General features: G+C 59.4%; 47 protein-coding genes and 8 pseudogenes (2 of these 55 only partly in view). 26 read left to right on the plus strand and 29 right to left on the minus strand.

Features of this window, described 5'->3' with window-relative positions; all coding sequences use genetic code 11:
• The 3 genes from AC25BC_RS31980 to AC25BC_RS31990 all read left to right on the plus strand — a co-directional run.
• On the plus strand, window positions 1-185 hold the final stretch of the coding sequence (locus AC25BC_RS31980; RefSeq protein ID WP_017997302.1) for a hypothetical protein. It extends 199 nt beyond the left edge of the window; only the last 185 of its 384 coding nucleotides appear in the window; its start codon lies off the left edge, out of view; its stop codon occupies window positions 183-185.
• 100 nt (window positions 186-285) lie between these two features.
• Entirely contained in the window at window positions 286-582 is a 297-nt protein-coding gene (locus tag AC25BC_RS31985; protein WP_003554796.1) for a hypothetical protein, read from the plus strand.
• The gene (locus AC25BC_RS31990; protein WP_017997300.1) at window positions 572-1,162 is read left to right on the plus strand and encodes a type II toxin-antitoxin system VapC family toxin; all 591 of its coding nucleotides are present in this window, start codon (window positions 572-574) and stop codon (window positions 1,160-1,162) included. The genes AC25BC_RS31985 and AC25BC_RS31990 overlap by 11 nt, the downstream gene beginning before the upstream one ends.
• Before the next feature lie 378 nt (window positions 1,163-1,540).
• On the opposite strand, the pseudogene AC25BC_RS31995 reads toward AC25BC_RS31990, so the two are convergent.
• Window positions 1,541-1,935: pseudogene (locus tag AC25BC_RS31995) on the minus strand (response regulator); the annotation flags it as partial.
• Window positions 1,936-2,178: 243 nt separating this feature from the next.
• Here AC25BC_RS31995 and AC25BC_RS32000 point away from each other — a divergent pair.
• The 6 genes and pseudogenes from AC25BC_RS32000 to AC25BC_RS32025 all read left to right on the plus strand — a co-directional run.
• Window positions 2,179-3,507, plus strand: a complete 1,329-nt coding sequence (locus AC25BC_RS32000; RefSeq protein WP_245459924.1) for an efflux transporter outer membrane subunit — start codon at window positions 2,179-2,181, stop codon at window positions 3,505-3,507.
• Window positions 3,507-4,622 carry an efflux RND transporter periplasmic adaptor subunit gene (locus AC25BC_RS32005; protein ID WP_017997298.1) on the plus strand — a complete coding sequence of 372 codons (1,116 nt, stop codon included), beginning with the start codon at window positions 3,507-3,509 and terminating at the stop codon, window positions 4,620-4,622. The genes AC25BC_RS32000 and AC25BC_RS32005 overlap by 1 nt, the downstream gene beginning before the upstream one ends.
• Window positions 4,619-7,687 carry an efflux RND transporter permease subunit gene (locus AC25BC_RS32010; protein ID WP_128440374.1) on the plus strand — a complete coding sequence of 1,023 codons (3,069 nt, stop codon included), beginning with the start codon at window positions 4,619-4,621 and terminating at the stop codon, window positions 7,685-7,687. The genes AC25BC_RS32005 and AC25BC_RS32010 overlap by 4 nt, the downstream gene beginning before the upstream one ends.
• A 15-nt stretch (window positions 7,688-7,702) precedes the next feature.
• Window positions 7,703-8,884 carry a patatin-like phospholipase family protein gene (locus AC25BC_RS32015; protein WP_017997296.1) on the plus strand — a complete coding sequence of 394 codons (1,182 nt, stop codon included), beginning with the start codon at window positions 7,703-7,705 and terminating at the stop codon, window positions 8,882-8,884.
• Window positions 8,885-8,896: 12 nt separating this feature from the next.
• Window positions 8,897-9,154, plus strand: a pseudogene (locus AC25BC_RS32020) (FCD domain-containing protein); the annotation flags it as partial.
• 119 nt (window positions 9,155-9,273) lie between these two features.
• Window positions 9,274-9,646, plus strand: a pseudogene (locus tag AC25BC_RS32025) (prolyl oligopeptidase family serine peptidase); the annotation flags it as partial.
• Here the strand turns inward: AC25BC_RS32025 and AC25BC_RS32030 are convergent.
• Window positions 9,645-9,971 (minus strand): annotated as a pseudogene (locus tag AC25BC_RS32030) (hypothetical protein); the annotation flags it as partial. The pseudogenes AC25BC_RS32025 and AC25BC_RS32030 overlap by 2 nt on opposite strands.
• A 236-nt stretch (window positions 9,972-10,207) precedes the next feature.
• A complete protein-coding gene (locus AC25BC_RS32035) occupies window positions 10,208-10,450 on the minus strand; it encodes a helix-turn-helix domain-containing protein (protein WP_017997293.1) in 243 nt (80 codons plus the stop codon).
• A 98-nt stretch (window positions 10,451-10,548) separates the two neighbouring features.
• Between AC25BC_RS32035 and AC25BC_RS32040 the strand changes: the two genes are divergently transcribed.
• Window positions 10,549-11,439 carry a LysR family transcriptional regulator gene (locus AC25BC_RS32040; protein ID WP_017997292.1) on the plus strand — a complete coding sequence of 297 codons (891 nt, stop codon included), beginning with the start codon at window positions 10,549-10,551 and terminating at the stop codon, window positions 11,437-11,439.
• Window positions 11,440-11,908: 469 nt separating this feature from the next.
• On the opposite strand, the gene AC25BC_RS32045 is transcribed toward AC25BC_RS32040, so the two are convergent.
• A complete protein-coding gene (locus AC25BC_RS32045) occupies window positions 11,909-12,532 on the minus strand; it encodes an outer membrane protein (protein WP_003554784.1) in 624 nt (207 codons plus the stop codon).
• A gap of 960 nt (window positions 12,533-13,492) precedes the next feature.
• Between AC25BC_RS32045 and AC25BC_RS32050 the strand changes: the two genes are divergently transcribed.
• On the plus strand, window positions 13,493-13,879 hold the full coding sequence (locus AC25BC_RS32050) for a response regulator (RefSeq protein ID WP_003554782.1): 387 nt from the start codon (window positions 13,493-13,495) through the stop codon (window positions 13,877-13,879).
• Between the two features lie 40 nt (window positions 13,880-13,919).
• On the opposite strand, the gene AC25BC_RS32055 is transcribed toward AC25BC_RS32050, so the two are convergent.
• Both AC25BC_RS32055 and AC25BC_RS32060 read right to left on the minus strand, forming a co-directional pair.
• A complete protein-coding gene (locus AC25BC_RS32055) occupies window positions 13,920-14,138 on the minus strand; it encodes a response regulator (RefSeq protein WP_003554781.1) in 219 nt (72 codons plus the stop codon).
• A gap of 323 nt (window positions 14,139-14,461) precedes the next feature.
• A complete protein-coding gene (locus AC25BC_RS32060) occupies window positions 14,462-14,647 on the minus strand; it encodes a hypothetical protein (RefSeq protein ID WP_003554779.1) in 186 nt (61 codons plus the stop codon).
• A gap of 992 nt (window positions 14,648-15,639) precedes the next feature.
• Between AC25BC_RS32060 and AC25BC_RS32065 the strand changes: the two genes are divergently transcribed.
• Complete coding sequence (locus tag AC25BC_RS32065) at window positions 15,640-16,188, plus strand: response regulator (protein WP_003554775.1); 549 nt, start codon at window positions 15,640-15,642, stop codon at window positions 16,186-16,188.
• Window positions 16,189-16,698: 510 nt separating this feature from the next.
• Here the strand turns inward: AC25BC_RS32065 and AC25BC_RS32070 are convergent.
• The 3 genes from AC25BC_RS32070 to AC25BC_RS32080 all read right to left on the minus strand — a co-directional run bounded on the left by AC25BC_RS32070 (window position 16,699) and on the right by AC25BC_RS32080 (window position 17,829).
• Entirely contained in the window at window positions 16,699-16,977 is a 279-nt protein-coding gene (locus AC25BC_RS32070; RefSeq protein ID WP_128440373.1) for a hypothetical protein, read from the minus strand.
• Between the two features lie 9 nt (window positions 16,978-16,986).
• Complete coding sequence (locus AC25BC_RS32075) at window positions 16,987-17,286, minus strand: DUF982 domain-containing protein (RefSeq protein ID WP_017997555.1); 300 nt, start codon at window positions 17,284-17,286, stop codon at window positions 16,987-16,989.
• A gap of 69 nt (window positions 17,287-17,355) precedes the next feature.
• Window positions 17,356-17,829, minus strand: a complete 474-nt coding sequence (locus tag AC25BC_RS32080; RefSeq protein WP_128440372.1) for an Hsp20 family protein — start codon at window positions 17,827-17,829, stop codon at window positions 17,356-17,358.
• A gap of 684 nt (window positions 17,830-18,513) precedes the next feature.
• Between AC25BC_RS32080 and AC25BC_RS32085 the strand changes: the two are divergent.
• The 6 genes and pseudogenes from AC25BC_RS32085 to AC25BC_RS32110 all read left to right on the plus strand — a co-directional run.
• Window positions 18,514-18,671: pseudogene (locus AC25BC_RS32085) on the plus strand (LysR family transcriptional regulator); the annotation flags it as partial.
• Window positions 18,672-18,862: 191 nt separating this feature from the next.
• Window positions 18,863-19,171 carry a hypothetical protein gene (locus AC25BC_RS32090; protein ID WP_003554767.1) on the plus strand — a complete coding sequence of 103 codons (309 nt, stop codon included), beginning with the start codon at window positions 18,863-18,865 and terminating at the stop codon, window positions 19,169-19,171.
• Window positions 19,172-19,194: 23 nt separating this feature from the next.
• Complete coding sequence (gene ligD, locus AC25BC_RS32095) at window positions 19,195-21,843, plus strand: DNA ligase D (protein ID WP_017997552.1); 2,649 nt, start codon at window positions 19,195-19,197, stop codon at window positions 21,841-21,843.
• Window positions 21,844-22,027: 184 nt separating this feature from the next.
• Window positions 22,028-22,441 (plus strand): annotated as a pseudogene (locus AC25BC_RS32100) (hypothetical protein); the annotation flags it as partial.
• Window positions 22,441-23,066 (plus strand): annotated as a pseudogene (locus tag AC25BC_RS32105) (ATP-dependent DNA ligase); the annotation flags it as partial. The pseudogenes AC25BC_RS32100 and AC25BC_RS32105, both read left to right, overlap by 1 nt.
• Window positions 23,067-23,149: 83 nt before the next feature.
• Window positions 23,150-23,461: a DUF6894 family protein gene (locus tag AC25BC_RS32110; RefSeq protein ID WP_003554763.1), complete on the plus strand. Its 312-nt coding sequence runs from the start codon at window positions 23,150-23,152 to the stop codon at window positions 23,459-23,461.
• Window positions 23,462-23,742: 281 nt separating this feature from the next.
• On the opposite strand, the gene AC25BC_RS32115 is transcribed toward AC25BC_RS32110, so the two are convergent.
• The 5 genes from AC25BC_RS32115 to AC25BC_RS32135 form a co-directional block, all read right to left on the minus strand.
• On the minus strand, window positions 23,743-24,897 hold the full coding sequence (locus tag AC25BC_RS32115) for an MFS transporter (protein WP_128440371.1): 1,155 nt from the start codon (window positions 24,895-24,897) through the stop codon (window positions 23,743-23,745).
• 106 nt (window positions 24,898-25,003) lie between these two features.
• Complete coding sequence (locus AC25BC_RS32120; RefSeq protein ID WP_017997550.1) at window positions 25,004-25,615, minus strand: response regulator; 612 nt, start codon at window positions 25,613-25,615, stop codon at window positions 25,004-25,006.
• Between the two features lie 151 nt (window positions 25,616-25,766).
• The gene (locus AC25BC_RS32125; RefSeq protein WP_487778582.1) at window positions 25,767-26,939 is read right to left on the minus strand and encodes a glycosyltransferase family 2 protein; all 1,173 of its coding nucleotides are present in this window, start codon (window positions 26,937-26,939) and stop codon (window positions 25,767-25,769) included.
• A 350-nt stretch (window positions 26,940-27,289) separates the two neighbouring features.
• Window positions 27,290-29,974 carry an EAL domain-containing protein gene (locus AC25BC_RS32130; protein WP_432431583.1) on the minus strand — a complete coding sequence of 895 codons (2,685 nt, stop codon included), beginning with the start codon at window positions 29,972-29,974 and terminating at the stop codon, window positions 27,290-27,292.
• An 80-nt stretch (window positions 29,975-30,054) separates the two neighbouring features.
• Complete coding sequence (locus AC25BC_RS32135) at window positions 30,055-31,086, minus strand: FecR family protein (RefSeq protein ID WP_128439395.1); 1,032 nt, start codon at window positions 31,084-31,086, stop codon at window positions 30,055-30,057.
• Between the two features lie 1,318 nt (window positions 31,087-32,404).
• Between AC25BC_RS32135 and AC25BC_RS32140 the strand changes: the two genes are divergently transcribed.
• Window positions 32,405-32,650 carry a DUF982 domain-containing protein gene (locus tag AC25BC_RS32140; RefSeq protein ID WP_003554756.1) on the plus strand — a complete coding sequence of 82 codons (246 nt, stop codon included), beginning with the start codon at window positions 32,405-32,407 and terminating at the stop codon, window positions 32,648-32,650.
• 431 nt (window positions 32,651-33,081) lie between these two features.
• Here the strand turns inward: AC25BC_RS32140 and AC25BC_RS32145 are convergent, their stop codons facing one another.
• Complete coding sequence (locus AC25BC_RS32145; RefSeq protein WP_003554754.1) at window positions 33,082-33,327, minus strand: DUF2188 domain-containing protein; 246 nt, start codon at window positions 33,325-33,327, stop codon at window positions 33,082-33,084.
• 807 nt (window positions 33,328-34,134) lie between these two features.
• Window positions 34,135-34,362 carry a hypothetical protein gene (locus AC25BC_RS32150; RefSeq protein WP_003554751.1) on the minus strand — a complete coding sequence of 76 codons (228 nt, stop codon included), beginning with the start codon at window positions 34,360-34,362 and terminating at the stop codon, window positions 34,135-34,137.
• A gap of 80 nt (window positions 34,363-34,442) precedes the next feature.
• Here AC25BC_RS32150 and AC25BC_RS32155 point away from each other — a divergent pair, with 80 nt between their 5' ends.
• Complete coding sequence (locus AC25BC_RS32155; RefSeq protein ID WP_245459832.1) at window positions 34,443-34,709, plus strand: nucleotidyl cyclase domain-containing protein; 267 nt, start codon at window positions 34,443-34,445, stop codon at window positions 34,707-34,709.
• 245 nt (window positions 34,710-34,954) lie between these two features.
• On the opposite strand, the gene AC25BC_RS32160 is transcribed toward AC25BC_RS32155, so the two are convergent.
• The 5 genes from AC25BC_RS32160 to AC25BC_RS32180 form a co-directional block, all read right to left on the minus strand.
• Window positions 34,955-35,128 (minus strand): hypothetical protein, encoded by a 174-nt coding sequence (locus AC25BC_RS32160; protein ID WP_245459833.1) that lies wholly within the window; start codon window positions 35,126-35,128, stop codon window positions 34,955-34,957.
• A 214-nt stretch (window positions 35,129-35,342) separates the two neighbouring features.
• Complete coding sequence (locus AC25BC_RS32165) at window positions 35,343-36,341, minus strand: DUF3618 domain-containing protein (RefSeq protein ID WP_128439396.1); 999 nt, start codon at window positions 36,339-36,341, stop codon at window positions 35,343-35,345.
• Window positions 36,341-36,757, minus strand: coding sequence for a phage holin family protein (locus AC25BC_RS32170; RefSeq protein ID WP_128439397.1), 417 nt, complete (start codon window positions 36,755-36,757; stop codon window positions 36,341-36,343). The genes AC25BC_RS32165 and AC25BC_RS32170 overlap by 1 nt, the downstream gene beginning before the upstream one ends.
• Window positions 36,750-37,319: a nutrient deprivation-induced protein gene (locus AC25BC_RS32175; protein ID WP_128439398.1), complete on the minus strand. Its 570-nt coding sequence runs from the start codon at window positions 37,317-37,319 to the stop codon at window positions 36,750-36,752. The genes AC25BC_RS32170 and AC25BC_RS32175 overlap by 8 nt, the downstream gene beginning before the upstream one ends.
• A 99-nt stretch (window positions 37,320-37,418) precedes the next feature.
• Window positions 37,419-38,465: a DMT family transporter gene (locus AC25BC_RS32180; protein ID WP_128439399.1), complete on the minus strand. Its 1,047-nt coding sequence runs from the start codon at window positions 38,463-38,465 to the stop codon at window positions 37,419-37,421.
• A gap of 91 nt (window positions 38,466-38,556) precedes the next feature.
• On the opposite strand from AC25BC_RS32180, the gene AC25BC_RS32185 reads away from it, so the two are divergent.
• A complete protein-coding gene (locus tag AC25BC_RS32185) occupies window positions 38,557-39,171 on the plus strand; it encodes a CGNR zinc finger domain-containing protein (protein ID WP_128439400.1) in 615 nt (204 codons plus the stop codon).
• Window positions 39,172-39,378: 207 nt separating this feature from the next.
• On the opposite strand, the gene AC25BC_RS32190 is transcribed toward AC25BC_RS32185, so the two are convergent.
• Window positions 39,379-39,876, minus strand: coding sequence for a DUF4142 domain-containing protein (locus tag AC25BC_RS32190; protein ID WP_003554738.1), 498 nt, complete (start codon window positions 39,874-39,876; stop codon window positions 39,379-39,381).
• 159 nt (window positions 39,877-40,035) lie between these two features.
• Here AC25BC_RS32190 and AC25BC_RS32195 point away from each other — a divergent pair, with 159 nt between their 5' ends.
• From AC25BC_RS32195 to AC25BC_RS32205, 3 genes and pseudogenes are all read left to right on the plus strand, one after another.
• Complete coding sequence (locus tag AC25BC_RS32195) at window positions 40,036-40,404, plus strand: hypothetical protein (protein WP_003554736.1); 369 nt, start codon at window positions 40,036-40,038, stop codon at window positions 40,402-40,404.
• Between the two features lie 288 nt (window positions 40,405-40,692).
• A pseudogene (locus tag AC25BC_RS32200) lies at window positions 40,693-40,944 on the plus strand (DUF892 family protein); the annotation flags it as partial.
• A gap of 217 nt (window positions 40,945-41,161) precedes the next feature.
• The gene (locus AC25BC_RS32205; RefSeq protein ID WP_003554734.1) at window positions 41,162-41,668 is read left to right on the plus strand and encodes a YciE/YciF ferroxidase family protein; all 507 of its coding nucleotides are present in this window, start codon (window positions 41,162-41,164) and stop codon (window positions 41,666-41,668) included.
• A 66-nt stretch (window positions 41,669-41,734) separates the two neighbouring features.
• Here the strand turns inward: AC25BC_RS32205 and AC25BC_RS32210 are convergent, their stop codons facing one another.
• The 7 genes from AC25BC_RS32210 to AC25BC_RS32240 form a co-directional block, all read right to left on the minus strand.
• Complete coding sequence (locus AC25BC_RS32210) at window positions 41,735-42,601, minus strand: SDR family oxidoreductase (protein ID WP_026157748.1); 867 nt, start codon at window positions 42,599-42,601, stop codon at window positions 41,735-41,737.
• 156 nt (window positions 42,602-42,757) lie between these two features.
• On the minus strand, window positions 42,758-45,049 hold the full coding sequence (locus tag AC25BC_RS32215) for a glycosyltransferase family 4 protein (RefSeq protein WP_017997538.1): 2,292 nt from the start codon (window positions 45,047-45,049) through the stop codon (window positions 42,758-42,760).
• Window positions 45,046-48,285 carry a glycosyltransferase gene (locus AC25BC_RS32220; protein ID WP_487778583.1) on the minus strand — a complete coding sequence of 1,080 codons (3,240 nt, stop codon included), beginning with the start codon at window positions 48,283-48,285 and terminating at the stop codon, window positions 45,046-45,048. Before AC25BC_RS32220 ends, AC25BC_RS32215 begins: the two co-directional genes overlap by 4 nt.
• Complete coding sequence (gene glf, locus AC25BC_RS32225; RefSeq protein ID WP_128439402.1) at window positions 48,278-50,629, minus strand: UDP-galactopyranose mutase; 2,352 nt, start codon at window positions 50,627-50,629, stop codon at window positions 48,278-48,280. The genes AC25BC_RS32220 and glf overlap by 8 nt, the downstream gene beginning before the upstream one ends.
• A gap of 65 nt (window positions 50,630-50,694) precedes the next feature.
• A complete protein-coding gene (locus tag AC25BC_RS32230) occupies window positions 50,695-51,861 on the minus strand; it encodes a glycosyltransferase (protein ID WP_128439403.1) in 1,167 nt (388 codons plus the stop codon).
• A gap of 230 nt (window positions 51,862-52,091) precedes the next feature.
• Complete coding sequence (locus AC25BC_RS32235; protein WP_012760338.1) at window positions 52,092-53,669, minus strand: PQQ-dependent sugar dehydrogenase; 1,578 nt, start codon at window positions 53,667-53,669, stop codon at window positions 52,092-52,094.
• Entirely contained in the window at window positions 53,669-54,106 is a 438-nt protein-coding gene (locus AC25BC_RS32240; protein WP_003554719.1) for a DUF2231 domain-containing protein, read from the minus strand. The genes AC25BC_RS32235 and AC25BC_RS32240 overlap by 1 nt, the downstream gene beginning before the upstream one ends.
• Before the next feature lie 517 nt (window positions 54,107-54,623).
• On the opposite strand from AC25BC_RS32240, the gene AC25BC_RS32245 reads away from it, so the two are divergent.
• On the plus strand, window positions 54,624-55,382 hold the full coding sequence (locus AC25BC_RS32245; RefSeq protein ID WP_026157746.1) for an ImuA family protein: 759 nt from the start codon (window positions 54,624-54,626) through the stop codon (window positions 55,380-55,382).
• On the plus strand, window positions 55,303-56,731 hold the 5' portion of the coding sequence (locus tag AC25BC_RS32250) for a Y-family DNA polymerase (RefSeq protein ID WP_164903014.1). The gene runs 83 nt beyond the window's last position; 1,429 of the gene's 1,512 nt are visible here — the first part of the coding sequence; the start codon lies at window positions 55,303-55,305; its stop codon lies off the right edge, out of view. Before AC25BC_RS32245 ends, AC25BC_RS32250 begins: the two co-directional genes overlap by 80 nt.

Genomic DNA, 56,731 nt, shown 5'->3' on the forward strand with positions numbered 1-56,731 from the left:
TCGACCCGCTGATTTTGATCGACATCTCGGAGATGATCCGCGATGCCGGCTACTACGGAGCCGAGGCGACTTCCGGCGACGAGGCGTTCGCGTTCCTCGAAACGCCCGGCTCCCTGGAGCTCCAAACTCGCAGCCGTCGAGACGACGGCGAGGATCCACCAATGTCCCCGTCGTCATTGCCATGATGATTTGCCGAGAACGCCTGGATCGCAACCTGCCGACCGCTATGGAAGCTTGCCTTCCCGTTCAACGCAATCTATATTCTGTTCAACGCAGGAGCATCTCATGGGCACCCAACCACAAAGTGCGGCGGAACGCGAAGCGAAGGTCGCGTTAGCCCGCAACAAGCTCGTGCTCGAGCAAGCGAAGGCCGTCGGTCTCCTTGGCACGGCGAAGAATACCCGCTTGTCGGGGCGAGTGCCTTCGGAGCTGATCGAGGCAGCTAAGAAGCGGGCCCATGTTACCTCCGACACCGAGCTGCTGGAATTGGCGCTTTCACGGCTGGCTCTCGAAGACGACTTCGGCTCGCGCCTGGTGGGCCGCAAGGGCCGCATCCCGACGGATATCGATCTTGGGATTTGATCTCTCTGAAGCCCTCCGATCACTAAAACCCCAGAAGCACGTCGGGTCGCTCGAGCGCAGGCCCGACGAAGATCTTCCCTGGGTTGCTGACGAACCGGCAATTGGAGGGCCTCTGTTCCTGGACACCAGCGTCTATCTGGATGTGCTTCAAGGGCGCTCGCCGGTGGAGGTCGATAGGCTGATTACGTATCGACTATGCCACCATTCGGCGGTCTGCCTGTCTGAGTTGACCCATGCCTTCGGCCGACTGGACCCCGGGCACGCCTCAACAAAGGCGGTCCTCGACACAATCGCGGCGACGGTCGATGACATTCCGGAACACCGACTTCACGCCCCAGATGCAGCCATCTGGGGACATGCCGGCGTGTTGGCGGGTCTGCTCTTTCGTCTGAGCAGCCTGCCAAAGGGGGAGCGACATGAGCGCCGCTTCGTCAATGACGCCATGGTCTTCTTGCAGGCACGGCAGCTGGGTGCGAGCGTGCTGACTGGCAATGTCCGCGACTTCGATTTCCTCTCACAGATCATACCGACCGGTCGGGTCATCCTCTATCGAGCCCGAGTGGAGGCGCGATCATTATGAACGCCCAATTCTCACTCTCGGTCGCTATTCTGCACGAACTGGAACAGCTGGGGCTGGCACCGGCAACAGATGTCAACTGCCCGCGGCATACGCAGGTATTCTGCGTTTTGTGGCGGCCGGCTTGATCCGGTAGGTGATGCGCGCCGCCGCAAAGAACCTTGACGCCCGCCGTTGTCAGAGCAAGGGACGACCGCCTCGGTCGATCAGATCACGCCCCACCCCGCGTTAAGCAGCATTGATTGGCATCTCGAATGCGATGCGCGACGTCCGGTCGAACGTCACCCGTCGACGCTAGGAAGCTAGCGCCGTTGCTCGATGTAGCCCTAAAGCTGGAAGAGTGTTGGCCACACTCAGACCCCCAGTCGCCTTGTTTTGCGCGGTTGCCGAACCACCGTGCCATTCTGCCGCCCGACGTGTGATCGCCAAGCCAAGGCAGATCGCACGGATCCGTGCCGCAAGCTCGCCCGGTGAACAAGGACGTAATCATCCGCCCCGAGATTGAGACCGGAAATGCGGTCGACATCATCTCCACGAGCCGTCAGCATCAACACGGGCACGTCGCTTACCTGTCGAATTTTCCGCAAGACCTCAATGCCGCTCATGCGGGGCATCATGATATCCAGAACGACGATATCGGTTGAAGGCGACATCGCTTCGGCAACACCGATCCTACCATCCGCGGTTGTCTCGACAACGAAACCCTCCTCGGTCAGGTATTCGCCGAGCAAATTCGTAAGCTCGATATCATCATCGATCAAAAGCACGTTGGTCATGTAATTGCACCCGTCAATTCGATGGGTGCAGCTTAAGGCTAGCAGGCGGGGAATACAGCAGTTTTACCTAACTTAACACGTTCTTGACCGACATTAACATCGCGATCCCTATAGTGCGGCCGACAGCTTCAGGGCAGCCGGGATTTCATGCGCATAGTTTTCTCCTCAGTTTCCATCCTCCCCATTTTGGCGGTACTCAGCGGTTGTACCAGTCTTGGCGCACTCAAACCTTCGAGGTCTGTCGTGGCGCCCTATTGGCACGCGACACTGCCGCACGGAGGTCGCTCCCCCGAGCTCGTCGCGTGGTGGGCAAGCTTTAAAGATCCTTCGCTGACGGAGTTACTGACGCTGGCTGAACGGGAAAATCCCACGGTTCAGGAAGCTGTCGCCAACATTGACAAGGCGCGTGCGACGCTCGATAGCGCAAGGGCTGGCCTCTTCCCGTCGCTGGACGGGTCCGCCTCGGCAACGCGCGAGGCTAACACCGGGGACGACCTCAACAAAATCGTGGCTGGAACGAACAGGAGTGGCGGTCTCGACGCCGCCTGGGAACTCGATTTGTTCGGCAAGACCAAGAAAGAGACACAGGCCGCGGCCTTACGAGCCCAGGGCAAGGTCTGGTCGTGGCATGACGCGCGGATTTCGGTCGCTGCCGAGGTCGGTGATTACTATGTCCAATATCGCGCCTGTCGTCAGTTGGAACAGCTTTACCGTGATGAGCTTGCGTCGCAGAGAGAAACGATACTCGCGACTGAAAAATCGGCGCAGTCCGGCTTTACATCAACAGCCGATCTGGCGCTCTCCCGAGCGAGCGCTGCGACATCCTCTTCCAATCTGACGGCCCAGCGCGGGGACTGCGAAATCATCGTCAAGTCATTGGTCCAACTGACGGCCACCGATGAGTTGGTGATCAAAACATTGCTGGATCACGGTAAAAGTCGCATTCCACAGCCGTCATCGTTGCGGATCGTCTCTGTACCGGCGGATGTTTTGCGACAAAGGCCCGACATCAACGCGCTGGAAGCGGAAGTCGCGGCAACGATTTCAGATGTCGGCGCTGCGAAGGCCGACCTCTATCCCAGTCTCAGCTTGAGTGGATCCATCTCAATCAGCCAGTCCACCGTAACCGGCAGATCGGTTCCGTGGTCATTTGGGCCCGCATTGTCGATACCGCTGTTTGATGGCGGGACGAAAAGGGCTGCCGTCAGAAGCGCAGTTGCGGATTACGATGTTGCTGTCGCAAGTTACAAGTCCGGCGTCTTGACGGCCGTCGCCGACGTGGAGACAGCTCTTATTCGTGTCAACACGGCTCTGAAGCGTATCGGCGATGCAAAGACCGCCGCTGACAATTATCAAAGCTACTTCCGCTCGGTCGATGAGAACTGGAAATCCGGTGGCGCCAGTATCCTCGACCGGGAGGAGGCCCGTCGTTCGGCACAGTCCGCCGCCATCACCCTCATCGAAATCAGGCGCGACGCGGTCCAGTATTGGATCGCCCTCTACAAGTCTCTCGGCGGCGGCTGGGCTGCCCCGGCTGGCGCGCCAATTGCCTCTGCCAATGGAACCCACTGATGCGTAGATTTGCTTTCATCCTGGTCGCGACGACGGTCGCGTTAACGCCCTATCTTGCGCGTAGCGAGGACACCGAACAGAGTACCGCTCAAGCAGCTGCCTTGACCGTTGCCGTCGCCGCTCCGCGGACCCTGGAGTGGCCCGTGACGATACCCGCGAGTGGTCGCCTTGCCGCCTGGCACGAGGCGGTCATCGCGGCCGAGGTCAGCGGCCTAAAGATCTCCGATGTTAGAGCGGATGTGGGCACCGCGGTAAAAAAAGGCGATCTGCTCGTCCAGTTCGACGCCGAGACCTCTCAAGCGGAACTGGAACAACAGCAGGCCACCGTTGAAAAGCAGGAAGCGGCTCTCGACCAGGCAGTCGCGGACGCTGAACGCGCTCGTGGATTGACCGGCTCAGGTGCGTTGTCCAAGCAGCAGACGACGGAATATCTGATTTCCGAGCGGAAAGCGAAAGCCGACGTCTTATCTGCCAAGGCAGCACTTGCCTCTGCCCAACTGACCTTGGAGCGCACGAAGGTTTACGCGGTAGACGACGGGGTTATTTCCGAACGCTCCGCATCTCTTGGAAACGTTGTGAATGCCGGTGATCAGCTGTTCAAGCTGATCCGGCAAAACAGAGTCGAATGGAAGGCCGAGTTGCCGGTCAAACGGCTGGCCGATGTCAAGGAAGGGACCAAAGCCGTCATAAAGACGCCGGTCGGTGACATCGTCGGCGAGGTGAGGTTGGTTTCGCCGACGACCTCGACAGACAATGGTCGCGTGACTGTTTACGTGACCTTGCAGCCGGACCAGGGAATGCCAGCACCCAAGACGGGCATTCTGGCGAGTGGCTATTTTGAGTTCGACCAGAAAGACGCTCTGACCGTGCCTGAGACCGCGGTGACCCTCAAGGACGGATTTTCTTACGTTTTCATCCTGAAGGAGACTGAAAAGCTCACCGTGGCGCGCAAGCGCGTCGAAACGGGCCGGCGCCAAGACGATCGTGTCGAAATCGTCTCGGGGATAGACAAGGTCGACAAGGTCGTGACATCCGGCGGCGCCTTCCTGGCTGACGGTTCGGTTGTAAGAGTGTCGGAAGACGCTCAGTCAGCGAAGAACGAGGAGGCGAAATGAATTTTTCCTCCTGGTCCATTCGCAATCCCGTTCCGCCAATTCTGCTTTTCATTTTGTTGACGGCCTGCGGGCTATGGGCCTTCAACCGTCTCGATATCCAAAATTTCCCCGACATGGACCTTCCAACGATCGAGATCAGCGCGTCGCTCGATGGAGCAGCCGCATCTCAGCTTGAAACGGAGGTCGCGCGCAAGATCGAGGATGAGCTGACGGGCCTCACCAAGCTGGATTCCGTTACCACGACGATAACGGACGGTTCGGTCAGCATCTCGGTGGCATTCGAAGTCGGAAAGGACACCCAAGAAGCCCTCGATGAGGTTAAAAGTGCTGTCGACCAGGCGCAGGATGAGCTGCCGGAAGAGATGAATGCGCCGACCGTTACGAAACAGTCGCTAAACTCTTCGCCCTTGATCACCTACGTCGTGCGTTCGGATAAGCTGGATTCGGCTGAACTTTCTTGGTTCATCGATAACGACATGTCACGTGCGCTGATGGCGGTGGACGGGGTTGGCGAAGTCGGCCGCCTGGGAGGGGTCGACCGGGAAATCAGGGTGGAGCTGAACGCAAACCTGCTCGACGGCTTGGGATTGACCGTAAACGACGTCAACAGCCAGGTTGAAGCGGTACAATCCGACCTGTCGGGTGGCAAAGGTAGAATTGGCGGCGAAAGCCAGTCCGTGCGCACATTGGCTGCCGTAAAGAGCGCCGAGCAACTTGGTGCGATGGCGATCCCCTTGCCGGAAGGCAGCTGGGTTGGCTTGGATGAACTCGGAACGGTGACCGATTCACACAGCGATCTAACCTCGCTCGCTTATCTGAATGGCAAGCCGGTCATTGCCGCTCAGATCAAACGGTCGAAAGGTTATTCGGATACGGCGGTCACTGACAAAGTCCGTGACGCCATGAAGGTATTCGCCGCGGCCCATCCCGAAGTGACGATTGAAGAGGCTTACAACACCATCGTGCCGACCGAGCAGAACTATGAATCGTCGATGCATATGGTCTACGAGGGGGCGTTGATCGCTGTCTTCGTTGTCTGGTTGTTTCTTCGCGATTGGCGGGCGACGCTTCTGGCTGCGGTGGCATTGCCCCTATCGATCATTCCCACGTTTCTCGTGATGTATATGCTCGGCTATTCGCTGAACACCATCACGCTGTTGGCAATCTCGTTGGTGGTCGGCATTCTCGTAGATGACGCGATCGTCGAGATCGAAAATATCGAGCGACACCTCAACATGGGCAAAAACCCATTCGACGCGGCGATGGAAGCGGCAGACGAAATCGGTATGGCGGTCATCGCCACCACGTTTACACTGGTTGCCGTGTTCCTACCCACGGCATTCATGGGTGGAATTCCCGGCATCATCTTCAAACAGTTCGGCATCACGGCTTCCGTTGCCGTTCTGACTTCTCTCTTGGTCGCACGGTTGGTAACGCCGATGATGGCGGCTTATATGATGAAAGCCAGCGGCAAGGCGCACGAAGAAGACGGTCGCATCATGAGATGCTATCTTTGGCTCGTGAAAGGCGCACTCCGCCGCCGCTGGATACCAATACTCGGAACAGTCGGGTTTCTCGCATTCACGGCACTGCTTCTATCTCATCTGTCCACGGGCTTTTTCCCGGCATCCGACGATGGGCAGACCCAAGTTAGCCTAACAACGCCATATGGATCGACGATCGAAGCGACCGATGAGGCCGCGCGCAAGGCATCGGCGATCATTGCTGGCGTTGACCATGTCACGTCGGTCTTTCAGGCGACGGGCACGGCCTCCACGGGAGGGATGAACGGCACGTCAAATGCGAGCACCAACAGCGCGACGCTCGTCGTCAATCTCACGCCGATCGATGACAGAGATGTCAAGCAGTCACAAATCGAAGCCGATTTGCGCAAGGCATTGGAACAGCTGCCCGGCGTTCGCCTGGAAATCGGTTCCGGCGGCAATGGCACGCAACTCACCCTGACGCTGGCAGGCGACAATTCCGAGCTTCTTGAAAAGGCCGCGGCAAACCTCGAGGCCGATCTGCGTACTCTTTCGGGCATCGGTAACGTTACGTCATCGGCTGCCATGCAAACGCCTGAAGTCACGATCAAACCTGACTTGGCGGAAGCAGCATCCCTGGGTGTCACGTCCAAGGCCATCGCCGAGGCTATTCGCGTTGCAACGGCCGGTGCCTACGACACCGCTTTGTCCAAGCTCAACCTGCCGGAGCGCCAGGTCGCCATTCGGGTCATGCTCGATACGGCAAATCGACAGTCGCTCGACGCCATATCGCTCATTCCTGTCGAGGGAAAAGAGGGTAATGTCGCGCTGGGTGCCATCGCCGATATCTCTCTTGGATCCAGCCCAAGCCGGATAGATCGGCTGGACCGGTCACGAAACGTCTCTTTGACAGTCGAATTGAACGGCAGAAACCTTTCCGACGTGACGGCAGAGGCCGCGCGATTGCCCAGCTATCAGAACCTGCCACAGGGTGTGAAATTCGTTGAACAGGGCGAGCTCAAGCGTCAGAGCGAGCTGTTCACCAGCTTTGGTACGTCGATGGCGATCGGCATCTTCTGCATTTACGCCGTTCTGGTCCTTCTCTTCCATGATTTCCTTCAGCCGGTGACAATCTTGATGGCACTGCCGCTGGCACTTGGCGGCGCCCTCTTGCCACTCGTTTTGACTGGCACCAGCTTCTCCATGCCAGCGGTTATCGGCCTTCTTCTCCTGATGGGTATCGTATCGAAAAACTCCATTCTCCTTGTCGAGTACGCAATCGAGGCGCGCCGTGCCGGAATGTCTCGTTACGACGCGCTCGTGGACGCCTGCCACAAGCGAGCGCGACCCATCATCATGACAACCATTGCCATGGCCGGCGGCATGCTTCCGGCAGCACTCAGTCTTGTTTCCGGTGACCCAAGCTTCCGCCAACCCATGGGTATCGTCGTGATCGGAGGACTGGTCACCTCGACATTCCTAAGCCTTCTTGTCATCCCCGTCGTCTTTACATTTCTGGATGATGTTCTGAACTGGCTGAAAACAAGGCTCCAAGAAGATAACAGGCACGCCGCCGAATAGCCCTTGGAGCGTCCGATGCGTTTTCTGGCGAGGATCCCTCATCTAACCGCGGTTCCACTGACGCGCATGACCCTTGCTGGGCTTGTTTGCCTTTTGATCGGTTGCACCACGGCGCGACCAGTCTTTCAGGAGGTCGATGCACGTCAGGCGGAAATCGCGGGGTTTGAAAACATCCGCGCCCCGTTGGATGGCGAGATCGATTCAGCGATCAGGAAACGCTTTCAGAGGACTGAATCCCGGGTCCCTCGACAATACTTGGCGATCTCAGGCGGCGGAGCCGGTGGAGCTTTCTCCGTCGGTGTTCTAAAAGCATGGTCTGAGCGCGGCGATCGGCCAACCTTCGACCTCGTGAGCGGCGTTAGTACCGGGGCCCTCATCGCCCCCTTCGCTTTCCTGGGAACGAAGTATGACCTCGTCCTCGAACATCTCTATACAAGCGGCGTCGCGACGGAACTGCTCGACCGAAAATTCATCGTCAGCGGTCTGCTCGGCGAAAGCCTGTATTCTCAGAAGCCCCTGAGGGAGATGGTGGAGAGATATGTGGACAAGCTCCTTCTCACCGAAATTGCTGACGAATACCGAAAAGGCCGAAATCTTTTTGTCCTGACGACAAATCTCGACACTCAACGTGCCGTTCTTTGGGATATGGGCGCCATAGCGAATAGCCCGCGGCCAGACGCTCTCGGCCTCTTCCAAAATGTCCTGATCGCATCGGCCAGCATTCCGGGCGTTTTCCCCGCCGTGCGGATTAACGCGGTGGTTGACGGGCGGCCGATCGTTGAGTTGCACTCCGATGGTGGGCCGTCAGCTCAGATCATGACCGTTCCGGAGGCCGTATTGTCGAACGTCGATCTGCCGGTTCCCGCTGGGGCTCGGGGATCCGACATGTACTTACTGGTGAATAACGCGTTGATGCCCGAGTTTGCCGTGACGGCAAATTCGACGTTGTCGGTTAGCACAAGGGCGTACTCAATCCTTGTGAAGTCGCAGACGCGTCAATCGCTTTACGCGGTCTATGAATATTGCCGCCGGGTTGGTGCCCAGTTCCATATGGCTACCATCGACGTCATGGTGCCCTATAAGATAAGCGACCCATTTAATACTGAATACATGAGAGCCGTTTTCAAGATCGGCTATGACCGGACGTTAAATGGTCGGCTATGGCGTGATCGACCGACGTTCTCCACAACACAGTAATATTACGAAGGCGACTGGCTCTTCCATTCAACTCTATCCGCGCCCGCGGGCCGCCGCCGACAGGTTGCGATGATCGAGGAATTGCGAAGAAATTGCATTATGTATTCGATAAAATATGACAAGCTGATCGATGAGACGCCATCCTGGCTTGACGACCACGAGAAAATCACCCGCGCATACATTGAAAAACGGACTGACGATGCCGCGGGTTTACTCAAGGACCACATCGAGGGGGCAAGGAAGTGTTTGCTCGGGGTGCAAACCGGATGATCCTCAGGAGCGTTGAGATTGCCCTGCTCATGGAGCACCGTTCGTCGGTCTTCCGATTTTCCTGGTGCGCCAGTTCTGCTTCTCGTGCGTCCCTACCGCAATCGATCTTATCGCTGCCCCTCGCAGCCGAATATTCCATCGACCACAAGGGCCTCTACGCTACGGGTCAGTCGGGTGGCGGCATGATGACGATGGCAATGGATATCAAATACCCCGAGCTATTTTCGGCCTCCCTCCCGGTCGCCGGACAATGGGACCCGGCGCTGGTGAAGCCCCTGGCCCATAAATTCTCTGGATCCTCGTGTCCCAGGACGATGACAAGGCTTGGCCCGACGAAAGTGCCATGATTGACGTGCTTTCCAAGGAAGGCGCCACTGCCGCGCGGTTTTGGGACGGCACCTGGAATGCAGAGCAGTTCCGCGAACCGTTGCGGAGATCGACGCAGAACGGAGCCCGATCAACTTCGTGGCCTTCCGACAGGTAACGGTAATGTATCCAGTCTCGACGACATCTTAGAGTCGTCGTCGGCGATGATCTCTCCATATTGAGGCGCGAACACGAAGGCGGGTCGCGCGATCTGATCGGCAGGGCTCGCCCATGCCACCGCACCGAGACCCTGGAACAGCGTGGCCTCCGTCTCGGTGCTTGTGGCACCGGCGCCGTGCATGAACAGCACCAGCGGATAGGAGCGCGCGGGATCGTAATCCCGAGGTACGAAAAGATTGTACGGCAGTGTTCGCCTGGTTCGTGGGTCCATGAATTCGCGTTGGCGGAACTCATCGACGACCAGGTTGCGGACCGTGGTTGTTCGCAATGCCAACGGCCTGGCGATATGACTGTTCCATCGCTCGTCCGAATGGGTTCGATCTGGGTAATGACAGCCACCTCGCGGCTCTAACCAGCTTTGACACTATGACATCACGGTCTGCGGTTCGCAGCTCTTCAAGACCAGTCTCTTGCTACAGGCTCCGCCGATAATCGCCATGGTGCAATGAGGCGCGGTTCAGCTGGTAGATCTCCTAGACAACTGCTCGCGCAGTAGAATTCGGCGGCCTACTCCCTAGCAAGTCGGCCCAGGGCGTCCAAAGGATCAAAATTCAGTATTCTTGCCAGCTCGAGGAACTCGATGACGTCGACGCGACGTTGGCCGCTCTCCAATCGGGCGACAAACGACTGGTATTCGCCAAGTTTGTCAGCAAGCTCCGTCTGCGTGAGACCTGATGCCTCTCGCTTCTCGACCAGCAGCGCTATCAGCGCTCTATGCCTTTCCGTGCCGAGCGTCTTCGCCACGTTCACCCACCTTGTCTAAGATGGGGTCTTCGATTATATCTGATTTCCAGTTATCTTAAATTCAGATAATTTGCTTAATCCTCGCATCGATCGTGGAACCCCTCATGGAACTACGCCAGCTCTCCTACTTCGTCGCGGTGGCCGAGGAACTGCACTTCGGCAGGGCAGCGGCCAAGGTCCGCATCGCCCAGCCAGCGCTCTCCAACCATGTGCAGGCGCTGGAGCGCGAACTCGGCTGTGCGCTGTTCATCCGCTCGACCCGGCGGGTGGAACTGACGCGGGCAGGGGAGATCTTCCACGAGCGCTGCGTCGGGATCCTCAGCGAGGTCGATCTGAGTGCCGAGATCACCAGGGCGGTGGCCGGCAAGACGATAAGGCAGATCAGGATCGGCACCGTCTATCCGGCGACCACCGGCGTGCTGCCGGCGTTCCTTGGAAAGATCGCCCGCAAGTACCCGGATATCCGCATCCATATATCCAGCGGCAATACCGGCGACATCATCCGCGGCCTGGAAAACGGCCAGATCAATCTCGGCTTCATCAGGCCGGTGGAAAACATCGGCTCGTTGCGCTTCTCTTCGATCGCCCATGAGCGGTACCTGCTGGCGGTGGCGAGGAGCAACCCACTGGCGGAACAGGCGGAGATTGGCATCGACGACCTGCGCTCAGAGAGGATCATCGCCTTCAATCGCAAGAACCTCTCCTACACCGAGCGGTACTTCAATGAGAAGTTCGAGGAATATGATCTGACCCGCAACATCGCCTATAGCTGCGACGACACCTATTCGCTGGTGTCGCTGGTCTCGGCCGGCCTTGGCATCGGCTTTGCGCCGGAATGGACCGAGGGCCTGCCGAACCGGGCCTTCGAGCTGAAGGCGGTCAGGGGCATCGATTTTCGGATCGGCCTCGGTGTCGCCTGGAATAAAGAGGATCCAACCGCCTCGCGCGACGACATCGTCGATATCGCCCGCTCATTGGCGCGGCCGGGCAGGTGAGGCGAGGGAGCCCACGGGTACCATGCAAACGGAACGGCTTACCGGGGGCAGTCGGTCCCGGGTTCCGCTCGTTCCCGAGCGGCGCTCCGCTAACCCTCCTGCGGCTGCCCTTTTAACCGGTCAAGCCGTGCGCGAACGGGCGCCGGCGCGGACGCGCCTTTGCCTGGTATGCTCATTGTTTGGAGGGGCGACTTTGCCACGCCGGGCACGGCGCCTAGGAGGTCAACCCAGCTGTCATCCAATAACATTTTAAAGCTCAGCCGCACTAAGCTCCGCTCCAGCAAGCGTTCCTGCTCATGTCATTGTTGCGGCTTTTTCCTAGCGCCACAATTATTTCGCGACGGGTGGGGGCAACACAATGCGCCTCGGATGCCCTGTGCCGGGCAGACGAGCTGGACTGACCTTAGCTACGGAAAAATTCCCCACCACGATAGGCGGGGCTTCGATCTTGCTGGTTGGCCGACGGTTCTTAGAACTTTACGCCAATGCCAAACTTGAGTTCGTGCTGATCGAGGTCGACGTCAACGCCGAGAACGTCCTTCTCGCCAAAGTCGTTGTACCGATATTCACCACGAGCGAAGATGTTGTTGGTGATCGCGAAGTCGAGGCCGGCTCCTACGGTGTAGCCGTTGAAGGTCTCCGTTTCCTTGTCAAGGCCAGGCAGATCTACGTAACCGCGCGTCGCGGTCCAACCGGCTGCGCCATAGATCAGCGCCTTGTCGAAAGCATAGCCGACACGACCACGAACAGCGCCGGTCCAATCGGTCCCAACGTCAGCTCCCAGCGCTTCCTCTTCATTCCAGTTGTGTTCGAGGTTGCCCTCGATGCCAACAACAATGTTATCGAACTGGAAGTTGTAACCCACAAAACCGCCGAAGATGCCGCCGTTAAAATCCTCGGAAGCGCTGGCACCACCGGCGCTGAAGTCACCGTTAAGCCATCCCGCGCCGCCATCGATACCCAAGTACGGACCGGACCAGGTAAATGCAGGAGCGGCCGCAACGGGAGCGTCCGAAATGACCGGGACCGCATCGGCCGCAAGCGCGGTGGTCGAGACAAGAGCGAGTAGCGTTGCGGCGGCTATCAACTTCATTTTCTGTACTCCGTGTCATACTAATACAACCAGAGGATATAACTCAATCCAACAAAAAGCTGTAGCAGCGGGGGCACACTCGCGAAAATGTACGGTACAGTACACGGTGCGCGCGGCGATCTTGAAAGGCCATCGGCCACGGCTGGCGCGCGTCGCGCCCCTCCCCAGTGCTCAGGCGCGCTGTCCGCTCCGCGCTGACAATGCAGCCGCTCCACGCAAAGTCGGATTGCTCACCGGCGCGCGGTCCCTGGGCGTCTCTCGCCACAAGTTCCCTGCCGGACAAAGACGCTCCCGTTGCGGTGCCCATGAACGCCGCGGGGTAGGTTGGGACGCTCACTGGCCACCAAGCGAGGGTAGTCCGCTCATTCGCATCTCCGACTGTGCTCCGCCTCGCAAATTGGTAGAACGAGCGCCTGCGGAAATTGATAAGCTTCCACCGCCGGACCCGGGCGGTAGCAGGTGAACAATCTAGCTTGGTCGACCTAGACTTCCGTTCCTGCGAGCTTCATCTCATGGACTCTATGGCAAGTGACGCCGCGCGGGCGAACTTAGCGCTTGAACGGATAGCCTTCGCCACAACCTCCGTCGCCGCGTAAAGGATTACAGTCATGCTCGCAAAGAGTTCCAATTCGGTTCGCCTGCGCCTCGCCTGGGGTGAAGTCAGAGCAATCGAGGTCGTTAGGTTGAGCCGTAGGCTCGAAATTGAAATCGAACAGCAGTCCCCATCGCGGTCCTGATCGTCTCCGGGATCAAGCAACCGGCTAGCGCCACGATACCTGGCGTCCCAGTGTCGTCGGTTTTTGCGAAATATCGTCCGCAAGGATGCCATTACGACTGCAGCGTCCATCCGACGGCCATTGATTCAGATTTTATTAAACATGTAAGCGGATCCTAAAACGAGGGTGCAACACACCCGTGTCGAGCCGCGTTAGGCGATCACATATAGTAGGGATCGAACTTATGGCCGTTATTCTCGTCGTCGAAGACGAGCCGTTAATCCGCTTTCTCTTGTCGGATGAACTCGTGGATGCTGGACATACCGTCATCGAAGCCGCCAGCGCTTTGGAAGCCATCGCGGTGCTGGGCAGATGCGATCATTTGGACGTAATGATTACCGATGTCGACATGCCGGGCGGATTGAGTGGAATTGACCTGATGAAGCTAGTGAGATCCACTCGACCCGAGACGAGCGTATGGGTCGCGTCGGGCCGCGATGTCCGCTCGCAGATCGACCCCGGCGTTTTCTTCTTGCCCAAGCCATACGACTACCGCGAACTGGTCTATATTGTTTCCGAACGCGCTCACGTAAGGCAAGTGCTCGCGACCGACCAGCAGCGATCCGGTTGAAAGATTTCGAGAGAGCTCTTCCCGCCGCGCTAGGTACCGCCTACATCTTTCGAAACTGTGCCAGAGCCATCGCCAGGCCGGCTTCGTCGTAGGGTTTACCGAGAAGTACAGCGTCAGAGATCAGCTGGTGGCCATCGATCTGCGGAATGCCGATCATCCCCGATGAGAACACAATCCCCAGCTCTGGTTGTCGGCGCCGACACGCTACAGCGAGATCGGCGCCGGACATACCGGGCAGTCCATGGTCCGTGATCAGCACATCGAGGTCTTCCTGCCGGATCGATCCTCAGCGCGTTTGTCGGCGGACAGCTCCACGGCCTCGTCCCGATGTCGTCATGCTACAAGTCTTGCGGCGATCCTGGTGATTTCCGCGATCAAGGTATGGCGGCACGCGTGAGCTGCCTATTGACCACGAGGGTCGTCTTCCGCAACTGCATGAGCTTCAGCCTGCGACGACCAAACCTCGCATCCTGTTCTTCCGACCGTTGCCTAGCAGCGTATCCCTCTATCGTAACGGTGGGCCAGGGAAGCGGCGGCTTGATTAATGCCACTTCACTTACCCGTGATTGCGCTGTTCGTCGCTCAACTGGTTGTACTTTTTCCAAACTTCTTCGACTTCACGCGAACACCAGGCTTGCCGATCGGCATCATTTTTTCCTTCTCGTCGGGAGCCGGCGCCATGCCCTGCTGTTGACTAGACTCCTTGATGGGGGGTTCGAGGCCTGGATGTTGGTCTGGAGTATCTGTTACCTTGGTCTTGTCTGCCATGTCGCTGCTCCTCGCAGGCTCGAAACGGGGTGCGCGGCGGGCTCCTGGCGAGCGGCTGCCGCATTTAAATCGGCGGCTTTCGGCGGGGGCAGTTCGGCCTGTAGTTGATCGATGCGCTTGAACATGATTGGGCTCCTCGTTGATGGTTGCATCCTGCAAACCTCGACCGTGACGTGTTGTTCCCAAAAATCGGAACGAGGCGTACGGTCTCAAGACTGGCTAATGAAACGGCCTTCCTAGATCGACCTTGGTTGCCCCTGCCGTCCTCGGCACCAAAAGGGGTGAGCAAATCTTTCTCAGTAAAGATAGTGCCAGCCGTCGCTATTAGCGATGTCTGGCGTCCGGATGCCCTGCCAGACCTCGTTCGCGATGGCGCCAACTGACAACTTCGAGGCCGAATAGAATTTTATCAGACTATTGTCGCCAAAATCGACGATGGCCGCCACCACAGATGGCCTGGCAACGCGGTGACGCCCCCGAGGCTCGCTTCGATGTGATAACCGTCCATTTCCGCCAAGCCGTCGCCCCTGCGACCTATGAACTGAAAGCAAACCTTTCTGCGCGTCAGGTATTCGACCGAGAAATGAAACGTGTCACCGTCGGCTGGGTTCGTAAGCAAATGCCAGTTCGGCAAGGATTTCGTGGAAGACAATCGGGCGTTTGCCATTTCGTGCAAACCAGCCGAGCCATCGATTGTTCCCGCACGATGCGGCTTTCCGGCTCGACATGAGGGCCAACCAACACGTGCGACGACAAGCGGAGCTCGGCCGGACCAAGGACTTGGTACCTCGGATCCGCCGCTCGACGTGCATGCATCCGCTGTCTGGATGCGTGGTCTCGAAATCTGTTCAAGCCCTGATGTCGAAGCAATTTATCGTGCTGTGTGGGAACACCTCCCGTGACGACCATTTTGTACCATTACAGACAAAGCTCTCGCGACCCTCGCCCGAATCTCCAATCGCTCCATTTCAGGCTAAACGAAGGGTTGGCAGATGATCGACAATCGAAACGAATGGATCGCTGCGCGTGCTTATGCGCTATGGGAGCAGGCTGGTCGCCCGTTAGGCCAGGACGAACTGCATTGGGAGCAGGCGGTTCTGGAACGCAACTTGCTTGAACGGACACGTGCCTCGAGCGACGGCGCAGAGGTTTACGCTCGCGTGCCAAGGCGCGCGGATCCGGATCCGGTCGAGGGGAGAAGCGTCCTGATCGTGGAGGACGAGCCACAGCTTCGCTACAACATCGTCGATTTCCTCGACAAGGCCGGATACCGCACCCTCGAGGCGGCCAACGCAGACGAGGCGTTGATCCACTTACGGCACAACGACGTCGATGCGCTGTATACCGATATTAATATGCCGGGAAGCATGGACGGCCTGGGGCTTGTCGCCACCGTCCGCAGTCGGTGGCCGCACATGCGGATCATCGTAACGTCAGGCTTCGTGAATCTCTCGCATCGTGACCTAGAGGCTGGAGTAACGTTTGTATCGAAGCCCACCAGCGGACTTGAATTGCTCAATCTCATGGCCAATTCCGCCTAGGCGTGACCGACAATTGTGCTTGGCCGGTCGAAGCCTGGTCGTCTGCTTGAGACCGGGCCTAGTAACGTCGCAATTTGAACAGGGCATTCACAGCAAACAAAAAGTGAAATTTTCGCCCTTGTTCGAAACTAGCCTGAGTCTGCTGGTCAACCATTCACTACGAGACCAGGCGCAATGCGGAACAAAAGTGTACGACCCATGTATCTGGGACGCAGTTGCCGTGCCTCTTAGCCATCAAGAGCGACCCCGATGAACTTGCTACTTACCGTCTGGCTGAGGCCGATCGCCAGCACCTGCTCGCGCGAGCTGAACGGGTACTGCTGCCAAAAGGGATGGTACTTTTGCAGCCAGACCGTCGGCGGAGTACGTTTATTTTGCATCGACGGGCATAGGCAGGGGCGGCGATGACCTTTATTCCAGCAGAGATGCCGAAGACATACTTCTCGTGGTTGGTAGCCCCCGTCGCTCAACACGCTAGTTCCTTCAAGCGGCCGACTGGCCGGCCATTCTTCAGATGCCATAGCGCCGATCGAGTTCATCGAGGGCGGACCGCACGTCATCGATCGAAACTGGCTCTGGTGTACCGGGCGGCCGACGGAGGGCGGGCTTCGACTCGACCGCGTAAAAATCCGACGCCCAGGCGGCCAGGATCGTGCGCTTATCATCGACCGATAGGGACGGCTCTCTCACCACGTCGACCGGGCGCTTGAGCTGCATGCGCGGAACCAGAACCGCGGGGCCTATCGCCATCGCGTTGCCGATGGCCTGCCGCAGCATGTCGTGCATCATCGGACTACCTCAACGAACGTGTGGATCGCTGTCGCCTGGCAGACGAGACGCGGCGATCATGTTGTTTTCCGGCGCGAGAAGATCGTGTTTCTTCGCGAAGGCGGCAAACAGGCCCCGCGCGGTCTCTGCTTCGATCTCACCGCGCAACGCGGCTCTGCATGCCTTTAGTGCGACCGCGTGCGCCGCGTCTCTCGGTGAACCCGGGCATTCGACGAGATGCCGGTAGGCGTCCATCACACTGCGAACCTCGGCCGGAAAGCCTAAGCCGACAAAAATTGAGACAGGCTGTTTGAACATATCGGGTTTCATCGCTCTCTCCTCCTAACCCGTGTTGACGGGCGCCGTGGTCACGGCGCCCTTGGTCTGCGAACGACGCGGTCAAGCGGCCTTTTGTGCTTCGATCTGCGCGGGAGCAGCGGAATTCGGTGCGGGAGCGTTCAGTATGGAGATTTTCCGCGGCTTCAGTGCCTCTGGAATCTCGCGAACGAGTTCGATCGAAAGAAGACCATTGTTGAGCTCCGCCCTATTCACCCTCACGTGGTCGGCAAGTTCGAACCGATGTTCGAACGGCCGGCCGGCTATGCCGCGATGCAGGTAGCCTTCATGTGCGGCCTCCTGCTTCTTGCCCGTCACGGACAGCAGATTGGATTGGAAGGTGATGTCGAGATCGTTTTGGGTGAAGCCCGCCACCGCGATCGAAATCCGATAGCTGTCATCCCCGCTCTTGATGATGTCATAGGGCGGCCAGTCGTTGATCGAGCGGGCGCGCTGGGCGTTTTCGAGAAGATGAAAGACCCGGTCGAACCCGACGCTCGAACGGTAGAGCGGTGCATAGTCGTAAGATGTTGCCATAGCCATATCCTCCTTGAAGCAACATGGTACCGAAGCGCCGAAAGACGGCGCCTCCAGCAAGGCCAGCCCTTCCTTAGCGGCTGGCGGCATCGATTTGGTTTTTTACAATTTCGGATTCAAGAGCCGCAACAGAAAATTTTTCGCGGGCCTCGTCACCCGGCCTCCGCCTTCCATTGACCTCGGACTTGCTTATGCCGAGAGAAGCCTGCAAATTTTGGACGGAGTACGGATCATCGCCCCGCGCCTCCAGTCGCAAGCGTTCAGGCCTCTGCTCTTGTTCCTGCTCCTGGAGGCTGATCAGTTTGGGTAGTATTACAATGTCCTGGCTTTCATCGCGCGTTCCACTTGCTGTCCTCCGTCCTAGGACCAAGGACAGCAAAGCATGCCATGCCCCTTGTCAAAGACCCGCCGCAAACACCGGGTGTTCTCCGTTCCGCAGTGGTCTAGCCGCGGAAGGCCAAAACTTCGTTATTTTCACCAAGACCAGACCGCCTGGATCTTCCACAAAAGAGATTGATAGCAAATTTCTCGCACTAGGAGTGGCTTTACATCGTCGATGTCATAGGGCACCGCCGGAATCGGGATCGAGGGTCTTGCCGTGGATTTAGAGAGCAGTGTGCGAACAGTAGATCTTATCTCGCTGGTATCATCCTGGGAAGACGGCGCCGGGAAAGAGCTTAAAAACAGCCGCGGAGGCCCGTACTTGCTACGGGGTTTCTGGTCGGGCTTGAGGTCACGTGGCTACCTCACCTGTTGCGTATGGTACGCGAGGAAGCATTACGCTGTCTACTCGGTCGTCCCCGGAACTGGCTCTAGCGTTGATGCGCGGAAAACTGGATGTTACCCATGGCGGCTTCAATGAAAAGGCCGCGAACTTGGCGTCTCCTCTAAAGGTTTTAGACCGAAACAAAGAGAGAACATTGCATTTTTCGCCCCGATATCAATAATCCGAGTTATCGGGTCCTAGATGCGGTGAAACTACTGGCGAGCCGAGGCGTTCTGATCCTGTGACAACAACAAGCAGGAGAAAGTAATGGCGGACGACAGCACCACCACGATCCGGGCGATTTTCGAGACACGCGAGGCAGCCGACCGTGCAGTTGAACACCTTGTTCAACAGCACGGCATCTCAAGGCCCGACATCTTCATTCAATCCACCACCGATCGAAATACCGTTGGCTCAGTGCCATCGGGCGGTGATGCTTCCCACGCAGACGGCGCCCGCGATGACGCAGCCCTCGAAGGCGACATCGAGGTTTCGGCGGATATTGCAGCCAGTCAGATCGCCGCCGTCCAACGCAGTCTCGGTGACGCCGGTGCGGTCCATGTATCGCGTCGATAGGTCAGTGATCGGAGCCGGAGTTCATGAGCGACAATCTTTCGAAATACCGCGCCAAGCGCGATTTCAAGAAGACCGGCGAGCCGAGCGGCGAGGCCCAGGTGAAGCCGTCGAACCGCCGGCGGTTTGTGATCCAGAAGCACGACGCTACCCGGTTGCATTATGACCTTCGGCTCGAACTCGACGGCGTCTTTAAATCCTGGGCTGTGACCAAGGGCCCGTCGCTCGACCCGCACGACAAGCGGCTGGCCGTCGAAGTCGAAGACCATCCCTTGGACTACGGGGATTTCGAAGGCACGATCCCGAAAGGCCAGTATGGCGGCGGCACCGTGATGTTGTGGGACCGCGGCTACTGGGAGCTCGAGGGCAACAGGACGCCGGAAGAAGCGCTCGCTAGGGGCGATTTCAAGTTCAAGCTGGAGGGTAAGCGCCTCCATGGCGGTTTCGTTCTGGTGCGCATGCGCAACGACCGCGATGGCGGCAAACGGACCAACTGGCTGCTGATCAAGCATCATGACGATTTCTCGGTCGAGGAGAACGGCGCGGCCATCTTGGAGGAAAACGATACGTCCGTGGCGTCCGCGAGAACGATGGAGGCGATCGCAGCGGGAAAAGGCAGGAAGCCAACGCCATTCATGATGCAGAATGGCGACGTCGAGGCGGATGCGGTGTGGAACAGCAATCACGTTTTCGCGGCCGAGGAGCGCAAAGCGGGCGTGAAGACTGCAAAAAAGCCGTCGGCCGGCAAGCGTGCGAACTCCACCATGCCGGTTTTCGTCCCACCGCAGCTGTGCGAAACCCTGGCGCGCCCGCCATCTGCCGATGGCTGGATTCATGAGATCAAATTCGACGGCTATCGCATCCAGATGCGAGTTGAGGATGGCGAGGCAACCCTCAAAACCCGCAAGGGTCTGGACTGGACGGCCAAATATCCGGCCATCGCCGCCTCAGCGTCCGCTCTTCCCGACGCCATCATTGATGGAGAGATCTGCGCGCTCGACGAAACCGGCGCCCCGGATTTTGCTGCGCTCCAGGCGGCGCTCTCGGAAGGAAAGACCGATAATTTGGTCTACTTTGCATTCGACCTCCTCTTCGTGGGAGGCGAAGATTTGCGCGAGCTGCCGCTCACAGAACGCAAGGAACGCTTGGCGACGTTCTTGTCGGATGCCGGCGAAGATCCGCGTCTACACTTCGTCGAGCATTTCGAAACCGGTGGCGACGCGGTTCTCAGATCCGCCTGTCGTTTGTCGCTGGAGGGGATCGTCTCGAAACAGGCTGACGCACCTTATCAATCGGGCCGCACCGAGACATGGGCCAAGTCGAAATGCCGGGCAGGGCATGAAGTCGTTATCGGCGCCTATGCGAAAACCAATGGCAAGTTCCGATCACTGCTCGTCGGCGTCCATCGCGGCAACCATTTTGTCTATGTCGGCCGGGTCGGCACGGGTTATGGAGCGAAGGTCGTCGACACGCTCTTGCCCAAGCTGCAGGCGATGGAGACATCGGAGTCGCCGTTCACCGGTATCGGTGCGCCGAAGAAGAGCCCTGATATCGTTTGGCTAAAACCAGAACTCGTCGCCGAGATCGAGTTTGCCGGCTGGACGGCCGATGGCCAGGTGCGCCAAGCGGCGTTCAAGGGCTTGCGGGAAGATAAGCCTGCGGCAGAAGTCGAGGCCGAGAAGCCGGCCTCACCAGCCAAAACCGAGGTGCCCGATCCCGAGACTTCGAAACCGGCGCCTGCGCGTTTCCGCAAGGGCGCGAAGGTGGAGGTGATGGGCGTGATGATCTCCAGCCCCGACAAGCCGCTATGGCCGGATGCCGGTGACGGAGAGCCGGTGACTAAGGTCGATCTGGCGCACTACCACGAAGCCGTCGGTTCCTGGTTGATCGACCATATCAAGGGGCGGCCATGCTCAATCATTCGCACACCGGACGGCATTGGCGGAGAGCAGTTCTTCCAGCGCCATGCGATGCCGGGGACATCGAACCTGCTGGAACTGGTCACGGTGTTTGGCGACAAGAAGCCCTACCTACAGATCGACCGCGTCGAGGGTCTTGCGGCAATCGCCCAGATCGGCGGCGTCGAGCTGCATCCGTGGAACTGTGAGCCTAATCAGCCGGAAGTGCCCGGCCGTCTGGTGTTTGACCTCGATCCTGGACCTGATGTCGATTTCTCCACCGTCGTCGCAGCGGCTCGTGAAATCCGCGACCGGCTGGAGGAGCTCGGGCTCGTCAGCTTCTGCAAGACGACGGGCGGCAAAGGACTGCACGTGGTGACGCCGCTTGCCGTGCCGAAGAGCAAGAAACTCAGCTGGGACATCGCGAAGGGTTTCGCCCATGATGTTTGCGAACAGATGGCGCGCGACAATCCGAATCTTTACCTGATCAAAATGGCCAAGAATCAGCGTGAGGGGCGCATCTTTCTCGACTACCTGCGCAACGATCGCATGGCGACGGCTGTCGCACCTTTGTCTCCACGAGCGCGGCCCGGCGCCGCCGTGTCGATGCCGTTGACGTGGACGCAGGTAAAGTCTGATCTCGACCCCAAGCGGTTCACGGTTCGCACAGTTCCTGCGCTGCTTGCGAAAAGCGCGGCGTGGCAGGATTATTGCGATGGTCAGCGACCGCTTGAGCAGGCGATCAAGCGCCTCGGAAAATCAAAGCAGGCAGCGTGAGCGTTCGGGGGCCGCATGGCGATCGGACGGGAATTCGAATTCGTGGTGAGGCGCCATGGAAAAGGAACTGAACGATACCGCTCCTGCTGAACCACGTGTTGGCGCGACCACTGACCTGCCCCACGATCGCATCGCCGTGCAGCGCTTTCGCTAGTCTTTCCCGCGCGCTAGTTGGAGCGATAACTTGAAGGCCTGGTTCGTGCCCGGTCGCACCGCAGAAAGGCGCATCGGAGTTGGATTGGCCGAGATGGAAGCGGAGGCCGACACGTTTGCCGACGAGAAGGAAAGGGACGCATTCGCCTTTGATCCTATCGGAAGCCGCTATCTCGAAGCCGCGCCATCGGCCTTTCAAATCCGGACGCCATACTCGCGCGCCGTCGTGAACGAAATTCGTGAAATCCCGTTTGCGCGCTGGGACGCAGATCGCCGGTTATGGACTGTGCCCTACCGATCTTACGACAAACTCCGCCGACGGTGGCAGGCAATCGAGGCGGCAGCCGAACGCAATGAACCCGAGGTTAGGAAAGCGCGCCGCGAGGCAATGAAGGGCACGGAGGAAGAGGAGGCATCGAAGGCGAGACTGAGCGAGCGTCGGCGAGCCTTGCTGAAACCAAGCCGCCGAAGGGCGACGACTGGGTTTATGAGATCAAATTGGATGGCTCGCCTGTCGGTTCATATCGAGCCGACGGGCATTCGCATCCTGACGCGCGGCGGCCATGACTGGACGCATCGTTTCCCGGCGAAACAGGCGGCCATGTGGCTTCCGGCTGGCACTGCAATCCTCGATGGCGAGGGGCTGTTCTCGACGAGGAGGGCCGGTCGTGTTTCAGCCTGCTGCAACAGTCGCTCAGCGGCGGGGGCGCAAGAAGAGCTCGAGCGACGCCATCTTCATGGCCTTCGAACTATTTCGATGCCCATGATCTCAGGAGGTCGGAGCTGGACGCGCCGGCATTAGTCGAGGTTCTCGTGCCGGCCAGCGAGCAGGCGATATCAGCCTTTCCGAGGAGATCGAGGCCGACGGCGATCAGCTGCTGGCAAGCGCCTGCGCGCATGGGCTGGAGGCATCATCGCCAAGCGTAGGAGTGAGCCCTATCGATCCGGCGGCTCGGCGATTGGGTGAAGATCAAATGCGTCCAGGATGAGAGCTTTGTGATCGTCGGCTACGGGCGATCAACCGCCGCGCGCGTGCCGAGATTGGTCGGCTTCTGCTGGCCGCGCGCAAGGCTGTCTAAATATAGCTGCTGCCTAGCAAACCTTTTGTCAATTTTGACGTTGTCGGACGAGAATAAGGTCGACGGAGCAACCTATGACAACATTCTTTTTTTCGATAAAAGATGGCGACGGCGAATTCCACGTCGACAATGGGCTCGAGTTCATCGATTTGGCCGCGGCGCTTGGTTATGCCCACCATGTACTTTCGGAAATGGCGGTGGACGGTATTCCAAACTCGCCCGAGGAAGAAAAGTCAGTCGCGATCGAGGGCCCGGACCGGCAGCCCATGGCGGTGATGTCCATTCGGGTTACACTGGACTTCATCCAGCCATCGGCGCCCGAGGAATGTCGTCTGGCCGCAGCCGACATTGATCGCGGAGAGCGAACACCCAGCTTTGACGGATGACGGAAAGCTGCCGTGTCCTCCTATAAGGAGCCGCGGGCGGCTGATGAGGTGGCGGTTTATAAAAATAGATTAGGTTTAGGACTAGCGGACGTTGCCAGAATGACGCGATGTAGTGCGGAGCATTATCGACATTCTCAACCTTGAGCGCGCCAACGGGCCACTGAACCACCACAGGGTTCAGCAGACTTGGGAAGAGGCACTCATCCAGGCATTTCCATAGGCCACGGCAAGACGGATGGAGCACGGCCAGTGCCGTTACGACAGGCGCGGCGACGATATCATCAACTGCCGCTACCTGGCGGACGACACGCCACGTAGACCACTAGTGCTATGGAAAGCGCCATCGCCGTCGCTCCAAAGACAAGGCGATAAATCGCCGCCGCATCCAGAGGAAGTCCCGCGATGATGCCAAAAACGGACGACGACGCCGAAACTCCGAGAAAAACAAGTGTGTTGAGCGCTCCGAGCCCGATGCCTCTCATTTGATACGGCAGCAATGCCTGCGCCTCGGTCATCGCCACGGGATGAACATTGCCCATCGCGTAAAGCAAGGCCAATCCCGCGGATGCGGCGTAAATGCTGATATCTGGCGAGACCGCGAGAAGAAGGCCACTCAAAAGGCCCACGACGTAGGTTGCGGTCACGATCGTAGGCCCGCGCCATCGCAGAAGCGCGAATGGCAGCGCAAATGAAGTCGCTATGCCGACGACACTGACGGCCGTCAGAACAGCGCCGGTATCGGTGCCGTGGCCGAAGATGTCGGTGAGGTATGGTCCCGCCCAAGCGTTACGAAACGTGCCGCCCAGCGAAAGTGTGAAACAGATCGGTATCAGATAGGCGAGACGAGGCAACCTCCACGGTGCGCCCCCGGTCGTGTGTTGGCTGCTTCTCGCCGGCGGGGCGTGGCGCAACGAAGTCGCGACAGCAAGGGCGCATGCCAACATCATCGCGGACGCGGTCGAGCACGCGACGCGCCAGCCCCATTCGGCCGTAAAGAAGTATAGCGGGGATGCTGAAACCAGCGCGCCGATGGAGCCTACCGAACTCACGGTGGCCGCAATTCGCCCAGCCCGGTCCGGCGAGTGGAGGCGACCGAGATAATAAAGGGCGCCCATGAAGATCGGCGCGCAACCTATGCCGATCGCGATCTGGCCGATGAACGCCGACCAGAAGCTGGATGATGAAGCGAGGAGCGCCGACCCCGCGGCGCCAACGACCATCATCAATGCCATGGGCCAGCGCACCCCCCAGCGGTCGAACGCGATACCCACGGGGATCTGTAGCAATGCGAATGACCCGAAAAACGCGGACGCGAGCCATCCGAATTCAGCGGGCGACAGCGCGAGGTCGTCCGCAACCAGCGGCCCCACCACGCCAAAATAGCTTCGGAAGTACATGCTCGCGAAGAAGGCGGCGCTTAGGGCTGATAGGGACATCCACATCCTTCTGCTGGTTCAACCGGAATAACTCTGCCGGTCGCGGCGGCCAACGCCGCTGCGCTTTACTTGCGACAAGCGAAGCAGGCCAATCTTCAGCGCTCCGCTAGGAGCCCTGGCGCCATCTGATTGCTGCTTCCGTCCGATTGCTGGCGCCAAGCTTGGACAGTATTTCGGTCATGTGATGCTTGATCGTTTTCTCCTGCAGGTTCAGCTGGCGCCCGATATGCTTGTTGGAAAGTCCTTCGGCGACCAATTCTATCACCTCGGTTTCGCGGGCAGTCAGTGAAGCCGGTCTGTCGAAGAGACTTTTTTCAACCTTGGCCCGCATGGTCGGCGAGATGTATCTGGAGCCTCCAGCGACTGTCCGAATGGCCTCTGCAAGTCCGCGTGATCCGATACCCTTGACGACGTATCCCGCCGCCCCTCGTCGTAGCGCTGCAACAAGCGGGTCGACTTCCTCCGAGGCGGTCAGCATCAGGACTTTTGTCTGTGAGCTTCGCACCACGATCTCGGAAATCGCTTCGATCCCTCCTCCGGGCATGGACACATCGAGCAGAACGACGTCAGGCCTTTGGGCCGCCACCAGCATGGTCGCGTCATCGGCACTTGCCCCTTCACCGACAACGACGAAATCCTCGATTTCGGACAGACTGCGGCTCACCCCTTCTCGAAAAAGAGGGTGGTCGTCCACAATCGCTATTGTGATGGCTGTCAAGCTGCACTCTCCATTTCCTCGGTGAAGAAAAACATCCGCCACCTGTCGATTGGCTATCCAACAGACATGGCAAGCAATCAGAAAACGTCCAGAGAGACACTGGAGTGGCGAACGAAGGCTTTTAGTTAGGCCTGTCTGATTTCGCCTCCGGCTACGAAGACCGGGTTTGTGATTTTGCCACCTGGCCGAGCCGGTCCGCCACGGGCTCAAGGGCTGAACTCAGCTCGGCATCCACCTCCGTCAGCTGCATCAGGTGACGTCGAGATTGCGCGGTCTCGTCCGGGCGTTCGACAGACGAAGGGATGATTTGCTGGTCGAATTTCGACCGGTTCACTCGCGGTGGATCTCGACCGTTCGCCGTTGCGGTCACGAGGCGAAGACAATGTTGTCTCAGGCGCAGGCACTTCTCGAGTGCAAGCCGAACCACGAAAGATGGTTCGCTTTTTAAGATCGACCAGATCGTCGCAAGTGAGAGATACGTGTTCCTGGCTTGGCGGAACTCCCAAAATGCGTATTTCTGGGTGGCGTTGATTGCGCTCCGCGTTGCGTATTGGGGGAGTTGAGGGTTTGCCGCCAGCGAACGCCTGATAACTTCCAGTGCGCCTCGGCCCATTGGCAGGTGATTGGACGACATGTTGCCGGGATACTGCCGGTATCCAACCAGCCGTTCGGGGATGACTTCGATTTGATAGCGCGCGGCCAGCTTGAGTTCGAAGTCGAGATCTTCGCAGCCGCCAATTCCTGCAGCTGCATATGAGCTGTCAAATCCGCCAATCTCGAGCGCGACATCCCGACGGACAAGAAGCGCGCTTCCGTTGCCGACATATTTGAAAGTCAGATGCCGGGCGAAGATATATCCTCTGGCGACATCGGGCCGGCAGGAGCGAAGGATCTCGTCGTCACTATTGATGATGTAATGCAGCACATAAACCGCAGCCCACTGTGGGGTTAAGCGATTGAGCGCATTCACCTGCTTTTCGATTTTCGTATGATGCCAGAGATCGTCCGCGTCAAGAAATGCCACAAACCGACCTGCTGCTTCCCGGATGCCGGTGTTCCTTGCTGCGGCAACGCCGCGGTTTGGCGTGGACAGCAGGCGGATCCGAGAATCTGCCAGCGCCACTTGCTCGACCACCCTTGCCGTATCATCGGTAGAGCCGTCATTGACGACGATGATCTCCAGGTTCCGGTAGGTTTGGCGCCCGGCGGATCGAAGTGTGCGTTCGATATAACGGGAAGCATTGAAGGCCGGGATGACCACCGAAACCAGCGGCCCGTTGAAATGACGAACGTCCCTCCGATCCGTGTCTGAAGAGAAAAGCATTTCAGATCCTCATTCGGCCGAACAATGATGCTATTCGTTTCAGACGGAGTTCGTTTGGATTTTCGCCTTGTTCCGACATATCCTCGGAGCGTCACGCAAATCTCACCCGCCATGGTATGGAAGCCCGCAGTTGCGTTGCACTCTAATTTCGTTGCTGGTGTCTCATAATGGACTTTAGTCCGATGTAGCCCATCAGCCATAATCATTGCGTGTACATCCTCCGAGTTAGATATGATTGGAAGGCGACGCAATTCGAATGAGCTGGGAGTACGGAAATCGGGCACATCACCCTGGCGATGCATGAATCTTCCGTCGAACGCGCGTCGCTCCGGCGCGAATCCCGCGCGCCGTCAGACGTTGGCGGAGAGACGCATTTGGACGTTCCAATTGGAAAGCATTTGAAGTGCCTCGTCCGGCCTCCCGAAGAGATAGCCCTGTCCCGTCTCGCATCCGAGCCGATGTAGCGCCTCGGCCTCCAGCTCGGTTTCGACGCCCTCGGCGACAACTACCAAGTTCAAGCCGTGCGCCAAGGAGACGATCGCCCGCACTATTTCGAATATGCTTGGATTGCCGTTCATTCGCCGGACAAAGGACTGATCGATCTTGAGCTTGTCGAGAGGAAGATCGGCAAGATAGTTCATCGATGAATAGCCGGTCCCGAAGTCGTCCAGGGCAATGACGACCTCTCGATCGCGAAGTGCGCGCATCTTGGCGATTGAGGCGCCGCCTTTGTCGAGGAATGCGGATTCCGTCAATTCCAGGCACAAGCGGGAGGCGGGAAGCCCGCTGCAGGATAATGCGTCCCGCACGTCGGCCTCGACGTCGGACCCCTCGAACTGAAGTGCCGAAACGTTGACTGCGACGCTGAGCTCGGCAGGCCAAGCGGCGGCCTCGGTGCAGGCCTCAAACAGAGTCCAGCGGCCGATATCGCAGATCAAGCCAGAGGATTCAGCGATCGGGATGAACTCGGCCGGAGATATCAACCCGAACTCCGGATGGTTCCATCTGATCAAAGCCTCCGCGCCGACGAGGCGCCTGCTTCTGAATTCGATCTGCGGCTGGAACTGCAGGAAGAACTGCCGGTTCTGGAGAGCATCGCGCATGTCCCGCTCCAGCCGGCGCGACCGCGCTTGGCGAACGGCGGTAGAAGGATCGAAGGACGACCATCGTTGCCCAGGGCTGGCCTTGACGGCATCCAGCGCAGATTCAGCGGCGGCCAGACGAGCGCCGGGCGCCGCGTCGCCCGAGCGGGCTACTCCGAGGCGAACCGAGACCGGGACTACCGCGCCGCGGAGCAATATGGGCTCTTCGAACAGCCGCGAAAGACTATCTGCAAAATCCTCGATCCGACGTTCATCGTTTGTGAGGGTGGCGATGCCGAAATGGTCACCGTCCAGTCTTGCCAGCAAATCGTCGGCGAACGCGCTCGCCAGCCTGGCCGCCACAGCTTTCAAAAGCTCGTCCCCGGCGTCGCGGCCAAGAGTGGCGCAAAGCGACGAGAAACGTTTGATATCCAGCACCGAAACGAGGACCTCGCCTTCAATGGCGGCCAGTCGGGACGCGAATTCCCGACGATTGAGCAATCCGGTGAGGTCGTCCCGTTCGGATAGCTTCTTCAACCGGTGCTCATATTCGCGTCGCGCGGTGACGTCTCGCATGATCAGGCAACCGGCGAACCGCGAGCGCGCCGCCGTCGTCTGTTCGGTAGGCGAAATTGTGATGGACACCTCGTAGTGAGCGGCATGCGAACCACCGCTGCCGGTGAAATCGGCAAGAGCCGTGTGTATCCTGTTTGGTTCAGCATCGTGTTCTGAAACCAGCCTTTGCAGAATGTCGATCATGGCGGTGTCGGTGCCATCGAGAAGCAAGGTACCGACATCGACCCGCAGCAAGGCTTTTGCGGATTCGCTCGCCTCGACGATCCTCAGATCGCCGTCGAATGCAACGACGCCGTCCGAACTGTCGGCAATAATCCTTCTCATGAGGCGTCTGGTGTTTCGAGCTTCCCTGTTGGCCACGGCAACAAGCATTTGACCGAGGTCGACGCGTTCGTTCAGAGCCAGTATCCACGCGAGCAGGAGCATCGACCACGGCACCGCTGTCCCCACAAGAAGGCCGTACTGCCGTTGCAGCAGGAATGCGCCGATTTCGCCGACGATGACCGTGGTCAGTCCGGCCGCCGCCATCGTCATAATTCGGGTCGAGCGCCCGCAGATCACAAGGACAATAAGCAAGACCGCAAACAGGAGTTCCAGCGGCGCCTGATCGAATATTCTCAGGAAGCGGTTCTGGAGGAGCGTTTCCGCGGCAAGCACGTGGATGAGCGGGCCGGCGATCGCTCCATATACGGGAACAGGGAAAATGTCTTTCAGCTCGGTCGCAGATGCTCCCACGACAACCGAGCGGTCTGTCATCGCCTCGGCCGGTACGCTTCCATTCAGCACCTCGGACAAGGAGATTGTCGGGACGGTCTCGGGCCTTATCGAGTAGTCGATCAGCAGGGAACCGGAACTGCTGTCGATCCTGCCAATAGCCGATGCAGCGGACTGAGTGCGGTTCCCGTCAAGCTGGCTTCCCAAATCGAAACGGCGGACGACCCCATCCGCATCCATCGCGACATTGGCGAATACGGGCCAGGCATTCTCAAGAAATTGTGGGATCGGCCTCGTCACCGCCGTCTGAGACGATGACGCCGTCTCCTGCTGCCGGAACACCGGCAAAAGCACACCTCCTCCGGCTCTCTTTAGCGCCGCCGCCAGACGGTCGTCCTCGTGCTTGCTGGAGAACGCACTGAAATCGACGTCGAGGAAGATGTCCCTGGCGCCTGACCCAATCAGCTTATCGACTAGGGTCGCATAAATGCTCCGCGGCCACGGCCAGGTCCCAACGGCGTCGAGAGAATGTTTGTCAATTGCAACGAAGATGACGTTGCCGGAAGCTTGGCGAGGAGCCCATTCGAAGCGCTTCGCAAAAAGGCTGTTGTTGAAGGCTTGAAAGATGCCGACGTTGGCAGCGGTGAGCGGCAGCGCCAGCATCGCGGCGATCAGCAGAATACGAGCCGAGATGGTGCTGACGCTACCCGAGACATAGTCTCCGCCCGCTGTGGTGCTTCGACTCACTTGTCCTTGCCTTTGCCGTTTCCGCCGGAATTACCGTTACCATTGCCCCCGCTATTGTTGTTGCCCTTGCCGCTGTTCCCGTTGCCATTGCCACCGGAATTGCCGTTGCCCCCGCTATTGTTGTTGCCCTTGCCGCTATTTCCGTTGCCATTGCCGCCGGAATTGCTGTTGCCGTTGCCCCCGCTGTTATTATCGCTCTTGCCACTGTTTCCGTTCCCGTTTCCACCGGAATTGCCGTTACCATTGCCGCCGCTGTTGCCATTGCTCCCGCTGTTGCCGTTTCCGTTACTGCTGCTGTCAGTGCCCTTGCCGTTCGCACTATTGCCATCGCTGCTGGCACTGGAATTCTTATCCTTGCCAGCAGTCGGAGACTTGTTCTTAGCCTCGGACGCCTCGACTGCACCCGCGATATTCGTGGTGCCGACGGCAGGGACCTTGGCGGCCGACGGTGCAACAGATATGATCTCGGGCTTGGATAGCTGGCCCCTTACCGTCATGCCAGCCTTGCTATCGACCGCTGCGCTCTGGCGCGGCCCTACATTGGATTGCTGGCCGCTTGCGAAGGACGTGACCTGGACTAGGCCGCGATCGACGGAGACGGATGCCTTCGTACGATCTACCGTCACGTGGAAGATCGTTCCTTTCACGACGGCCGCCAGATAGGGCGTCTGCACCGTCGTATGGGGCTGGCTTCGCTTTTCGATCTCAAGGTCCAGCGAACCGACCTGCTGGACGATCTCGGTCTTCCTGGAAAGAAATCCGTTGGTGGTGATGGAGGCCAGCGTATTTGGTTGGAAAGTGATGCTCTCCACGCCTCTGGCAAGCTGCATCCGTCCGCGCGGACCTGTCGAAACCCATGCCCGGTTAGGGACCACGTCTCCTGGGCTCAGGTCCAGCCAGTTCGTTCGGTCGACGGAATATTTCGCTTGATTCGTGGCTTTGACGACCCGCCAGTCGTCGGCGGCCGCGAACGCGGCTGTCGTCAACAATATCAGCGCGGCTATCAGAATTCGATTTATTGCAGGCATGAATGCTTCCCCGACGTTTCGGGTAGTGAAGCACTACCTAATTAAGAATGATTTTAAGACCGAATGCGGATTTTCGTATGAAGCGATTGGTACGAAAGCGTACGAGCCAGGGGATTTGAAAATTGGCTACGACAACGGACGCGCTCATGCTGCCGGCACTTGGACGCACCACGTCGCGCGCTCCAATTGCTCGGGCATCTCACTCGCGGGATCCGCACTCTCGCGCCCCATTCGATCTGCTCCCCGAGCGGAGTTGCCACGCGGTCCACTCGATGTCATGCGCGGCCGATGACGCGACCCCTTCCATGCACGCTCACTAGCCCCGGACTACCTGGGGGCTTTTTTGACAGCCCAGCAAGTTCCGCTCGAGCGTAAGCGGTTCTCTCCACCTGCAACCTAACTTGCGATTTACCGGGCCACGCCGATGGGTGATTGTGGAGTCACTCAACCAACCGTGCGGGTGCCACGGGGGCAACCTCACGCCGCTCGCTGCCGACGATGGGCGAGCCTGCGATGCTCATCCTGGGCGCTGCCAAAATAAACTCCTGTTCTTATTGGCGTCACCCCTCCGCCATACGCCCAGTCCTTGGCATCATCAGACCAAGCGAGTGGTCATCGCACCCGAGCACCTTCCGGCGAAATCGTAGACACCGTCCGATATCAAACTCGATCGGGGGGGCCGGTCTAGGCAAAACATTTTCCATCGATGTGCGAGCTGCACACCACTAAGCGTTCTCCATATGCTGCGATCGGAAACCCTACAACGTTCGACAACTTTGAGACGTCATCAGGGAGGTTCTGACTGGACTTGGCAACATTGCTAGAACCTCCCTGACGTCCTTTCAGCAAGGATCAGGAGAATTTAATGCGGATCGTGCCGAGGGAAAGCCGGACTTAAGTCCGGCTGGCGACGTCAGGACACGCTGCTCATATGTCATGTGAGGCAACGCGAAGGTCCGTGGAGGGGCCGAACAGAAGGGGAAAATGAAGCTCGGCCCCTTCCGCGTCCACGATCGCCACGATCGAAGCAGCGCTTGCAGCAGGGACCGGATGCTGAGCCGTTCTCCCACTCAGTAGGCGGATCCTGAGCTAGGACCAAGGTCGGACCGGCGGTGAGAAATGGTGCCCGAGATGCAGTATGCGGTAAAACTCCCACTGCTCGTCCCTGGAAAGGCGATCACAGTTTGGGGCGGCGCCTTCGAATAACACCGGTTACCGCGCAAAATGCCCAGTTGAACCCATCAGACCAAGGTCCTAGCTCTGGAACGCCGTTCGCGCCGGGGCATTTACCTGTCAGAGTCATGAGCAGGAGGTATCGATGCCGACGGAAATCTGGCAAACGCCTATCGAGATCGCGGTCGGGGGCGGGGATCACTTCAAGAGCGTCAAAAACAGCCGCGAGGCCCTCGCGACCCTCATGACCTGTTGGCCCGAAAAGGGCGGCAAATCTTTCGCCATTGCGAAACGTGCCTGCATGAAGTCGCTCAGCGGAGAAGCGGAGCATGCCGCGGCAGCACGTGCCTTTCTGGAAGCGGCGATCGAAGTGGGTATTCTTCGCTCTTAGAGACCGCACAACACTTGCGCTCGTGGGCCACCCGCTCGATTTGAATTTGGATCGCCTCGCGAGAGCGCTGAACTGGAGAAGCTTCGTCTTTCGATGCGCGTCACCGCGAGGCGCACCAAATGGTCGAAGCGCGCACACTCTTCGAGCGCATCCGTTCAATTCGACCCCGGTTTGGAAGGCGCGAGACCTGCTCCGAGATCGAGCAGTGCGTCATCCAAGAGAGGAGGCTAGGCTTCCGAGACCCGCTCGCTGAAGTCGGATGAGCCTAATACCCTAGCGGATAGAATCTTTGGCCATCCCATTGGAAAGCCTCTCGACGGAGCTGTCGGGCCTCCGAGCCTTCGGCGACGACTTGCAGGTTCAAGCCGCGCGCCAGGACATAATCGCCCGCACAATCGCGGTCACTGCGAAGCTTCGCCGATCACCGTTCCCTATTCGTCGTCGACGACTTCCGTATCCGGACGGTCGCCGCCATCGGCATGTTCCGTCTGCCACCGACCATCGGCGAGTTGATAGGAGATTTCGGCATCGCGGCCTTCAATATGCTGACGCTGGGCCGCAGATTTGGCGGCGGCGAGCGCGCTATCGTGATCCGGATAGGTCTCCGACCAGACGTCCCCCAAACGGTAGCCGTAGCCGCCGTCATGCTCGCCGACGTGGTAAGTGATAGTGGCCATGCAGTTGTCCTCCTTGGCGTCGATATCAAGTTAGAGCGGAGCGCCAATATTCCAATCGCGGGGTCTCGCGCAATGGGCGGCAACCACCAGTCCGCAGGCTTATGAAGAGAAGTTTGACGACGGCAGGGCGCGGGGTCTGGTCAATCATCACCTGTCTGACGTCGGTACCACTGCGCATAAGCGTCGCGCTCGCCAGGCGCTTCCGCTCCGCTTAAGGCAGGTTCGGATCCGCCTTCCTCCAAAGGCGGCCCCTCACGACGATGTAGCGCGTCCGGCGTCTCCAAGAACGGCTTCTCCTTCGTCAGATACCATCCTCCAGCCTCGACGGGTCAACTATCCCGAGCCTAGACAAGTACGGCCGCTCGTGGGTCCACGCGCCTGGGGTATTCGGCGACCGGCTGACGGTCGTAGACAACAGATGCTCCGCCGTCGATCATATACAGGTTCAGCATCGACGTCGTACCGCGGGAGCGGCGGGCCTGGAGATGCGAAAACAGGTTCCGAGCGTGCGCTAAAGCCGGGCGAACCCATCGCGGGCATGATCGGGAGGCGGCCGGCTCGACGGGAACGACACGACGGACTGTCTTCTGGAAGAGCAGGTCGTCCGTCCTCGCCGATGGTTAGCCGAGCGTGGACTTCAGCCGTCGTCGAATTCTCGCAAGTTCCAACGGTTATGGCAGCAAGATTCTCCATCGACTGGACTCCGAACGGGTTGGTCGTCGTGTTCGATATACGAAAGCCCAATTGTCGGTATGAATATGCAAAAAGGGTGATAGCCGTCGGCCTTTGTAAAGCCAGATGAACGGTTCACTCGGCGGCTTGACGGATAGGGTACTCTCCTGGGAACTCCGCGGGAGCGATGATCTCGAATTCCGTCGGCATGGCGTGCTGATCTGTTCCCAGCAGCGCCAACGTCCAGTAGTCCGGATCCTTGCCGAAGACCGTAGAGACCTGAACGACCGTCGTTCGTCCATCGAAGTACTTCGAGGATTTCGCCCAGTAAAACGCACCCGGTACCAAACTTGCTGCAACCATCACGCCTACTCCACTGACTCGTGGACGATATCAGAAATCCCGGAAATGAGAATGCCTCGGAGCGTTCAGGTCATCATCTGGTGGATAAGGATCACCCGTCAACCCGGCCGGCTTCCAATTTCGCATCTTCGCCTGTCGACCTTCCGGCTCAGAGACGGTACGGCTACGAAGGCGTCACCGCTGTGGATCGAGAGCTTGCAGCCATCCTTTCCACCGATGTCGCCGGCTTCAGCCGCCTCAGGGCGCTGGACGAGGAGCGCACGATCCGTGCACTTAATTTGTGCCACGGTCGGAGCGCCGAGTTGGTGCGCGAGCACGGTGGCCGTGTCTTCGGGCAGCACGGGTGACGGCCTTGTCGCGGAGTTCCGAGCGCTGTCCAGGCGGTCCGGTGCGCGATTGGAGTCCAGCGCGGCGTTGTCAGCCTCTCGCAAGACCTCCCGATCGATCGGCGCTTGAAATCTCGCATCGGCGTTAATCTTGGTGACGTGGTTGTGGCGACCATTCGCTAGGCGATGGCGTCAACATCGCGGTGCGCCTGGCCGCCTCGTCAGGTATCTGCATATACGGATCGGCACGCGAACATCTCGACGACTTACGCGTGGTCGAAGGGACGGTTCGCCGGGGAAGGGATCGGCTGCGTATCTGCGTGCGACTGGTCGATGCCGAGATACGGACCCAGCTTTGGCCCGAGCGCTATGATGGCGCGACTGAAGACATCTTCGACTTCCAAGACAGGATCGCGGCGCATCTCGCGGGCGCAATCCATTTCGACTCCGCCTACGACAGCCATCCGGCCATTGCGTGGCGGGCTAGGTCGTGAAGAGCCAGATCATGAAGTCGGTGAGGGGGATTGTCGTCGCAGACATGCCACGTTCCTTCCTTCGAGATTAGAGGCCGCTTGCCACCAAATGGCATGGCGTCGGCACACATGCGCCGACGAGTTGTGACTGCAGCGGATTCGTGCCCTCGCTGATCCACTGTTAATTCGCTTGACCGCCCTGCGGACCTGGCTTCAGTGCATCGACCTTGGTTACGACACGCTCCTTAACGGCATCGTGGGCATCTGAGGCGATCGAAGTGGCCTCTTCGTAGACCTCCGTCGCCACCTCTTTGCCTTGGTCGACAACGTCGAGGGCTTGAGCGCTGAGCTTGTCTGTGGTCGCGTCGGAAGCCTCGCCGAACACCTCGTCTTCAGTGTCGGTGTGCGGCAACGCTGCGCCGATAGCGGCTCCGACGGCGAAAGCCAGAGCGCCCCCAACCAGCGGCTGATCGCGGAACTGCGTGAGGATTATCTCGTTGAGCTTGCTGGTTTGCTCTTGGAGACTTGTCGCCGCTGAAGACGATTGGGTAGACAGCGAGCTCGCGGCCGCGGACGCACGCGCACTCATCCCGCTTGCGGCGCTTTTTGCCTGCTCCCATCTCTCCGCCGCCCAGCCAGTCGCCGCGTCGAACATCGCACCCGTCTCGTCGGTGATCTGATCGACGTGTCTGCCGGTGGCATCCGCGAACCCGCGATAAGTCTTACCTGCTTCATCGACGAAGTGACCCGCACGGTGTCCGCTTTCATCGGTCAGTGCCTTAAGCCTCTTGCCAGAGCTGTCTGCGAAGTGACTGTAGCGGGATCCGTTCTGGGTCTCGGGTGGGCCAAGACGACGGACCGTGCCGCTCGCCGGATATAGCGGATACTCAGGTTCGGGCTGATGGCCGGCAGCCGGGCTTGCGGGGGTCCCCTTGGCCATGAGCCACGCAAGGCTCACACCCATCAATGCGACGGGCAGTGGATTTGCCTTCAGCGCTTGGCCGAGGTTGCTAACATACTCTCCCCCGCCGCTGCCCTTTGCGTAGGCAAGGACCTCATCGACCAACTGGCCTGGCGACATCCGTTCTTGAATGGCGTCGATGCGATCTCCAATGCGCTGGCGATCCCGATCGATCTCTCGCTGAAGATCGGCGGATGTTTTTTCGGTTGAAGTTTCCATCAGATCTTTTCCTTCACAACGTCGACGTCGCGGCGAAGCGAGGTCGCGGTTCGATCCAGTTTCATGTTGCTTCGACGAAGTGCGGTGAGGCCTCGAGAGACCATCGCCCACGCGATGAGGGCGATGAACACGCCGACGATAAGGGAGGCGAGCGCACCGGCGCTTGTTTCGGTCAAACCCTGAGTGACCAGGAAGGCCGCAACCCCGGCAACCAGGGCGCTCAGCAGGACGCCCACGGCCCCCACCGCCAGGACAAGGCCGAACATGACCACTTCTACGCCGTTGAGCGCTTGCGAGAACTTTTCGGACACCTCGGTCTTCGCGAGATCGATTTCCTTGCGCAACAGACCCGTGACATCGGCGACGAGACCACCAATCAGCTCTGAAAGGGGAACAGTCTCGGGAGATTTAGCCATTGGTGTAGCCTCCCGTCGTAGATGATCCCGTGGGCGTCGCCGGGGATGTCGGTCTCTTTGCTTGTGATGGCGCTCGCTTGGCGGAAGCCGTCAAAAATCTGCTTGCGCTCAATCCCGCAAGTGCTGCAATGCCAAGAAACGCTAGCGGCTGCTTGCGGCCGAATTCCTCAGCCATCGCCGCGATTTCGCCGATGTCTTTGTCCTGCATCTGGGTCGCGAAGCCTTGGAAGCTTCGTCCGATCTGCTTGGCATAGCGTCCGACCTCCGGTTGATCGGATGCTTCAAGTTCAGCGCCAACTTTCTCAAGCGCCTTTGCCACGCCGCCAACCTGGCGGGCGGCGAATGTCGTTTGATCGGAAACCACCTCTTTGACCTTCTCGACCGCGGTATCGGCGCCTTCTTTTATGGTGTTCTTGGCGGCGGTCACGTCATCAGCCAACTTCTCCTTCAATCCCGCGAGTGACGCGGAAGGTTGCGGTGACGACATTGCATCTCCAGATTGTAGTGATGTCTCGGATGACGGCCTTGGCCTGCCATCCATTTCTGTGAATTCGTTTGACACTGAAGCCTCCCATGACTGAACCAGCGGCGATTGCCGCACTCACGAACTTTGAGTGGCCGGCTTTGTTCCCGACTTCGCCCGGGGCAATTTTTTCGAGCCTCACCGTAGTCGCCCACGGCATTGCTGATTTTGTTTGGTGAACGCGCGGAGTTGGCATTTGGGGACGTTGTCGGTATCTTCGTGGGGCCGTTTCCGATCGGGTTCACTTTCGAGAACGGTTGCGTCGGTCGCCGGCACTCCTGACATGGCAAGATAAGCGCCACTCAGCATGACGACGATGCCAATCACATCCATTGCGGTGATCTGCTCGGCGAAGACTACGGCCCCAAGGGCGACGGCGATCACCGGTGACACGAAGGCGTAGCTGCCTGCGCGAGATGCGCCGATATCCCGCAAAAGGCGCATGAAGGTCGTGTAGCCGATCAGCGAGCCGAAGATCACAAGGAAGAACCAGCCGAGCCAGGCCACCGTGCCCCAGTCGCCGGAGAGGGCGGAAACCGCCCCCGGTTCGAAAGCCAGCGCTGCAATCAGCAGCATGATGCCTCCGACCAAGGTCGTCACACCTGAAACGAACAAGGCCGGATAGGTGCGCAGAAGTGGACGGGCCAGCACCGAGCCGTAGCCATAGGTGAAGGCCGCTGATGCAACCGCCAATCCCCCCCATAGGCTCGCGCCTGGGAAGGCTTCGGCAGCCGGTGGACTTACATGGGCGGAGGCCGGCCAGAACAGGACGACCAGTCCACAGACCCCCAGAACGATCGCCAGGATGCGACGGCCATCCAACTTCTCTTCGTTGAGGACGAGAGCAAACACCAGGAGCGCGATGGGGGTAAGCGACATTTCCAGAACGGCGGCAGTCCCGGAATCGATATATTGCATGCCCCAGAACAGAGGGCCGTAGCAGAGCGTGATCATCAGGATGCTGACGACGGCGAAGCGAAAGCCGTCTTGCACCTTGAAGCTAGCAGCCTCGCCTTTGGCCAGCGTATAAAGAAGAAGCAAAATGCCGGCCGCGGTGAAACGGGTGCCGGCGAACAGGAGAGGCGGAACGGCCTCGATGCCCGCCTTCGTTCCGATCCAGGTGCTCCCCCAGATCATGCACAGCATGAGAAAACGCAGGTGATTTTTGTTGACGTCGGCGAGCATGAGGGGCTCCGATCATTGTAACGAGTAAAAGTTAGTTATCTCGTTACAACCCGCTCTTGTTCAAATCGTTCCGCGGACCGATATTCACGTCATGGACACGCAAAAGACAATCGATGACATCAGCCTTCTTGGCGGTCATCCGGCACTCGACTTCGTCAACACGGTCGATAGTCGCGGTGGACGTTGGGGGCCGGATTTCCTGAATAGCTACGACGACCTCGTGGCGTGGGCCCATCGTCTCGATGTGATCGACGACAAGGAACGCGACGCCTTGCTGGTCACGGCTAACAGATCCGGGTCGGACGCCGAAAAAGAACTCGGCCAAGCAAAGGCCCTGCGCGAGGCCCTATGCCGACTGTTCCTGTCCGAGTTTGATGAAAGCCAAATTAGTCCGAATGATCTCAAGCTTGTCGCCGACATGGCCAGACGTGGCCTATCGCAACAAACATTGGGCCAGGTTGGAGGCACCATAGAATGGCGTCGCACGGACGCCAAGGACTTGGATGCGATCAGCAACCGTATCGCCGTGTTGGCTGCCGGGTTGCTGACGTCGCGAGACGAACGCCGTCCTGTGCGCGCGTGCCAAGGTCGAAATTGCGGCTGGCTTTTCCTGGACCAGTCTCGTGGCGGTCACAGGCGATGGTGCTCTGATAAAACCTGCGGATCAAATGCAAGAGTGCGAAAGTTCCGGCTGAGGTCTTCTTAACGAGGATAGCACAATGCCGCCCGCCGCGCACAGGGGCGTGTCCGAAGGAAACCGCGTCGTTGCTAACCACGCGCTATGTCGCAGCGTTACCGGCCCCTCCAAAGCGGGCCGGGCGTGGCTTCAGCCTTCGCAATGGTCGCGGCAGTAGCGTTGTTCTGACAATGGCAGGACGGGATTGAACAACCGGCGGCCAGATCGCTCCCGCCGTCATTTCGAGGTGAGGCCGCGGATCCGCGTCAAATGCATTCGAAGGTCCGGCAGGATCTTTGCAGCCGTCCGCTTGAGTTGCCCGTCCGGCCCCTGCTTTGAATAGCTGTCGAAGAGGCTCACGGCTTCTTCGTGGGCGGTCACTTGAGTGGAAAGATAGGCCTGATCGAGATTGGCGGCGTCGCTTTGCCGGAGGGCATCCAGTTTCGCAGTGTACTCTGCGTTGAGATCGGCGGGCAGTTCGATGCCGTCGTGTTTCGCGGCATCATTCAGAACAGGCCCGGCCTTGCCGTGATCCCTGATCATGTCATGCGCGAACTGTTTGGCGTCATCAGCCTTTCCGCTCGCGATCTCGATCTTCGCGGCCTCGATCTCGAACATGTTGGACATGGCGGCCTTCGCCGCGAAGTCGGTTGCGTGCTGCTTGGCAGCGTCGTCTGCTGCCGTGGCGGAAAATCCAGTCAAGTAGACCAGAAGAGAGGCGAGAACGATTCTCATCGATGACTCCATTACAGGAATTGCCGTCTCAACCTCAGCGCACGGCAAATGTTCCGGAGATGTTTGCCGAGCCGCGATCAGCGCTGCCCTTCGGCGAAAAGTTTTGGAACTTCCGCATCGGGCCGCGGTTTGGTGCGGTTCACCCTAGGGAGTTTTATGATGACGAATTCGAACCACCAGTCGCAGCGCCAGCCCGAGCAGGTGACCGAGAGCGCGACAGACGCGAGACAGGGGCGATACGGCAAGCCTGTGCTTACGGTACTCGTCAGTGGTCTCGTGCTGGCGATGGCTGCCTGGGGGGCGGCCGAGATCTGGGGAGAAAGCATCGACACCGACACGAAATCCACGGCATCGACGGCCCCCGATCCAATCAACGCCCAGCCTCACGGCGCCGGAACGTTCGACAACAACCCGGCTGGCGGCGGTAGCCGGCCGCCCGAAGCTACCGATCGCGATCCTACGCCTCAAGGCAACGGCGGTGGTCCGACCATGGTGACGACACCCAGTGGCACTGAGAAGATTCGCTAGTGCAAAGGCCCTTTGACGCATGCCGGCGGAGTAGAGCTATCCTCCGGTGACCCGACCCGACTAGGAAGAAATGCGATGGCACGAATGATGACGAACCGCGAGCGCACGACTGAGCGCAGCTTTGTAGCCACATCCTGTCTGGCGCGAGGACGAGCGGGTGGGTCGACCTGGTAGGCGCTCCGATCGAGACCGACACGAAGGATACCGGCACGAAGGCTAAAGACGCGCCGATGATAGACAGCCCGCGCATGCTCAAAAGGTGGGGCCGGTGTCGATATGAGGTGCGGCTCGATGGGCCATACAATAGCCGTCGGCGAAATCCTGAAGACCTCTTTCGCGAACTTCGCTGCGAGAATTTCGAAGTGGCGGCTTACAAGTCGCTGTTGACTGTCGCCGAAGCCGGCGGCCACGGCGCAGCAACTGGCGCCCTTGAGGCGAACCTTGCTGAAGAGAAGGCGACGGCACGGTGGCTTGATGAAAATATTGTCTCCGTGACAACCAAGTTCCTTTCGTCGCGAAGCTGGCGAGAAAGCCAAGGTCTGTGGGAACAACGATCTTCCCGCGTGGTTAACTATCAGCGGATCGGCCCGGCGTCTCTTGGAGTCGGACTGTCTAGCAGTATCGCTGATCGGCCTCTCTTCCTTGGCCGGAAAGAGACGGCGCTCCGGCAACGGAGCGCCGATGCATCTCGGAGAGGAACGATCATAACCACGCGGCGTTTACCCCCGCGCAAGCCCATGCCACAGGAGGTTTAAACATGGCGACCAACACCACCAAAACCCTTGATGACCTTTTCCTTGATACACTCAAGGACATCTATTTCGCGGAAAAGCAGATCCTGAAGGCGCTGCCGAAAATGGCCCGCGCCGCCCAGTCCGAGGAAGGCAAGGCAGGTTTCCTGCAGCACCGCGACGAAACTCAGGCGCAGATCGAACGCCTGGATCAGGTATTCGAGCTTCTCGGCAAGCCGGCACGCGGCAAGACCTGTGAAGCAATCCAGGGCATCATCGCCGAGGGTGAAGAGATCATGGAAGAGTTCAAGGGGTCGCCGGCGCTTGATGCCGGTCTCATCTCTTCGGCTCAGGCCGTCGAACACTACGAGATCGCCCGTTATGGCACCCTCATCGCTTGGGCAAACCAGCTCGGCCTCAAGGATGCCGTTCCGCTGCTTCAGGCAAACCTTGCCGAGGAAGTAGCGACCGACAAGAAGTTGACCCAGCTCGCACAGGCCTCTGCAAACGCCAAGGGCAAGAGGGCGGCCTAGGCAGCTCGACGATGATGCAAAAAGGCCGTCATCGCTGGCGGCCTTTTCCTATCTCTGCCGCCGTGATCAGATCATGATTTCCCCGCCGGTCACCGGGATGACGGCTCCGGTCATGTAGCTGCCGAGATCCGAAGCGAGAAGTACGTAGGCGCCGGCAAGTTCCGCGGGCTGTCCAGCCCGCCCGATAAGGGTATTTTCTCCAAATTTCGCAGCTTTTTTGGCCGGCATCGTCGACGGAATGAGCGGCGTCCAGATGGGGCCGGGCGCGACCGCGTTGACGCGAATGCCTCGTTCACCGAGCATCTCGGCAAGTCCCGCCGTGAAGTTGGAAATAGCCCCTTTCGTTGAGGCGTAAGCTAGCAGCTGGGGTGACGGCTGGCGCGACTGGATGGACGTGGTGTTGATGATGGCACTGCCGCGCGCCATGTGTGGGATTGCCGCCTTCGCGAGAAAGAACGGTGCATAGATGTTTGTGCGAAAGGTCTCGTCCCACTCTTCGGCATCGATATCGGCGATGTCGGCATAGGTGCGCTGAAAGGCGGCATTGTTCACCAAGATGTCGATACCGCCCAACTCATCGACGGTCCGCTGCACGAGCATCTTGCAGTGATCCTCGGACTTGATGTCGCCGGGGATTACAACAGCTTTGCGGCCTGCGTGCTTCACCCATTTCGCGGTATCATTGGCGTCCTCGTCCTCGCTTAAATACGAGATGACCACATCGGCGCCCTCCCGAGCAAAGGCGATCGCCACGGCTTTGCCAATGCCCGAATCCGCACCCGTAATAAGAGCAGTTTTGCCTTCGAGCTTTCCGTTTCCCCTGTAGGATTTCTCACCATGGTCTGGCACAGGCCGCATGGCCGCTGTCTGGCCCGGTGGCTCCTGTTGTTGCGCAGGATAGGGCGGCGTCGGGCGGCGCGTGTCGTCGGTCATCGTCATGATCTCCTTGATGGTTGCGAGAGGCAAACATCCCGAAGCGGTAAGGGTTCCCGGCAACTTTTCTTTGAGCCGCGATCGAGGAGTGTCGTGTTCACAGAAATGATGGCGGCCTGGCGCGCTTCGATCTTGCATGCCGGCCGCTAGACGCGTTCAGGTGTCACTAGCTTTCGCGCCGCCAATAGGATGCTGCGCAAAGCTTGCGAACTCATTTGCTCGTTTGCGTATCGCAGCAACCAAGGGAGCAAATGGCGCCCGTCCTCCCGGGGCGACATCGGCGGAGAGGAGGCCGTTCGCGCAAGGCCGATTGTCATCCCAGCCAGGATGATTGACGATCGGATAAAGGCACAAACCTTCCAACGGCACGCCCGAGCGGATCGCGTCCAGAGCTTGGTCGGCAACATAGTCAAACCAGGATGCGCGACGGTCATCCTCGATGCCGGTTTCGGCAATAAGCATCGGCTTGCCGTAGCGCGCGAACGTTTCGACCAGAATTCGGCTGAGGGGCTTATAAAGCGGATGACCAACGTCGATCGGTCGACCGCCGTGAATCCACTGGTTATTGGAATAATAATTCACACCGAGGATATCAAGATAGCGTTCGCCGCCTCCGATCTGTGGCCACATCCTTCCGCCAATCAAGTCCCAGGCCTGGAACTGCGATTGGCGATGTCCTTCGGCGGTATGCGCATCGTGGGGACGCGACGGGTCCGCGACGACATTGATCACCGGCTCGCAGTGGACGAAGCGGGCCCGGGCATCCACGGAGATGATGGCATCCATCGCCGCGATGGCGGCGCGTGCCATCTGCACCTTGAGTTCGAATCCACGCCCATTGGCAAATGGGTTCAAATAGCCGACGTCACCACCGCCCCATGAGAAAAACGAGATCTCGTTGACAGGGCAATAAAACGGAATGCCGTCGCTCTCCTCGCGGACCAACTCGGCGCAAGCACGTGCGAACCGCGCGAAGCGATCGACGAAGCGCGGCGACCAGATGTCGAGATCGTCGGGCCAGCCATAATGCAGGAGATCCCAGACAACTTGGGTCTTCGTTAGCTTGGCCGCCTGGAGCATCGGACGGATGCTCGACCAGTCGTATCGGCCATTTTTTTCAATCAGGTGCCATCGGAAGCCATCGCGAACAGTGGTGAGTCCGAAGCCTTGAAGTTGGCGATAGTCCGTCTCGGCATGGCGATCATGACCAGTCGCGGCAATCAAGTCGAGTCGATTGCCCTGCGTCTGACCGTTTCTTGGCCGGAGCCGATGGCTCGAACATTCGAAACCGCCTTGCAGGAATGATTGGAACAGACCTGTAGGACGCGCTGCCTTTCGCTCTCGATGGACATCCGCCAGAAGTCGCTCCCACCGCGGCAGCACTGCCTCGACGGAGTAGTCCATCTCGACCTTCCGTCGCAGGGCGGTGCCGAGTGCGTGACGGCGCGCGGGAGACTCGATAAGCGCGATGATATTGTTCGCGACTATGCCTGGACTGCGATGGGGCACGAAGACACCGGACAGCCCGTCATCGATCTGCTGCATGGCACCGTTGTCAGGCGTCGCAATCACCGGGAGGGAGGCTGCCCCGGCCTCGGCGATAACATGCGGCATGCCTTCGCCGGATGACAGCCAAACGAATATATCGAATGCGGCAAGCAGGGGCGGGATATCACTCCGGTCGCCTAGAAACTGAAGCGTACCATCGAGCCCGTGCCGGGTGGTCAGGGCTTTGAGCTGCACGGCATATTCCGGCTGGAAGGCATCCGGCCCTCCGACAATAACGAACCGTGCACTTTTCGTGGTGGCATGAACCAGCGCGGCGGCCTCGATAAAATCCTCGACGTTCTTTTTGGGATCAAGCCGGCCGACCCAACCGATGAGGACCTCATCTGTCGCGATCCCGAGACCCGCTCGTGCCCGCTCGCGATGTGCCGGATCGAAGGCCGAGAGATCGATCATCGAGGGGATTTCCAGGGCATGACGGTCGCGCCCGGGCATTCGTGACGCGGCCGCATCACGGATCGTGCGGCACACGCCCACATAACGCGCCGTCAGATGTTTGGGGCCGGCCAAGGCCTCTGAGACCAGCCCGCCATGTTCAATGAGGGGCGGGCGAAGATGCAGTCGCTCCAATGCCGGATAGATGTCCGCTACGTTCTGACAGGAAACGACAATGTCGTAACCCGAGATTTTACCGGCGAGATATTTTACCGTATCCTCGAAGGACAATTCGTAGGGCGTCGTATCGACATCGATCCCCAGCCCTCGAAGCTGCCGGTGTGTTTGCTCTGGCATGCCGGGTTTCCGGAAGCAGGCCACGACGTCGAGGCGATAGCGACGGCGGTCGAGATTCTTGGCAAGCAGCCGGACTTCCGTCTCCTCGCCCCCGACGACCAGCCAGGCGAAAACGAAAAGGATCCGCAGAGGCGATGGTTCAACCGTCATTCGCCGACCTTGAATATAACCTGGAGGAATTCCGGCCGGTTCTCGATCAGATCGACGAGGAAAGCAGGCGCTTCGTCGATGGGCACGATGTGAGTGATCATGTGCTCGCGGATCGCCGCACCTTCCGTCTTCAAGAGGTCGAGCGTTACGCCTGCAAGCCTTCGACGGTCCCACCGTGGGGCGAGCCCGCGGGGGACGCGGTTGATTTGCGCGCAGCGGATGTTCAGGCCGTTGTGATGGAATTCTTCCCCCAGCCGCAATGAGCTGGCCCCGTTCTGGTAAAAGGCAAGATCGATCACGGTGCCCTGTGGGCGCAAGGCCTTGAGCGCCGTGTGCAGGCTACCCGCATGAGCGCGCGTCTGGAACGCTACATCCGCGCCGCGTCCCATGGTGCCGTCGTGCCAGCGCGCCTTGGCATGCTGCCACGCTTGATCCTCGGCCATCGCCATCAATCCCATCGCCTCCGCCTTGCCGCGGCGAAATTCGGAGGGATCTGTGATCACGATGTCCGATGCGCCGAGCGAACGGGCAAAAAGCGCCGTCATCAAACCCACGGTACCCGCGCCGAGGACGATTACCGTTCGCCCGCAAACGCCCGCGCCGAGTGCGGGCACGGTTGCGCCAAATGCTTCCGCGTCGGCATGGAGGATGCCGTTGGCAGCGATCGGTCCCATCTGCGCGACAAAGACGCCGAGCAGCGGATCGAGGTCCGGCGGCAGCATGACAAGAAGATCGTGTGAGGGGTCGGCAGTGTGCCCAGTCTTGTGCGCGTAGCTTGCCGCGAGCAACTCGCCATCGGCAAAGCCGCGCGCGCGCGTTTGCGAAACGCGTGCGACCTCCATGTACCCGAGGAAAGGCACTGGATAGTTAAGGTCCGGCTCGTTTTCGATGAAGACGCCGCGTTCGCCATCAAAGCGCGCGCGGAAATAGGGGTTGGTGTTCTTCAAGAACGTCAGCTCCGTCCCGGCGGAAAGACCGGTATAGAGTGTGTCGAGCCGCACATGTCCATCGGCGGGCGGGCCTTCCTCGTATTCCAAGAAATAGGCTCGGCCCGGCGCCTCGATGCCGAGCGAGCGGATTTTGCGGTGCCCAGGCCGCGGTTCTTGAGACATCTCGGCACGTGGTTGCGCCAGCAAGGGCGATAGCTCGCTCCGCTTTAGAGCCGGGGCGTCGAGGTGTATCGGCTCCCCGCTGCGTGCCGAAGATACGACGGCCACCGCAAGCCGGTGGGTGGCTAGAGCATCACCATACGGGCAGCGAATGCGGTTTTCACCACCCCGGACGGCGTCGATGAAATCGCGGTCTTCGCGCCATACCGGATCGCCATCGGCGCTTCGCACTGGGCGTCCTCTTCCAACATCCACCATGATGTCGCGATCGGTCAATTCGATCGCCAGTCGGTCGGCGAAGATGTGCAAGCCGACGCGGTGGCTCCAGCCGAGAAGGCAGCTCGCGGCGATATTGGCGACCACGCCCGTTTCGAAGGTCAGGCTAGCTGTCGTGACCGTCGGCACATCGAGGCCGGGAAACTCCACCCTTTCCTTGTATCCCGCCCGGCCGTATACGTCGGTGACCTCGCCCACGAGGAAGCGCGCGAGATCAAGGAGATGCGTCGCCTGCTCAACCATCTGGCCGCCGGATTGATCCTTCTTCCACCACCACTGCGGGGGAGGCGTGGAATCCAGCCAGTATCCCGACAGCAGTTGCGCTGGGTTATCCGCCAGCAGGCTTCGGGCTTCATCGACGATATCGAGATAACGCCAGTGATAGCCAACGCCAGTAATCAAGCTGGCCTTCGACACGCCGGCTGCGATCTCTTCCGCCAGCGCCAGATCGAGCGTGACTGGCTTTTCGACAAAGAATGGAATGTTGCGGTCAATGAGGTCCTGTTCCGGCACGCCATGGGCGAAAGGCGGAATGCAGATGTAGACCGCGTCGAGCCGTTGCGTGTCGAGCATTTCACGGTGATGGCTGAAAGAGCGGGCGCCAAAGCGCATTGCCGCCGCATCCGCACGGGGAAGGTCCAGGTCGGCAAAGGCGACGAGTTCGACGTCGTCGAAGCCGGTTAGGATATCAAGGTGCCGATGGGCGATGCCGCCCACGCCGATGAAGCCCAGCCGCGTTTTTCGCATCTCGGTATCCTTTTGTTTTTGATCCGCATGTGGGGTGAGGAATCGCTCGTAGACGGCGCCGGTCTCATCAGCCATTCGGCGGGCGGAAAAGTTGCGCTCGAAACGCGCGTGGCCGACTTTGCCGGTGGCCTTTAGATGGGGATCGCTCAATGCCTGATTGACGACAGCGGTGATCGACGCTGGGTTGCCGGGCTCCGCGAGATAGGGATGATCACCGCCCAGTGCCTCGACGGTTCCGCCGATCCTCGTCGCGACCACGGGGACGGCAAGCGACATCGCCTCGAGAACCGCGAGTGGAAGGCCTTCGAAGCGCGAGGGAAGCACGAAGAGATCGGCGATCGCCATGATCTCCGCAACATCCGCCCGGTGCCCCAGAAAGCGAACGTGACCAAAGGCTTTTAAATCTTCCGCCAGGGTTTGGACACGATCTTCTTCTGGACCCGATCCGACAAAAAGCAACACCGCTTTGGGGTGAGTTCCAAGTATGTTCGGCAAGGCGCGGACAAGCGACGCGTGATCCTTCTGCTCGGTGAAGCGGGCGACCGTCAGCAGCACGGTTTTATCCACCAGGTCGAGCACCCGCCTTAGTTCAGCCGCTGCTCGCGCAGGCGAAAGTGGAAAGATGCCGTTGCGCACGACTGTCAAACGCGACGGCGCGACGTTTGCCTCGCAAAAGCTTTCACGCGAGGCTTCGGAAACGACGATGTGATGCGACAGCCTCCCGGTCTCGCGCCGGTAGAGCTCGATCTGATCAGGATCGGTGAGCAGATATGGCAAATGGTCGGTGCGGATGATCGGGATTGCCAGTGCCTCCGCGGCGGCGGCTAGGCCGTGTCCCTCCCATCCGATTCCCGCATGAACGTGCAGAAGATCAATACTGGATCGCGCCAACCACTCCTGGAATACGCCCGCATCTTCGCTCAGCTTGATGCCAATTCCGTGGCGCGCAGCCCGCGGCAACAAACCGGTCCTGTCCTCGGTCAACAGGGCTATTGTGATATCCCACCGTTCGCTCAAAGCCCGCCCGAGAGCAAGCATGTGTTCGCCCATCCCGGACGGTTCTGCACTGTCGGTCGCCAGTAGGATGTGCGGCCTCCTACTCATGCCGCGCGCCGGCAAACGCCTTGCCGGCCTCATCCCGGAGCTTCAGGCGTCGGTAGGTCGCCAGTGCTTGGCCGACGACTTGATCCATATTGTAATATTTGTAGGTTCCCAGCCGCCCGACGAATGTCACGTTGGTCAGCGCGCGGGCGAGAAGCTCGTATCGTCTATAAAGTGCCTGGTTCTCAGGGCAGGGGATCGGATAATAGGGATCGCCGTCGGCACGGGCATATTCATAGCTGATGCTCGTCTTTGGGTGAACCTGGCCGGTCAGATGCTTGTATTCAGTCACGCGCGTGTAATGCACCTCCTCGGATGGATAGTTGATAACGGCTACCGGCAGTAGCCGTCTTACGTCGTGCGTTTCATGGTGGAATTCCAGACTGCGATATGGCAGCCGACCCAAACAATGGCCGAAATACTCGTCGATGGGCCCAGTAAAGATCGTGTGGCTGGCCGGCCCATCCTGCTTCAGATCGGCGAAATCCGTGCCGACCATGACCGTTATGTTTTCATGGTCGAGCATGCGTTCGAACATGCGCGTGTATCCATCACGCGGCATGGCCTGGAAGCGGTCGAGGAAATAGCGATCGTCGGTATCGGTGCGGGTCGGCACTCGTGCGGTGACGGACTTGTCGAGCTTCGAGGCATCAAGGCCCCATTGCTTGCGCGTGTAGCCTTCGAAGAAAGTGCGATAAAGCCCAGAGCCGATTTGAGATGTGACGACGTCTCGTGATGTTATCACGGGGTCGCAGGGTTCCGCCCGGTCGGCCAGGAAGCGTGCGGCCGCGAATTCGTCCGTCAGGTCGAGGCCATAGAGCGCGTTCAGCGTTGTGCGGTTGATGGGGATGGGAAGCCGCAGGGCGCCGACCTGTGCAAGCACGCGATGCTCGTAGGGACGCCATGCCGTGAAGCGCGAGAGATAGGCAACCACATCCTCGCTATTGGTGTGGAAAATGTGCGGGCCATATTTATGGACGAGGATCCCGGCTTCATCGTAGTGATCGTAGGCGTTTCCGCCGATATGAGGCCGCTTGTCGCAAACAAGCACCTTCCTCCCACCATCTGAAGCAAGGCGTTGCGCCAGCACCGAGCCGGCAAATCCTGCACCGACGATCAGATAGTCATAGCTTCCCGGCGCGGGCCGTTGGGTGCGAACGGAAAATCTTTGGGGCAGGCCAGGGGACAGAACTTTCTGCGCTGCGGCCTCTTCGACAAGCGCCGACATCCTACGGAAGGTGGTCTCCCAGGATGAGCGGGCTAAAATTTCATCGACGGCTTGCAGCCATGTCTGATCATTGCGGGAAATATGAAGGGCAGCATCGCAGGCCTCCGTAAAGGCTTGTGGGTCATTGGCCAGGAAGACGCCTGGCACATCGCCATACCCGCGGACCACGTCGACAATCTTGGTTCCGACGATCGGCCGGCCCGCGGCGAGGTATTCAGGAGTTTTCGTCGGACTGATAAATCGGGTGGCATCGTTCAGCGCAAATGGCATAAGCGTCGCCTCCCAACCCGAAAGGTAGGCCGGCAGATCGCCATAGGCTTTCTGACCGAGATAGTGGATGTTGGCTGCTCGCGGCAAATCATCCGGTGAAATCTTCACGATCGGCCCGAGGAAGATGAAGGAATAGCCGGGCCGCGCCGCAGCTGCGCTTTCGATCAGATCCAGATCGAGCCGCTCGTCGATGACGCCGTAGTAGCCAAGGCGTGGATGAGGAATATCGACTTGGTCCCAGGGTTCCGGCAAGGCGTTCCGCGCCGTGCGGAAGTGATGGCTATCGACGCCGGATGGAAATGGGTGGATGTTGTCGTGCTGGTCACGTTTCGCTTCATACAGGCTTATCCCACCAGTGAAGACGACGTCGGCGGCGGCAATCAACGTCTGTTCGGAGGCCTTGAGGTTGGCGGGCGCGAACTTGAAGTTCGCCAATTCGTCCATGCAGTCGTAGACCACCACCACCGCATCGACATGCCGGGCGAAAGCAAACATCAACGGGGTGTAGAACCAAAGGATCGGGCGCTTTCCGCCATACAGCGTGATGAGTTCGTCAAGCAGTTTGCCAAGAGCGGCTTCACGCTCGGCCTCGCTCCACCCATTTGGAATGCGCGGACGGACCGCCTTGACGCTTGTCCCCTCGAACGGATGGATCTCCAGATAGGCAAGAGGATGGTCGGTCGGGATGAATTCCTCAAAGAAGAACACTGGGCGCTCCCGCGAGAATCGCTGCATCAGATGCTGGGGCCTCTGGAGCACAAAATCCCATCGAAGATGCGAGAAGCAAATGAGCGGAGCGTCTTGCGGCAAACCGCAGCCGGACAACGGCACAGAACTCAGCAGGTTCATCAAACACCTCGCAACCACGATGGCCCCCGAACCTGCGATTGCGGCGAATGTTCCAATCAATTTGGCTAAGTTATCTCGATAAGGCTCTTGAGCGTCCGGAGGCTATGCGGCCATGTCCAGTTATCCAAGACGACCTGACGTGGATCGAAGCTTTGCAGCCCTCCAAGCATGTCGCGGATACCCGCGTGAAATTCATCGGCCGAGGCAGCGCGCCCCGTCTTCGGCGTGATGTATTGCAGTCCGCAGCTCAGCTCACTGTTTGCAAGAACGGGTATTCCAGCCAGCATATACTCTGTCAAAATGGCCGGTGCGCCATCATCGACGCCGCAAACGACGCCGATCCGGGCCTGGTTCATAAGCCTGTTCACTTCGGCAAATGGTACACCGGGCGGATCGATGAAAGCGACGTCGATGCCGAGTGCTCCTGCGTGCCGGCGTAGCGCTTCCATCATCTCGCCATAGCCGCAGACGCACAATGCACGCAGCGAACGGGGCAGTTGGCTCAGCGCGTTGAACAGAATGTCATGCCGCTTGTAAGCCTGAGCAGCAGCGACGTAGATCACGTCATAGATCTTTTCCAGACCCAGAGGCCTGAACGTTACCTCAGAAGCAAACTCCGGTCCAATCGGCATAACGGCGATGGGCTTGTCGGGATATAAATCGCGCACTGCTTCCGACTGCCACGCGGCGCCGGTGAGAATAAGGTCGAAATGGCGGCTCACCTCAGATGGCACGCGCAACGCCGGTGCGTCGATCGAATTGTAAATTTTGAAACTGTCGGGGCAGGCCAGCAATATGTCTTCGCTGACGCCAAGGCCCCATACGCACAAGATCGACGGTGGTCCGAAAGCCTCAATATGGCCCAGCATATCATTTGATGCGAATGGCGCTTCAGGCCCATTCATCTGAAACGACCGGCGCGTCAAGAACGGGCTGCCATCGGGCCGATGCATCTTTGGCGATGCACCACGGCTGTGGGTCCAAATTTCGGCGCGGTCGGCAAGGCCTCCTTTGAGAGCTGCAAGAGGGAGCCGCTCGATGTAGCCCCCCACGACCTCGACGTTTTGTTTCGGGGTGACGGTCATCTCTGGGAGAGGCCCGCGATTTCCCGACAACCATTGGTGCCGAAACCAGTCTATCGTCTCGAATTGGGCGTCGCGCCAATCGCCGTCCTGGAAGTCGCTGATGACAACTATTCGGCGTGGTATGTTTGGTGCTTGCATCGCAACCATTTTCGTTGAAGTCCCGCGTTGGAAGCCGATCTAAGTTTGCATCTCATTTGCCGTGAACCCCTCACTTAAATGCGCCTTCGCCCCATGTTGAACATGCGGCGGCTAACGATCGCCGATAGAAAAGCGCGCGGAAATGGCCACTGCGCGATGGTGACCTCAGGAAATTTCTTGATGTCGGCCAGTCACCACGAAAACATGGCGAGAAGTGATTTAAACCCGACAAAATCTCTTCATGGACCACCTGCAGGGGCGATCTGCATTTGCGCAGGCTGGGATTTATCCGCTTGTCCGGGAAGGGGTTTCTGGTCGGTCGGGCGTTCATCTGCCGGGGCTGCCGGCATCTGCGATTGAGGGGTCGAACCCGTCCTTTCGGTTCCGATGCCAGGATTCATATCGGCGGTCCCGCCCGCCGTCGCATCAGTCGAGACTTGCCGATTTGCCGAAACCTGGTCCGTGCCGATGGGCTGCGGCGTAATCTTGCCGTCGGACGAAGCAACGCGCCAGACGGTGTTGCCGGCGTCATCTGCGACGAGCAGAGCTCCCGTCCCGTCGATCCCGACTCCGACCGGCCGTCCCTTCGCTTGGTCGTCCTGGATAAAGCCCGTGACGACGTCCTGCGCCTTGCCGGATGGCTTCCCGGCCTCGAATGGTACGTACACCACCTTGTAGCCATTGAAGCTGTCCCGGTTCCAGCTGCCGTGCTCTCCGATGAAGGCGCCATTGGCGTAGGCGGCCGGCAGCGCTGAATTCATCGAGAAGGCCAATCCAAGGGCCGCGACATGGCTCGACAGGGCATAATCCGGTGGCGTCGCCCTTTCGACCATGTCCGGACGCGGCGGATGCACGCGCGCATCGACATGGTTGCCGTAATAGCTCCAGGGCCAGCCGTAGAAGCCGCCTTCCTTAACCGAGGTCATGTAATCGGGAACGAGGTTCGGACCAAGTTCGTCGCGCTCATTGACGACCGTCCAGAGCGAACCTGTCTCAGGGTTGAAGGCGAGGCCGTTCGGATTGCGCAGACCTGAGGCGAAGACGCGCGCCGCGCCGGTGCGCCGGTCGACCTGCCAGATCGCCGCACGGCCCTTTTCTGCTTCAAGCCCATTCTCGACGATATTGGAATTCGAGCCGACCGAAACGTAGAGCATCTGCCCATCGGGGCTGAGCGCCAGATCCTTGGTCCAATGATGATTGATCGGACCACCGGGCAGGGGCGTGATGGTTTTCGGTTGGGCGGTGATTTCATTCTGCCCAAGTTCATAGGGGTAGGCGAGAATGGCGGACGTCGAGGCGACATAGAGCGTGTTGTCGACCCAGGCGACGCCGAACGGCGAATCGAGTTTCTTCAGCAGATCGTGCCTCTCATCCACCTTGCCGTCGCGGTTGGCGTCACGCAGCAGTGTGATGATGTTGCTTTCCTTCTGCTCGCCGCCGTCGCCATGAGCGATGGACATGATCCAGCCTCTGATCAAATCCTTCGGCCGGGAGGCCGGTTCGCCTGACGGGCCACGCGCCTGAACTACCAGTACGTCGCCGTTCGGCAAGGTGTGGACTGTCCTTGGATTGGCGAGGTCCTTGGCATAAGCAGTGACCGTCAAACCGTTCGGTGCGGCCGGCGTCTCACCATCCTTCCAGCCAACGACCTCCGCTACCTTCAGATCAGGCAGCAGGGAAGGGGCTGGATCTGGGAGCACGGGGTTCGGTCCGATCTGCTGAGAGATGTCAAAATCTCCGCTCTGGGCGTAAGCCGCAAGACCGACGCCGACAGATATCGACAGAACCGAAGCGCCGAGAATCTGGGACTTCTTCATCATATCCTCCAGGCCAGTCTGGCATATTTGCGGGCGGAAATTGCCGCGGCCACCAGGCACAAGACAAAGGTGACGGCCGAAAGCATCAGTCCGTATGGGACGACGGCCGTCCATCCATCGCCGGCATGGATAAGGTTGTTGGCAAAGGCGAGGCTCAGTATGATTAGATAGAGAAGGGCGGACAGGAACGGCGGCCGTAAAGGGCGCGTGCGGCGACGCATCAGATCCATCAATCCGGCCAGAATCGCAAGCGAGCCCAACATAAGCCCAGCGAACAGCAACCATGCAGAGAAATTCTGCCACATCAGATTGCCGGTCTGCCAGAAAGCGATATCGGTCGCAAGCGCGAGCGTGAAGCAGACGAAGGGAAACGGGACAAAGAGCGACTGAAGCGGATAGGCGGCCGAGTCTCGATTGCTTGTAGAAGATATAGCCATGGATGCTCCGTGAAACTGAGAGCTGGGAGATGCCTATCCAACCCGCGGCGAGAGCATATGGTTCCGTTACGGTGCGTGCTGCACGAACTGCCCGCCTGAAAGAGCATGGTCGGCCCCAGCAGAGAGCGAAGAAGAAAGTACTCCTTAGCCAGCCGGTTTGCAGCTCAGCCGACTTGTTCGATGGAAAGCGGGCCGGGCGGCAGGGCTCGATCAGCGACTTGGCCGAGAAGGCCGGATCGAGCCAATCGGCCCAGGCGTCCCGTTCGAGAATAACAGTTTGCCGGTCGTGATATGGCGCAATGTCTGGCCTGAAGCCCATCGTCCACAAGGGGCGTTCGGCGCCTCCGAAAATATTCCTTCCTCATCATCCGATTGAATCCGCTGTCGATTTTTCTGCGTCGCACTCGTGCTCAACTTTAGCGCGTCATATGCGCGTTGACTCATTTACGTCTTGAGAACAGATACAGAACATATTGCTGTTACTCAAGCTGAAAACGGGTTGCCGTTAAAGGAGATCATGAACTCAGCCGTCGCCCCAATCGCTATCCTCGACGGTCTGCGCGAGCAGATAGCGCACCTGGAAAGCGCCAGTCAGCGCAGGCGAGGCGTTTTGCCTTTCGGCGTGGCCCAGATCGACGGGCGGCTTCCGGGCGGCGGATTGGCCCATGGGGCGCTGCACGAATGCGCTGGCGGCGGGGCCGGCACCGTCGATGGCGCGGCCGCCGCCCTGTTCGTGGCCGGCATTGCCGCGCGTACGAAAGGCAAGATCGTCTGGTGCCTGACACGTCCCGATCTGTTCTTCCCGGCCCTGGCGCAGGCGGGGCTGCATCCGAACCGGGTGGTCTTCGTCGAGTCCGACAAGGAAGAGGACGTCCTTGCCAACATGGAGGCGGGCCTCTCGTACGGCGGGCTCGGCGCGGTGATTGGCGAGATCGTCCGCCTGCCGATGGCGGCGTCGCGCCGGCTGCAACTTGCCGCCGAGAAGACCGGCACGATGGCGCTCGCGGTGCGGCGGTGGCGACGGCAGACCGAGGCCAGCGACTTCGGGCAGCCGACGGCCGCGACCACGCGCTGGAGGGTGAGCGTCATTCCGAGTGAGGAGCTGCCGGTTCCAGGCGTCGGGCGGGCGAGGTGGTTTTTGGAACTGATGAGGGTGAAAGCGGGTGAGTGTGCCGAGTTCGAAGTAGGAGCCTGCGATGCCAAGGGTCGTATCGATATTTTTTCCCGATCTGTCGACCGACAGGATCAGGCGGGCCGATCCCGCCATTCCCGTTGAGCAGCCGATCGCCGTCATTTCGAAGAGCGGATCCAAGCGCTGGGTCTCGGCCGCCGACGCCGCGGCCAGGAAGGCCGGACTCCACGTCGGCATGCCGGCCGCCAGGGCGCAGGCGATCCTCCAGGGCCTGCGGATGATCGACGCCGATCCGGCCGCCGATGCCGTGGCGCTCGAGCGCGTCACCATGTGGGCGCTGACGCAGTATTCGCCGATCGTCGCCGTCGACGCGCCGGACGGCATGGTCATCGATACGGAGGGCGCCGACCATCTGCAGGGCGGCGAGGAGCGCATGTTGACGAGCATCGCCAATCGGTTTCGCGCCAAGGGCCTGACGGCACGGGTCGCCATTGCGGACACATGGGGCGCGGCTCACGCATGTGCCCGCGCCATCAACCGCGAAACTGTCATCGTCCCGAGTGGCAAGACCATCCTGGCGGTCGAGCGACTTCCGATCTCTCTGCTGCGGCTACCCGAGAAGATCGTGGGCGATCTGCGCATGCTCGGCTTCCGGACTATCGGCGAGCTCTCGGCGACGCCGCGCGCTCCCTTGGCGCTTCGCTTCGGCCCGGAGATTGGACGGCGTCTCGACCAGATGTTCGGTCGCGTCCGCGAACCAATAGATCCGATCCGTAGCCCAGAACTCGTCGAGGTCGTTCGATCGTTCGCCGAACCGATCGGTGCAGCGGAAACGATCGACAAGTATGTCGGCCGGCTGATTGTTCAGCTCGTCGCTGAACTCCAACGGAAGGGTCTTGGCGTCCGCCGGACCGATCTTATCGTCGACAAGGTCGATGGGACCAGGCAGGCGATCAGAGCGGGAACCGCCAAGCCGGTGCGAGACATCGCCTGGTTGACGAAACTGTTCCGCGACCGGACGCAGACGATCGAGCCGGGTTTCGGGATCGAAAGGCTGACCCTCGTCGCCGTGATGTCGGAACCGCTTGAAGAGAAGCAGAAGGCGTCCTCGCTTGTCGACGACGAGGATGCCGACATCACACCGCTGATCGACGTCCTCGGCAACCGAGGCCAGCGCGTCTACCGGGTCGCGCCGGTCGCCTCCGACGTCCCGGAGCGCAGCGTCCAGCGTATCGCCGCGGTCGGCGAGGACGCGACGGAAGATTGGGTCCACCATTGGCGACGGCCGGTGCGGCTGTTTGCGCGTCCGGATCGGATCGAGGCGATAGCCCTGCTGCCGGATCATCCGCCGGCCAGCATCACCTGGCGCGGTAAGCGTCATCGCGTCAAGCGTGCGGACGGTCCGGAACGCGTCTTCGGCGAATGGTGGAAGCGCGACAGCGAATTCGAGGCTGTGCGCGACTACTTCGTCATCGAAAACGAGAGCGGGGAAC

The sequence above is a fragment of the Rhizobium sp. WSM409 genome (genome assembly GCF_057653825.1).

What these genes read in the sequence shown, in the direction of transcription:
- AC25BC_RS31985 (WP_003554796.1), top strand. Translation starts at nt 286, where the DNA reads ATGGGCACCCAACCACAAAGTGCGGCGGAACGCGAAGCGAAGGTCGCG.
- AC25BC_RS32005 (WP_017997298.1), top strand. Translation starts at nt 3,507, where the DNA reads ATGCGTAGATTTGCTTTCATCCTGGTCGCGACGACGGTCGCGTTAACG.
- AC25BC_RS32010 (WP_128440374.1), top strand. Translation starts at nt 4,619, where the DNA reads ATGAATTTTTCCTCCTGGTCCATTCGCAATCCCGTTCCGCCAATTCTG.
- AC25BC_RS32015 (WP_017997296.1), top strand. Translation starts at nt 7,703, where the DNA reads ATGCGTTTTCTGGCGAGGATCCCTCATCTAACCGCGGTTCCACTGACG.
- AC25BC_RS32040 (WP_017997292.1), top strand. Translation starts at nt 10,549, where the DNA reads ATGGAACTACGCCAGCTCTCCTACTTCGTCGCGGTGGCCGAGGAACTG.
- AC25BC_RS32045 (WP_003554784.1), bottom strand. Translation starts at nt 12,532, where the DNA reads ATGAAGTTGATAGCCGCCGCAACGCTACTCGCTCTTGTCTCGACCACC.
- AC25BC_RS32050 (WP_003554782.1), top strand. Translation starts at nt 13,493, where the DNA reads ATGGCCGTTATTCTCGTCGTCGAAGACGAGCCGTTAATCCGCTTTCTC.
- AC25BC_RS32060 (WP_003554779.1), bottom strand. Translation starts at nt 14,647, where the DNA reads ATGGCAGACAAGACCAAGGTAACAGATACTCCAGACCAACATCCAGGC.
- AC25BC_RS32065 (WP_003554775.1), top strand. Translation starts at nt 15,640, where the DNA reads ATGATCGACAATCGAAACGAATGGATCGCTGCGCGTGCTTATGCGCTA.
- AC25BC_RS32070 (WP_128440373.1), bottom strand. Translation starts at nt 16,977, where the DNA reads ATGATGCACGACATGCTGCGGCAGGCCATCGGCAACGCGATGGCGATA.
- AC25BC_RS32075 (WP_017997555.1), bottom strand. Translation starts at nt 17,286, where the DNA reads ATGAAACCCGATATGTTCAAACAGCCTGTCTCAATTTTTGTCGGCTTA.
- AC25BC_RS32080 (WP_128440372.1), bottom strand. Translation starts at nt 17,829, where the DNA reads ATGGCAACATCTTACGACTATGCACCGCTCTACCGTTCGAGCGTCGGG.
- AC25BC_RS32090 (WP_003554767.1), top strand. Translation starts at nt 18,863, where the DNA reads ATGGCGGACGACAGCACCACCACGATCCGGGCGATTTTCGAGACACGC.
- ligD (WP_017997552.1), top strand. Translation starts at nt 19,195, where the DNA reads ATGAGCGACAATCTTTCGAAATACCGCGCCAAGCGCGATTTCAAGAAG.
- AC25BC_RS32110 (WP_003554763.1), top strand. Translation starts at nt 23,150, where the DNA reads ATGACAACATTCTTTTTTTCGATAAAAGATGGCGACGGCGAATTCCAC.
- AC25BC_RS32115 (WP_128440371.1), bottom strand. Translation starts at nt 24,897, where the DNA reads ATGTCCCTATCAGCCCTAAGCGCCGCCTTCTTCGCGAGCATGTACTTC.
- AC25BC_RS32125 (WP_487778582.1), bottom strand. Translation starts at nt 26,939, where the DNA reads ATGCTTTTCTCTTCAGACACGGATCGGAGGGACGTTCGTCATTTCAAC.
- AC25BC_RS32130 (WP_432431583.1), bottom strand. Translation starts at nt 29,974, where the DNA reads ATGCTGGCGCTGCCGCTCACCGCTGCCAACGTCGGCATCTTTCAAGCC.
- AC25BC_RS32135 (WP_128439395.1), bottom strand. Translation starts at nt 31,086, where the DNA reads ATGCCTGCAATAAATCGAATTCTGATAGCCGCGCTGATATTGTTGACG.
- AC25BC_RS32140 (WP_003554756.1), top strand. Translation starts at nt 32,405, where the DNA reads ATGCCGACGGAAATCTGGCAAACGCCTATCGAGATCGCGGTCGGGGGC.
- AC25BC_RS32145 (WP_003554754.1), bottom strand. Translation starts at nt 33,327, where the DNA reads ATGGCCACTATCACTTACCACGTCGGCGAGCATGACGGCGGCTACGGC.
- AC25BC_RS32150 (WP_003554751.1), bottom strand. Translation starts at nt 34,362, where the DNA reads ATGGTTGCAGCAAGTTTGGTACCGGGTGCGTTTTACTGGGCGAAATCC.
- AC25BC_RS32160 (WP_245459833.1), bottom strand. Translation starts at nt 35,128, where the DNA reads ATGGATTGCGCCCGCGAGATGCGCCGCGATCCTGTCTTGGAAGTCGAA.
- AC25BC_RS32165 (WP_128439396.1), bottom strand. Translation starts at nt 36,341, where the DNA reads ATGGAAACTTCAACCGAAAAAACATCCGCCGATCTTCAGCGAGAGATC.
- AC25BC_RS32170 (WP_128439397.1), bottom strand. Translation starts at nt 36,757, where the DNA reads ATGGCTAAATCTCCCGAGACTGTTCCCCTTTCAGAGCTGATTGGTGGT.
- AC25BC_RS32180 (WP_128439399.1), bottom strand. Translation starts at nt 38,465, where the DNA reads ATGCTCGCCGACGTCAACAAAAATCACCTGCGTTTTCTCATGCTGTGC.
- AC25BC_RS32185 (WP_128439400.1), top strand. Translation starts at nt 38,557, where the DNA reads ATGGACACGCAAAAGACAATCGATGACATCAGCCTTCTTGGCGGTCAT.
- AC25BC_RS32190 (WP_003554738.1), bottom strand. Translation starts at nt 39,876, where the DNA reads ATGAGAATCGTTCTCGCCTCTCTTCTGGTCTACTTGACTGGATTTTCC.
- AC25BC_RS32195 (WP_003554736.1), top strand. Translation starts at nt 40,036, where the DNA reads ATGACGAATTCGAACCACCAGTCGCAGCGCCAGCCCGAGCAGGTGACC.
- AC25BC_RS32205 (WP_003554734.1), top strand. Translation starts at nt 41,162, where the DNA reads ATGGCGACCAACACCACCAAAACCCTTGATGACCTTTTCCTTGATACA.
- AC25BC_RS32210 (WP_026157748.1), bottom strand. Translation starts at nt 42,601, where the DNA reads ATGACCGACGACACGCGCCGCCCGACGCCGCCCTATCCTGCGCAACAA.
- AC25BC_RS32215 (WP_017997538.1), bottom strand. Translation starts at nt 45,049, where the DNA reads ATGACGGTTGAACCATCGCCTCTGCGGATCCTTTTCGTTTTCGCCTGG.
- AC25BC_RS32220 (WP_487778583.1), bottom strand. Translation starts at nt 48,285, where the DNA reads ATGAGTAGGAGGCCGCACATCCTACTGGCGACCGACAGTGCAGAACCG.
- glf (WP_128439402.1), bottom strand. Translation starts at nt 50,629, where the DNA reads ATGAACCTGCTGAGTTCTGTGCCGTTGTCCGGCTGCGGTTTGCCGCAA.
- AC25BC_RS32230 (WP_128439403.1), bottom strand. Translation starts at nt 51,861, where the DNA reads ATGGTTGCGATGCAAGCACCAAACATACCACGCCGAATAGTTGTCATC.
- AC25BC_RS32235 (WP_012760338.1), bottom strand. Translation starts at nt 53,669, where the DNA reads ATGAAGAAGTCCCAGATTCTCGGCGCTTCGGTTCTGTCGATATCTGTC.
- AC25BC_RS32240 (WP_003554719.1), bottom strand. Translation starts at nt 54,106, where the DNA reads ATGGCTATATCTTCTACAAGCAATCGAGACTCGGCCGCCTATCCGCTT.
- AC25BC_RS32245 (WP_026157746.1), top strand. Translation starts at nt 54,624, where the DNA reads ATGAACTCAGCCGTCGCCCCAATCGCTATCCTCGACGGTCTGCGCGAG.